General features: G+C 72.3%; 51 protein-coding genes, 4 pseudogenes and 1 riboswitch (1 of these 56 cut by a window edge). Of the genes and pseudogenes, 29 read left to right on the forward strand and 26 right to left on the reverse strand.

Features of this window, described 5'->3' with window-relative positions; translation table 11 throughout:
• Positions 1-523: pseudogene (locus AB0E14_RS07760) on the reverse strand (hypothetical protein); the annotation flags it as partial.
• Positions 524-800: 277 nt separating this feature from the next.
• Here AB0E14_RS07760 and purN point away from each other — a divergent pair.
• The 3 genes from purN (at position 801) to AB0E14_RS07775 (ending at position 4,610) form a co-directional block, all read left to right on the forward strand.
• On the forward strand, positions 801-1,415 hold the full coding sequence (gene purN, locus AB0E14_RS07765) for a phosphoribosylglycinamide formyltransferase (RefSeq protein ID WP_362413587.1): 615 nt from the start codon (positions 801-803) through the stop codon (positions 1,413-1,415).
• On the forward strand, positions 1,412-2,980 hold the full coding sequence (gene purH / locus AB0E14_RS07770) for a bifunctional phosphoribosylaminoimidazolecarboxamide formyltransferase/IMP cyclohydrolase (protein ID WP_362413589.1): 1,569 nt from the start codon (positions 1,412-1,414) through the stop codon (positions 2,978-2,980). Before purN ends, purH begins: the two co-directional genes overlap by 4 nt.
• A 121-nt stretch (positions 2,981-3,101) precedes the next feature.
• Positions 3,102-4,610, forward strand: a complete 1,509-nt coding sequence (locus AB0E14_RS07775) for a DUF2079 domain-containing protein (RefSeq protein WP_362413591.1) — start codon at positions 3,102-3,104, stop codon at positions 4,608-4,610.
• An 82-nt stretch (positions 4,611-4,692) separates the two neighbouring features.
• Here the strand turns inward: AB0E14_RS07775 and AB0E14_RS07780 are convergent, their stop codons facing one another.
• Complete coding sequence (locus AB0E14_RS07780) at positions 4,693-5,274, reverse strand: hypothetical protein (protein WP_362413593.1); 582 nt, start codon at positions 5,272-5,274, stop codon at positions 4,693-4,695.
• A gap of 257 nt (positions 5,275-5,531) precedes the next feature.
• On the opposite strand from AB0E14_RS07780, the gene AB0E14_RS07785 reads away from it, so the two are divergent.
• The 4 genes from AB0E14_RS07785 to AB0E14_RS07800 all read left to right on the forward strand — a co-directional run bounded on the left by AB0E14_RS07785 (position 5,532) and on the right by AB0E14_RS07800 (position 9,583).
• On the forward strand, positions 5,532-6,392 hold the full coding sequence (locus AB0E14_RS07785) for a bifunctional methylenetetrahydrofolate dehydrogenase/methenyltetrahydrofolate cyclohydrolase (RefSeq protein WP_362413595.1): 861 nt from the start codon (positions 5,532-5,534) through the stop codon (positions 6,390-6,392).
• Positions 6,393-6,394: 2 nt separating this feature from the next.
• Entirely contained in the window at positions 6,395-7,093 is a 699-nt protein-coding gene (locus tag AB0E14_RS07790) for a DUF3017 domain-containing protein (protein WP_362413597.1), read from the forward strand.
• Between the two features lie 235 nt (positions 7,094-7,328).
• A complete protein-coding gene (locus AB0E14_RS07795) occupies positions 7,329-8,420 on the forward strand; it encodes a DUF2690 domain-containing protein (protein ID WP_362413599.1) in 1,092 nt (363 codons plus the stop codon).
• A 173-nt stretch (positions 8,421-8,593) separates the two neighbouring features.
• Positions 8,594-9,583, forward strand: coding sequence for a malate dehydrogenase (locus AB0E14_RS07800; RefSeq protein WP_362413601.1), 990 nt, complete (start codon positions 8,594-8,596; stop codon positions 9,581-9,583).
• 90 nt (positions 9,584-9,673) lie between these two features.
• On the opposite strand, the gene AB0E14_RS07805 is transcribed toward AB0E14_RS07800, so the two are convergent.
• Positions 9,674-10,189, reverse strand: a complete 516-nt coding sequence (locus AB0E14_RS07805) for a carboxymuconolactone decarboxylase family protein (protein WP_362413603.1) — start codon at positions 10,187-10,189, stop codon at positions 9,674-9,676.
• 47 nt (positions 10,190-10,236) lie between these two features.
• Between AB0E14_RS07805 and AB0E14_RS07810 the strand changes: the two genes are divergently transcribed.
• On the forward strand, positions 10,237-11,706 hold the full coding sequence (locus AB0E14_RS07810; RefSeq protein ID WP_362413605.1) for a PLP-dependent aminotransferase family protein: 1,470 nt from the start codon (positions 10,237-10,239) through the stop codon (positions 11,704-11,706).
• 90 nt (positions 11,707-11,796) lie between these two features.
• On the opposite strand, the gene AB0E14_RS07815 is transcribed toward AB0E14_RS07810, so the two are convergent.
• Positions 11,797-12,651 carry a hypothetical protein gene (locus tag AB0E14_RS07815; RefSeq protein WP_362413864.1) on the reverse strand — a complete coding sequence of 285 codons (855 nt, stop codon included), beginning with the start codon at positions 12,649-12,651 and terminating at the stop codon, positions 11,797-11,799.
• A 90-nt stretch (positions 12,652-12,741) separates the two neighbouring features.
• On the opposite strand from AB0E14_RS07815, the gene AB0E14_RS07820 reads away from it, so the two are divergent.
• The gene (locus tag AB0E14_RS07820) at positions 12,742-13,032 is read left to right on the forward strand and encodes a hypothetical protein (RefSeq protein ID WP_362413607.1); all 291 of its coding nucleotides are present in this window, start codon (positions 12,742-12,744) and stop codon (positions 13,030-13,032) included.
• A gap of 18 nt (positions 13,033-13,050) precedes the next feature.
• The gene (locus AB0E14_RS07825; RefSeq protein ID WP_362413609.1) at positions 13,051-14,235 is read left to right on the forward strand and encodes a glutathionylspermidine synthase family protein; all 1,185 of its coding nucleotides are present in this window, start codon (positions 13,051-13,053) and stop codon (positions 14,233-14,235) included.
• Positions 14,236-14,251: 16 nt separating this feature from the next.
• Here the strand turns inward: AB0E14_RS07825 and AB0E14_RS07830 are convergent, their stop codons facing one another.
• Positions 14,252-14,947: a polysaccharide deacetylase family protein gene (locus AB0E14_RS07830; protein WP_362413611.1), complete on the reverse strand. Its 696-nt coding sequence runs from the start codon at positions 14,945-14,947 to the stop codon at positions 14,252-14,254.
• Between the two features lie 148 nt (positions 14,948-15,095).
• On the reverse strand, positions 15,096-16,301 hold the full coding sequence (gene rocD / locus AB0E14_RS07835; protein ID WP_362413613.1) for an ornithine--oxo-acid transaminase: 1,206 nt from the start codon (positions 16,299-16,301) through the stop codon (positions 15,096-15,098).
• A gap of 108 nt (positions 16,302-16,409) precedes the next feature.
• Positions 16,410-16,500: riboswitch (ZMP/ZTP riboswitch) on the forward strand.
• An 88-nt stretch (positions 16,501-16,588) separates the two neighbouring features.
• Between rocD and glyA the strand changes: the two genes are divergently transcribed.
• Positions 16,589-17,857 carry a serine hydroxymethyltransferase gene (glyA, locus tag AB0E14_RS07840; protein ID WP_362413866.1) on the forward strand — a complete coding sequence of 423 codons (1,269 nt, stop codon included), beginning with the start codon at positions 16,589-16,591 and terminating at the stop codon, positions 17,855-17,857.
• 78 nt (positions 17,858-17,935) lie between these two features.
• On the opposite strand, the gene AB0E14_RS07845 is transcribed toward glyA, so the two are convergent.
• Together AB0E14_RS07845 and AB0E14_RS07850 are read right to left on the reverse strand one after the other, a co-directional pair.
• Entirely contained in the window at positions 17,936-18,805 is an 870-nt protein-coding gene (locus tag AB0E14_RS07845; protein ID WP_362413616.1) for a hypothetical protein, read from the reverse strand.
• Entirely contained in the window at positions 18,780-19,394 is a 615-nt protein-coding gene (locus tag AB0E14_RS07850) for an RNA polymerase sigma factor (RefSeq protein WP_362413618.1), read from the reverse strand. The genes AB0E14_RS07845 and AB0E14_RS07850 overlap by 26 nt, the downstream gene beginning before the upstream one ends.
• A gap of 74 nt (positions 19,395-19,468) precedes the next feature.
• On the opposite strand from AB0E14_RS07850, the gene trpS reads away from it, so the two are divergent.
• Both trpS and AB0E14_RS07860 read left to right on the forward strand, forming a co-directional pair.
• On the forward strand, positions 19,469-20,482 hold the full coding sequence (trpS, locus tag AB0E14_RS07855; protein ID WP_362413620.1) for a tryptophan--tRNA ligase: 1,014 nt from the start codon (positions 19,469-19,471) through the stop codon (positions 20,480-20,482).
• A gap of 94 nt (positions 20,483-20,576) precedes the next feature.
• Positions 20,577-21,179: a 2'-5' RNA ligase family protein gene (locus AB0E14_RS07860; protein WP_362413622.1), complete on the forward strand. Its 603-nt coding sequence runs from the start codon at positions 20,577-20,579 to the stop codon at positions 21,177-21,179.
• Between the two features lie 13 nt (positions 21,180-21,192).
• Here AB0E14_RS07860 and AB0E14_RS07865 read toward each other — a convergent pair whose 3' ends face one another.
• A complete protein-coding gene (locus AB0E14_RS07865; protein ID WP_362413624.1) occupies positions 21,193-21,948 on the reverse strand; it encodes a decaprenylphospho-beta-D-erythro-pentofuranosid-2-ulose 2-reductase in 756 nt (251 codons plus the stop codon).
• A 40-nt stretch (positions 21,949-21,988) separates the two neighbouring features.
• Entirely contained in the window at positions 21,989-23,353 is a 1,365-nt protein-coding gene (locus tag AB0E14_RS07870; RefSeq protein WP_362413627.1) for an FAD-binding oxidoreductase, read from the reverse strand.
• Between the two features lie 204 nt (positions 23,354-23,557).
• On the opposite strand from AB0E14_RS07870, the pseudogene AB0E14_RS07875 reads away from it, so the two are divergent.
• The 3 genes and pseudogenes from AB0E14_RS07875 to AB0E14_RS07885 form a co-directional block, all read left to right on the forward strand.
• A pseudogene (locus AB0E14_RS07875) lies at positions 23,558-24,070 on the forward strand (phosphatase PAP2 family protein); the annotation flags it as partial.
• 112 nt (positions 24,071-24,182) lie between these two features.
• Positions 24,183-25,223, forward strand: coding sequence for a decaprenyl-phosphate phosphoribosyltransferase (locus AB0E14_RS07880; protein ID WP_362413629.1), 1,041 nt, complete (start codon positions 24,183-24,185; stop codon positions 25,221-25,223).
• 52 nt (positions 25,224-25,275) lie between these two features.
• The gene (locus tag AB0E14_RS07885; RefSeq protein WP_362413631.1) at positions 25,276-26,238 is read left to right on the forward strand and encodes a YihY/virulence factor BrkB family protein; all 963 of its coding nucleotides are present in this window, start codon (positions 25,276-25,278) and stop codon (positions 26,236-26,238) included.
• Positions 26,239-26,575: 337 nt separating this feature from the next.
• On the opposite strand, the pseudogene AB0E14_RS07890 reads toward AB0E14_RS07885, so the two are convergent.
• Positions 26,576-27,655, reverse strand: a pseudogene (locus AB0E14_RS07890) (D-alanyl-D-alanine carboxypeptidase); the annotation flags it as partial.
• Between AB0E14_RS07890 and AB0E14_RS07895 the strand changes: the two are divergent.
• From AB0E14_RS07895 to AB0E14_RS07905, 3 genes are all read left to right on the forward strand, one after another.
• Positions 27,594-27,839 (forward strand): hypothetical protein, encoded by a 246-nt coding sequence (locus AB0E14_RS07895; RefSeq protein WP_362413633.1) that lies wholly within the window; start codon positions 27,594-27,596, stop codon positions 27,837-27,839. The pseudogene AB0E14_RS07890 and the gene AB0E14_RS07895 overlap by 62 nt on opposite strands.
• Before the next feature lie 11 nt (positions 27,840-27,850).
• Complete coding sequence (locus AB0E14_RS07900; RefSeq protein ID WP_362413635.1) at positions 27,851-29,152, forward strand: metallophosphoesterase; 1,302 nt, start codon at positions 27,851-27,853, stop codon at positions 29,150-29,152.
• Between the two features lie 219 nt (positions 29,153-29,371).
• On the forward strand, positions 29,372-30,925 hold the full coding sequence (locus AB0E14_RS07905; protein WP_362413637.1) for an ABC transporter substrate-binding protein: 1,554 nt from the start codon (positions 29,372-29,374) through the stop codon (positions 30,923-30,925).
• 92 nt (positions 30,926-31,017) lie between these two features.
• Here the strand turns inward: AB0E14_RS07905 and AB0E14_RS07910 are convergent, their stop codons facing one another.
• The 4 genes from AB0E14_RS07910 to AB0E14_RS07925 form a co-directional block, all read right to left on the reverse strand.
• Entirely contained in the window at positions 31,018-31,830 is an 813-nt protein-coding gene (locus tag AB0E14_RS07910; protein ID WP_362413639.1) for a TetR family transcriptional regulator, read from the reverse strand.
• 10 nt (positions 31,831-31,840) lie between these two features.
• Positions 31,841-32,275, reverse strand: coding sequence for a DCC1-like thiol-disulfide oxidoreductase family protein (locus tag AB0E14_RS07915; RefSeq protein WP_362413641.1), 435 nt, complete (start codon positions 32,273-32,275; stop codon positions 31,841-31,843).
• Between the two features lie 10 nt (positions 32,276-32,285).
• The gene (locus tag AB0E14_RS07920) at positions 32,286-32,720 is read right to left on the reverse strand and encodes a hypothetical protein (RefSeq protein ID WP_362413643.1); all 435 of its coding nucleotides are present in this window, start codon (positions 32,718-32,720) and stop codon (positions 32,286-32,288) included.
• A gap of 122 nt (positions 32,721-32,842) precedes the next feature.
• Positions 32,843-34,987, reverse strand: a complete 2,145-nt coding sequence (locus tag AB0E14_RS07925; RefSeq protein ID WP_362413645.1) for a DUF4132 domain-containing protein — start codon at positions 34,985-34,987, stop codon at positions 32,843-32,845.
• A gap of 99 nt (positions 34,988-35,086) precedes the next feature.
• Here AB0E14_RS07925 and AB0E14_RS07930 point away from each other — a divergent pair, with 99 nt between their 5' ends.
• Complete coding sequence (locus AB0E14_RS07930; protein WP_362413647.1) at positions 35,087-35,632, forward strand: MarR family transcriptional regulator; 546 nt, start codon at positions 35,087-35,089, stop codon at positions 35,630-35,632.
• Between the two features lie 33 nt (positions 35,633-35,665).
• On the opposite strand, the gene AB0E14_RS07935 is transcribed toward AB0E14_RS07930, so the two are convergent.
• From AB0E14_RS07935 to AB0E14_RS07965, 7 genes and pseudogenes are all read right to left on the reverse strand, one after another.
• Positions 35,666-36,778: a serine hydrolase domain-containing protein gene (locus AB0E14_RS07935; RefSeq protein ID WP_362413649.1), complete on the reverse strand. Its 1,113-nt coding sequence runs from the start codon at positions 36,776-36,778 to the stop codon at positions 35,666-35,668.
• Between the two features lie 115 nt (positions 36,779-36,893).
• Positions 36,894-37,439, reverse strand: a complete 546-nt coding sequence (locus AB0E14_RS07940) for a hypothetical protein (protein ID WP_362413651.1) — start codon at positions 37,437-37,439, stop codon at positions 36,894-36,896.
• 108 nt (positions 37,440-37,547) lie between these two features.
• Complete coding sequence (locus AB0E14_RS07945) at positions 37,548-38,306, reverse strand: succinate dehydrogenase iron-sulfur subunit (RefSeq protein ID WP_352191934.1); 759 nt, start codon at positions 38,304-38,306, stop codon at positions 37,548-37,550.
• Complete coding sequence (gene sdhA, locus AB0E14_RS07950) at positions 38,306-40,060, reverse strand: succinate dehydrogenase flavoprotein subunit (RefSeq protein WP_362413654.1); 1,755 nt, start codon at positions 40,058-40,060, stop codon at positions 38,306-38,308. The genes AB0E14_RS07945 and sdhA overlap by 1 nt, the downstream gene beginning before the upstream one ends.
• A 25-nt stretch (positions 40,061-40,085) precedes the next feature.
• Positions 40,086-40,562, reverse strand: a complete 477-nt coding sequence (locus AB0E14_RS07955; protein WP_329116889.1) for a succinate dehydrogenase hydrophobic membrane anchor subunit — start codon at positions 40,560-40,562, stop codon at positions 40,086-40,088.
• A gap of 8 nt (positions 40,563-40,570) precedes the next feature.
• A complete protein-coding gene (gene sdhC / locus AB0E14_RS07960; protein ID WP_189948009.1) occupies positions 40,571-40,951 on the reverse strand; it encodes a succinate dehydrogenase, cytochrome b556 subunit in 381 nt (126 codons plus the stop codon).
• A 318-nt stretch (positions 40,952-41,269) separates the two neighbouring features.
• A pseudogene (locus tag AB0E14_RS07965) lies at positions 41,270-41,710 on the reverse strand (2-oxo-4-hydroxy-4-carboxy-5-ureidoimidazoline decarboxylase); the annotation flags it as partial.
• Positions 41,711-42,001: 291 nt separating this feature from the next.
• Between AB0E14_RS07965 and AB0E14_RS07970 the strand changes: the two are divergent.
• From AB0E14_RS07970 to AB0E14_RS07980, 3 genes are all read left to right on the forward strand, one after another.
• On the forward strand, positions 42,002-43,624 hold the full coding sequence (locus AB0E14_RS07970; protein ID WP_362413656.1) for a glycoside hydrolase family 20 protein: 1,623 nt from the start codon (positions 42,002-42,004) through the stop codon (positions 43,622-43,624).
• Between the two features lie 139 nt (positions 43,625-43,763).
• A complete protein-coding gene (locus AB0E14_RS07975) occupies positions 43,764-44,411 on the forward strand; it encodes a DUF4328 domain-containing protein (RefSeq protein ID WP_362413658.1) in 648 nt (215 codons plus the stop codon).
• 62 nt (positions 44,412-44,473) lie between these two features.
• Positions 44,474-45,022 (forward strand): hypothetical protein, encoded by a 549-nt coding sequence (locus AB0E14_RS07980; protein WP_362413660.1) that lies wholly within the window; start codon positions 44,474-44,476, stop codon positions 45,020-45,022.
• 64 nt (positions 45,023-45,086) lie between these two features.
• Here the strand turns inward: AB0E14_RS07980 and AB0E14_RS07985 are convergent, their stop codons facing one another.
• Positions 45,087-45,821, reverse strand: coding sequence for a Clp protease N-terminal domain-containing protein (locus AB0E14_RS07985; RefSeq protein ID WP_362413662.1), 735 nt, complete (start codon positions 45,819-45,821; stop codon positions 45,087-45,089).
• A 385-nt stretch (positions 45,822-46,206) separates the two neighbouring features.
• Here AB0E14_RS07985 and AB0E14_RS07990 point away from each other — a divergent pair, with 385 nt between their 5' ends.
• Both AB0E14_RS07990 and AB0E14_RS07995 read left to right on the forward strand, forming a co-directional pair.
• Positions 46,207-46,872 carry an RNA polymerase sigma factor gene (locus AB0E14_RS07990; RefSeq protein ID WP_362413868.1) on the forward strand — a complete coding sequence of 222 codons (666 nt, stop codon included), beginning with the start codon at positions 46,207-46,209 and terminating at the stop codon, positions 46,870-46,872.
• Positions 46,872-47,948, forward strand: coding sequence for a hypothetical protein (locus AB0E14_RS07995; protein WP_362413664.1), 1,077 nt, complete (start codon positions 46,872-46,874; stop codon positions 47,946-47,948). The genes AB0E14_RS07990 and AB0E14_RS07995 overlap by 1 nt, the downstream gene beginning before the upstream one ends.
• Before the next feature lie 168 nt (positions 47,949-48,116).
• Here AB0E14_RS07995 and AB0E14_RS08000 read toward each other — a convergent pair whose 3' ends face one another.
• A complete protein-coding gene (locus tag AB0E14_RS08000) occupies positions 48,117-48,980 on the reverse strand; it encodes a L,D-transpeptidase family protein (RefSeq protein WP_362413666.1) in 864 nt (287 codons plus the stop codon).
• A gap of 158 nt (positions 48,981-49,138) precedes the next feature.
• Here AB0E14_RS08000 and AB0E14_RS08005 point away from each other — a divergent pair, with 158 nt between their 5' ends.
• From AB0E14_RS08005 to AB0E14_RS08015, 3 genes are all read left to right on the forward strand, one after another.
• Positions 49,139-50,719, forward strand: a complete 1,581-nt coding sequence (locus AB0E14_RS08005; RefSeq protein ID WP_362413668.1) for a methylmalonyl-CoA mutase family protein — start codon at positions 49,139-49,141, stop codon at positions 50,717-50,719.
• Between the two features lie 87 nt (positions 50,720-50,806).
• A complete protein-coding gene (gene leuE, locus AB0E14_RS08010; RefSeq protein WP_362413670.1) occupies positions 50,807-51,460 on the forward strand; it encodes a leucine efflux protein LeuE in 654 nt (217 codons plus the stop codon).
• A 37-nt stretch (positions 51,461-51,497) separates the two neighbouring features.
• On the forward strand, positions 51,498-52,322 hold the full coding sequence (locus AB0E14_RS08015) for a MerR family transcriptional regulator (protein ID WP_362413672.1): 825 nt from the start codon (positions 51,498-51,500) through the stop codon (positions 52,320-52,322).
• Positions 52,323-52,427: 105 nt separating this feature from the next.
• On the opposite strand, the gene AB0E14_RS08020 is transcribed toward AB0E14_RS08015, so the two are convergent.
• Positions 52,428-53,747: an alpha-2,8-polysialyltransferase family protein gene (locus AB0E14_RS08020; protein ID WP_362413674.1), complete on the reverse strand. Its 1,320-nt coding sequence runs from the start codon at positions 53,745-53,747 to the stop codon at positions 52,428-52,430.
• Positions 53,744-54,742, reverse strand: coding sequence for a glycosyltransferase family 2 protein (locus AB0E14_RS08025; protein WP_362413676.1), 999 nt, complete (start codon positions 54,740-54,742; stop codon positions 53,744-53,746). Before AB0E14_RS08025 ends, AB0E14_RS08020 begins: the two co-directional genes overlap by 4 nt.
• A 187-nt stretch (positions 54,743-54,929) precedes the next feature.
• Here AB0E14_RS08025 and AB0E14_RS08030 point away from each other — a divergent pair, with 187 nt between their 5' ends.
• Positions 54,930-55,510, forward strand: the 5' portion of a protein-coding gene (locus AB0E14_RS08030) for a DUF6716 putative glycosyltransferase (RefSeq protein ID WP_362413678.1). It continues 688 nt past the right edge of the window; the window shows 581 of its 1,269 coding nt (coding positions 1-581); the start codon lies at positions 54,930-54,932; the stop codon falls past the right edge of the window.

The raw sequence follows: 55,510 nt of genomic DNA on the forward strand, positions 1-55,510 counted from the left end.
GCGCCTGCTCGGCCGTCGCGCCCTGGCCCTGCGCCGGTCCGGCGGCCGGCGCCTGCACCTGCCCCTGACCCTGCCCCTGTCCCGGGGTCTGCGCCTTCGGCTTGGCGCGCAGCGCGCTGATCGCCCAGTACAGACCGAGGGCACCCAGGAGCAGCGCCAGTTCCGGGATCTCGAAGAGGGCGAAGAAGAAGCCCCACATGCCCGCGAGCAGGGAGTAGCGCGCCCGCCGCTGCATCGGATCCGTCGGGTCCCACTTGGGTCCCGGCCCCTGGCCCTGCCCGTCGGGCCCCGAGGAGCGCTCCGGGCGGCGGCCGAAACCGTCGGAGGAGCGGCCGGGCTGGCGGCTGCTCCAGCGGCCTCCGGAGCGGCCGGAGCCGTCGGCGGGCCCGGTCGGCCCGGTCGGCCCGGACGACGCGTCGTCGCCCGAGCCCTCCGGCCGCCGCGGCTGCCACGGCTGGTCCGGCTGCCCCTCGGGCGGCGGCGCGAACGGGTTGTTGTCGTCCGTGGACTGGCGTTCCGGCATCTGCTGAACGTCTTCCCTCTGTCGTCGCAACTGCTGTCTCAACTGCCGTCTCGGCTACGGGCCGAACCATCGGTTCGGCGCCAGGTTCAACTGCGGGCTCTGTTACGGGCTCACGTGTCGTGAACCCGACGCTACCCCCCGGCCACGCCCCCGTCCCGTGGGGGCTGTCCGGTGTGCCGGTATCGTTGCTGACGGTCGGGCCCTTCGTAGGGTTCCCCGTATCCGGAGGCACGATTCGTTCGTGCGACCGTACAAACACCACGGAAAGAGTGACCCAGTGGCCGCCGCCCGCCTCGTCGTCCTGGTCTCCGGCTCCGGCACCAACCTCCAGGCCCTGCTCGACGCGATCGCCGCCGACCCCGAGGGCTACGGCGCCGAGATCGTCGCCGTCGGCGCCGACCGCGACAACATCGCCGGTCTGGAGCGGGCCGAGCGCGCCGGACTGCCCACCTTCGTGTGCCGGGTGAAGGACCATGACAGCCGCGAGGCCTGGGACCGCGCCCTGACCGAGGCCACCGCCGCGTACGAGCCCGACCTCGTCGTCTCGGCCGGTTTCATGAAGATCGTCGGCAAGGAGTTCCTCGCCCGCTTCGGCGGCCGGGTCGTCAACACCCACCCGGCGCTGCTCCCCAGTTTTCCCGGTGCCCATGGAGTGCGGGACGCACTCGCGTACGGCGCGAAGGTCACCGGATGCACCGTCCACTTCGTCGACGACGGCGTCGACACCGGCCCGATCATCGCCCAGGGCGTGGTCGAGGTCCGGGACGAGGACGATGAAGCCGCGCTCCATGAGCGCATCAAGGAAGTCGAGCGCTCGCTGCTCGTCGAGGTCGTGGGGCGTCTGGCCCGGCACGGCTACCGCATTGAGGGACGAAAGGTAACAATCCCGTGACCGCCGAAGGTACGAAGCGCCCCATCCGCCGCGCACTCGTCAGCGTCTACGACAAGACCGGCCTTGAGGAGCTGGCCCGCGGCCTGCACGAGGCGGGTGTCGCCCTCGTCTCCACCGGCTCCACCGCCTCGAAGATCGCCGCGGCCGGCGTCCCGGTCACCAAGGTCGAGGAGCTCACCGGCTTCCCCGAGTGCCTGGACGGCCGGGTCAAGACCCTGCACCCGCGCGTGCACGCCGGCATCCTCGCCGACCTGCGCCTGGAGGACCACCGCAACCAGCTCGCCGAGCTGGGCGTGGAGCCCTTCGACCTGGTCGTCGTGAACCTGTACCCGTTCAAGCAGACCGTCGCCTCCGGCGCCACCCCGGACGAGTGCGTCGAGCAGATCGACATCGGCGGCCCGTCGATGGTCCGCGCCGCCGCCAAGAACCACCCGTCCGTGGCCGTGGTCACCGCCCCGGAGCGGTACGCCGACGTCCTCGCGGCGGCCAAGGAGGGCGGCTTCGACCTGACCGCCCGCAAGCGCCTCGCGGCCGAGGCCTTCCAGCACACCGCCGCGTACGACGTGGCGGTCGCCTCCTGGTTCACCGACAGCTACGCGGCCGACGAGGAGGCCGAGCTGCCGGAGTTCCTCGGCAAGACCTGGGAGCGCAAGTCCTCCCTGCGCTACGGCGAGAACCCGCACCAGAGCGCGGCGCTCTACACCGACGGTCTGCGCGGCGGCCTCGCCAACGCCGAGCAGCTGCACGGCAAGGAGATGTCCTTCAACAACTACGTGGACACCGAGGCCGCCCGTCGCGCCGCCTTCGAGCACGACGCGCCCTGCGTCGCGATCATCAAGCACGCCAACCCGTGCGGCATCGCGATCGGCGCGGACGTCGCGGAGGCGCACCGCAAGGCGCACGCGTGCGACCCGCTGTCCGCGTTCGGCGGCGTCATCGCCGTCAACCGGCCCGTCTCCGTCGAGATGGCCGAGCAGGTCGCGGAGATCTTCACCGAGGTCATCGCGGCCCCGGACTTCGAGGACGGCGCGGTCGAGGTCCTGGCGCGGAAGAAGAACATCCGGGTCCTGAAGGTCGAGGGCTACCCGGCCGCCATGATCGACGACATCAAGCCCATCTCCGGCGGCGTGGTCGTCCAGCACCTGGACCTCTTCCAGGCCGAGGGCGACAACCCGGCGAAGTGGACCCTCGCGACGGGCGAGGCGCTCTCGGCGGACGAGCTCGCCGAGCTGGCCTTCGCGTGGAAGGCCTGCCGTGCCGTGAAGTCCAACGCGATCCTGCTCGCGAAGGACGGCGCCTCGGTCGGCGTCGGCATGGGCCAGGTCAACCGCGTCGACTCGGCGAAGCTCGCGGTCGAGCGCGCCGGCGAGGAGCGGGCGCGCGGCGCGTACGCGGCCTCGGACGCCTTCTTCCCGTTCCCGGACGGGCTCGAGATCCTCACGGCGGCCGGCATCAAGGCGGTCGTTCAGCCGGGCGGCTCGGTCCGCGACGAGCAGGTGATCGAGGCCGCGAAGAAGGCGGGCGTGACGATGTACCTCACGGGCACGCGCCACTTCTTCCACTGACGCCGGGCAGGCGGACGAGACACCCCGGGGCCCGCTGGTGCGACCAGCGGGCCCCGGCCCTGCCTCCGTCGCTCTGGTCTAATGGGTTGCTCTTTTGTCGGCGGCTCTAGGTGGGGGCGCGATGTTGGAAGTACAGAACGGGGTGCCGGCCCAGGCCGCCGCCCCGGAGACCGAGCGCGCCGGTCGGGCCGACGGACCTGCCGGTCCCGACGGACCCGCCGGTTCGACCGGCTCCGAGGCGGCAGGGCGGGACCTCGCCGCCGCGCCCCTGCTCCCGTACGCCCTGCTGGCAGGCGTTCTCTGCGCGCTCTACTTCGTCTACTCCTGGGTCCAGTACGCGCACTTCCGCACGCCTTCCTGGGACCTCGGGATCTTCAACCAGTCCGTCCGGGCCTACGCCGAGTTCCGGGCCCCGATCGTCGACATCAAGGGCCCCGGCTTCCTCATACTCGGGGACCACTTCAGTCCCGTGACGGCGCTCCTCGCGCCCCTGTACTGGATCTGGTCCTCGCCGCTCGCCCTGCTCTTCGCGCAGGCCGCGCTCTTCGCCGCCTCGGCCGTGGTCGTCGGCCGCACCGCCCACCAGGTGCTCGGCAGCCGCGCGGCCGGTCTCGGGCTCACGGTCGCCTACGGGCTCTCCTGGGGCCTCCAGGAAGCCGTCAAGTCCGACTTCCACGAGATCGCCTTCGCCGTCCCGCTGCTCGCCCTGACCTGCCGCGCCCTGCTCCTCGGCCGCTGGACCGCCGCCGTCGCCTGGTCGGCGCCCCTGGTCCTGGTCAAGGAGGACATGGGGCTCACCGTCGCCATGGTCGGTGCCGTCCTCTTCCTCAAGGGGCAGAAGCGGCTCGGCGCGGCCCTGGCCGCCTTCGGCGCCGCGTTCTTCGCCCTCACGGTCCTGGTCCTGATCCCGGCGGCGAGCCGGGTCGGCCAGTACGACTACTGGGCCAAGATCGAGAAGTCCAGCGAGGGCGCGGACGTCCCCTTCACCCAGGTCCTGCTCAACGCGCTGGGCTCCGACGTGAAGTGGGAGATGGTCTTCTTCCTCGTCGGCATCACCGGCTTCCTGGCGCTGCGCTCCCCGCTGCTGCTGCTCGTCCTGCCGACACTCGGCTGGCGCTTCCTCTCCCAGGACCCGAACCACTGGGGGATGATCTGGCACTACAGCGCCATCCTGATGCCGATCGTCTTCCTCGCCCTGGTCGACGCGGTCCGCGCGGTCCGCACCTCGCCGCGCGCCTGGCTCGTGGCGTACGGACGGGTCGCCGTCCCCGTCGCCACGGCCGTCGCGATCGTGCTCGCCCTCGACCTGCCGCTGCGGGAGCTGCTGCGCTCGGAGACGTACCGCACGGACGCCCGGACGCTGGAGGCCCGGCAGGCGGTGGACGCGGTGCCGACGGGGGCGAGCGTCGAGACGAACGTGCCGCTCATGGCGCACCTCACCGCCGACCGCAAGGTCTACTGGGTCGGCGGGGCGAAGGGCGTCAGCCCCGACTACCTCGCCCTGGACATCTCCTCCGGCTGGTCCCAGCCGGTCACGGACCCCGTGCAGCTGGCGTCCCAGCTGCATCCGGAGGCGCGGTACGAGGTGTCGGCGCGGGCGGGACAGTTCGTGGTGCTCAAGCGGAGCTGAGAGGCGTGCGCGCCCGTGCACGCCGAAGGGGCCCGGTTCCGAGAACGGAACCGGGCCCCTTCGCTGTGGCCTGGGCCGGTGATCAGTACTGCTGGCGCGGACGGTTGAACCAGGCCGCGCCGTCGGCCTTCGCCACGAAGACGATGATCAGGATGCCGAGCACGAGGCTGATGATGCCGGCGGGCAGCGAGAAGATGCTGAACAGCACCATGAACGAGGCGTAGACGATGGTGCAGACGCGAACGCCGCCGGCGCCCGTCTTGAACTTGGCGGCGAGCACCATGCCGAGAACGCCGATGATCGCCGAGAAGATGCCGAGACCGATCAGCACGCCCTGGCCCAGGTCCGCGAACATCTCGGCGTCGGCCGACGAGGCGCCGGACCGCTCGAGCTCGCCCTCGATCGCGAACGACATGGCGATGATGGCGAGCGCGCCGATCACGTTGAGGCTGGCGATGATCCAGAGGATCACGCGGGCCGACTTCACACCGCCCGGCATCTCCATGACCGCGCCCGGGTAACCGCCCGCGCCGTACGGCTGCTGGATCGGGGGAGCCTGCGGGTAGCCGTAGCCGGGCTGCTGGCCCTGCTGCTGGGGGTAGCCGTAGCCCGGCTGCTGCCCCTGCGGCTGGCCGTAAGGGTTGTTCGGTTCGCCGAAGCTCATCGCGGGATTCCTCCGTTGGTCTGTGCGGGGACGACGCGGCCCGCGACGGAGGATCTTCTACGGCATATGAGCGGTTCGCCCCCCGGCACTGCCCGCGGCAGTTCGCCGTTATCGTCGTCGTACCGTCGACTTTTTGTCCAGTCGGTAGTCGGGGCTTTGTGCGAGTGCAACCTTTCGCGAACGGTTCCCTCCGCCTCCGCGCGGTCCCCGTGCAGGCGAATTGGAACTAGCGGTGGGTCATCCGGGAGGATGGGCCCATGAGCGCCCAGATTCTCGATGGCAAGGCCACCGCAGCCGCGATCAAGACCGAACTGGCCGTCCGCGTGGCGGCCCTGAAGGAGCGGGGCGTCACGCCCGGCCTCGGCACGATCCTGGTCGGCGACGACCCGGGCAGCCAGAAGTACGTCGCCGGCAAGCACCGCGACTGCGCGCAGGTCGGTATCGCCTCCATCCAGCGCGAGCTGCCGGCGACCGCCACGCAGGAGGAGATCGAGGCGGTCGTCCGGGAACTCAACGCGGACCCCGCGTGCACCGGGTACATCGTCCAGCTCCCGCTGCCCAAGGGGATCGACGAGAACCGCGTCCTGGAGCTGATGGACCCGGCCAAGGACGCCGACGGCCTGCACCCGACGAACCTGGGCCGGCTCGTCCTGAACGAGCCCGCGCCGCTGCCGTGCACCCCCAACGGCATCATCACGCTGCTGCGCAACCACGGCGTGGAGATCAACGGCGCGGAGGTCGTGGTCGTCGGGCGCGGTGTCACCATCGGCCGCCCGATGCCGCTGCTGCTCACGCGGCGCTCGGAGAACGCGACGGTGACGCAGTGCCACACCGGTACGCGTGACCTGTCCGCGCACCTGCGGCGGGCGGACATCGTCGTCGCCGCCGCGGGCGTGCCGCACCTGATCAAGCCCGAGGACGTGAAGCCGGGCGCGGCCGTCCTGGACGTCGGCGTCTCGCGCGACGGCGAGGGCAAGATCGTCGGCGACGTGCACCCGGGGGTGACCGAGGTCGCGGGCTGGATCTCCCCGAACCCCGGCGGTGTGGGCCCGATGACCCGCGCGCAGCTGCTCGTCAACGTCGTCGAGGCCGCCGAGCGCGCGGCCGCGGCGCTCTGACGATGACGTCGAAGGTCGTGGGCGGCGACGCACCGGGCGCGGAGGACGCGGAGGGTTCCGGGACGTCCGGGGCTTCCGAGCGGGCCGAGCGGGCCATGGGGGCCGAGCGGGCCGAGGGAGGCGCGGCTGACGCGGGCGCGCCCACGGGCACCGAGGGCGTGAACGGCGGCGTCAGCGGCGCGGACGGTGCCGAGGGTGTCGACGGCGCCGACAGCGGCGAGGGCGTCAACGGTGACGAGGGTGTCCTGCCGGCCGGTACGGGCTCCGGCCCCGGCTCCGGTACGGGCGCCCCCGCGCCGGCCGGGCGTACGCGGCGGCCCCCGTCGCTCACGACCGACACCGCGCGCCCCGAAGGCGGCGGGCGGGCCGCCGCCGGGGACGCGCCGGCCCCCGCGCGTCAGTGGCCGCTGCTGACGGTGCTCGGGCTCGCGGCGCTGGGGCTCCTGATCGTCGGTACGGACCTCTTCGCGCAGTCGTTCCGCGTCGGCACGATGCTCGTCGGTCTCGCGCTGCTCGTGGGCGCGTGTCTGCGGCGCACGCTGCCGTCGGTCGGCATGCTCGCCGTACGGTCACGCTTCACGGACATGGTCACGTACGGCGTGATGGGCGGGCTCATCGTGCTGCTGGCGCTCATGGTGCAGCCGGATCCGTGGCTGAAGATCCCGTTCCTGGAGGACATCCTCCATCTGACGATCACTTAGGACCGGCGCCCGCCCTCTCCCCCGTGGGAGGGCGGGCGCCGCTCCACAGTGAGAGTCATGTACGTGCCAATGGGGTGCAAGGTCCGCCCGTTCGTTGTGGCACGGAAGTGACCATTCCGCCACTCCGTCACTCCCGTGTACCAGCGCGTTCCGTACTCCCGCGCTCCCCCGGAAACTGCCATCCTGGGCGGGAGGGATCCTGCTGGGGGTCGCGAGGACGCGAGGGGGACCGCACATGCCTCGTTGGCAGGCGCTGCCTGACGAACTCGACCCGCGCGTGCGCGAGTTCGCCGACCGGTTACGGCGCCTCGTCGACCGCAGCGGACTGAGCGTCGCCGCCGTCGCCGACCGCACCGGCTACAGCCGGACCGCCTGGGAGCGGTACCTCGACGGTCGCCTCCTCGCGCCGAAGGGCGCCGTCCTCGCGCTCGCCGAGGTGACCGGCACCGATCCCGGACGGCTCACCGCGGAACGCGAGCGGGCCGAGCGCGCCTGGAAGGGCTCCGAGCAGGGCCCGGGAGGCGCCGGTGGCCTCGCCCCCGGCGTGAACGCCTCGACGGAGACGAGCGTCAGCAGCAGCCACAGCACCACCGCCGACCCGGAGAGCACCGGACCCACCCGAGCGCAGGAGGCCCCGGGCCCCGTCCCGGTCCCGAGCCCCGTCCCGGTCCCGGGTCGCGTCCCGGTCTCGGGTCCCGTCCCGGTCCCGGGTCCCGTCCCGGTCTCGGGCCCCGTCCCGGTCCCGCCCTCCGAACCGCCCCGCCGCCCAGCCGCCGCCCTTCGTGTGCTCCTGCTCCTCACCGGCGTCCTCGGCGCTCTCCTCGTCGTCATCGCCGCCGTCCTGCTCGCCGATCTCGGCGGCGGAGACGGCAGCGGCGGAGAGGGCCCCGGCGGCGGCGACCGGGGCTCCGCGGCCACGCGCACGCCCGGCACGTCCCCCGCCTCTCCCGGGGCCTCCGGGGCGGGTCCCGGCACGTCGCCCCTCCCCTCCGGAGTGAAATGCGCGGGCGCCGGATGCACCGGACAGGACCCCGAAGCCATGGGCTGCGGAGGCACGTTCGCCACCACCGTCTCCCGCGCCCCGGTCGGCTTCGCCGGGCAGATCGAGGTGCGGTTCAGCAGGACCTGCGGCGCCGCCTGGGCGCGCGTCACGGGGGCGGCGCCCGGCGACACCCTGCACGTCACCGCCGCCGGAGGCGGCCAGGACGTGACCGTGGGCGCCGATCCGGACGCGTACAGCCCGATGGTTGCGACGACGGACGGGACGGACGCGCGGGCGTGCGCGACGCCCGTGAACGGCACCCGCGTCTGTACGGGAGGGCGCTGACCCCAGTCGGGTGGCAGTGAGCCGGACCACAAGGGGGTGGGGGTTCGACCCGTCCCGGGTCGGATAGCCTGACCGCTGGAAAATCTCTTCACGTCGAGACACCGATCGATCAAGAAGAGCTGTCCAGCACCCGGGGCAGGGCCCCACCCGCCAGCTGTCTTACGGAGATCGCCATGACCCGCACTCCCGTGAATGTCACCGTGACCGGCGCGGCCGGCCAGATCGGCTACGCGCTGCTGTTCCGCATCGCCTCCGGCCACCTGCTCGGCGCGGACGTGCCGGTCAAGCTGCGCCTCCTCGAGATCCCGCAGGGCGTCAAGGCCGCCGAGGGCACCGCCATGGAGCTCAACGACTGCGCCTTCCCGCTGCTCAAGGGCATCGACATCTTCGACGACCCGAACCAGGGCTTCGAGGGTGCGAACGTGGCGCTGCTCGTCGGCGCGCGCCCGCGCACGAAGGGCATGGAGCGCGGTGACCTGCTCCAGGCCAACGGCGGCATCTTCAAGCCCCAGGGCAAGGCCATCAACGACCACGCCGCGGACGACATCAAGGTCCTGGTCGTCGGCAACCCGGCCAACACCAACGCCCTGATCGCCCAGGCCGCCGCCCCGGACGTCCCGGCCGAGCGCTTCACCGCGATGACCCGCCTCGACCACAACCGCGCGCTGTCGCAGCTGGCCGCCAAGACCGGCGCCTCGGTCGAGGACATCAAGCGCCTCACCATCTGGGGCAACCACTCGGCGACCCAGTACCCGGACATCTTCCACGCGGAGATCGCCGGCAAGAACGCCGCCGAGGTCGTCGCCGACGAGGCGTGGCTGGCCGACACCTTCATCCCGACCGTCGCCAAGCGCGGCGCCGCGATCATCGACGCCCGTGGCGCGTCCTCGGCCGCCTCCGCCGCCAACGCCGCCATCGACCACGTCCACACCTGGGTCAACGGCACCGCCGAGGGCGACTGGACCTCCATGGGCATCCCGTCGGACGGCTCCTACGGCGTCGCCGAGGGCCTCATCTCCTCCTTCCCCGTCACCTGCAAGGACGGCAAGTACGAGATCGTCCAGGGCCTGGACATCAACGCGTTCTCCCGCGCCCGCATCGACGCCTCGGTGCAGGAGCTCGCGGAGGAGCGCGACGCGGTCCGCGCGCTCGGCCTCATCTGAACCTGAGAGCCCGCTTCCCCCGTACGCACCGCCCCCGGCCGACACTTCGGCCGGGGGCGGTGCGTTGTCGTCGTCCGGTCGTCGGCGGCCCTACTTCTTGTACTGGCCGGGCGTGTAGTGGCCGGGCGTCATGCGGGTGGTGAGGGCGATGCGGTTCCAGGCGTTGATGACGGTGATGGCGGCGATGACCCGCGCCAGTTCCGTCTCGTCGAACTGGGCGGCGGCCCGCGCGTACACCTCGTCCGGGACGAATCCGTCGGTGACGACGGTGACCGCCTCGGTCAGTTCGAGCGCGGCGAGCTCGCGCTCCGTGTAGAAGTGCCGCGACTCGGCCCAGGCGCTGAGCTGGACGATCCGCTCCACGGACTCGCCCTCGGCGAGAGCGTCCTTGGTGTGCATGTCGATGCAGAACGCGCAGTGGTTGACCTGCGAGGCCCTGATCTTGATCAGGTGGTAGAGGGTGGAGTCGAGGTGCTCGGCCGCGGCCTGGTCGAGCCGCCGCATGGCCCGGTAGAACTCGGGCACACGCTCGCCGAAGTTGAGGCGGGGAGCGTGCTCGGCGGCGTACTCGGGCTTCACGGTCGGGGTGGTGGTCGTCGTCGTCATGCTTCTCACCGTACGAGCGGGGTGGCGCAGGAGTATGGTCCATTTCCATGGCAGATGAGTGGGCCACTTTTGGCGCCGACCTTCACCTGGACCTGCGCGGCGCGGGGGCGCGCACGGGCCTGCGAGCCGCGCTGATGGACGCGCTGCGGGAGGCGGTGCGCGGCGGGCGCCTGGCCGCGGGCGTACGTCTGCCGTCCTCCCGCACGCTCGCCGCCGACCTCGGGATCGCCCGTAACACGGTCGCGGACGCCTACGCCGAGCTGGTCGCCGAGGGCTGGCTGACCGCCCGCCAGGGCTCCGGGACGCGGGTCGCGCAGCGGTCGGTGCCACGTCGGCGGACCGGTTCGGGTGGTCCGGGCGGGCCGGTTGGTCCGGCCGGCTCGGGCGGCGCGCGGGCCGGGGCTCGGAGCCGCACGGGCCGCACCACACCGACGTACGACCTGAAGCCGGGCATGCCCGACCTCGCGTCCTTCCCGCGCGCCGAATGGCTCAAGGCCTCCCGGCGGGCGCTGACGGCGGCGCCCCACGACGCGTTCGGCTACGGCGATCCGCGCGGCCGGATCGAGCTGCGCACGGTGCTCGCCGAGTACCTCGCGCGGGCCCGGGGCGTGTACGCGCGGCCGGAACGGATCGTGCTCTGCGCGGGGTTCGTGCACGGGCTCTCGCTCATGGGGCAGGTGCTGAGGGCCCGGAGGGTGCGGGAGGTGGCGGTCGAGGCGTACGGGCTCGACGAGCACTGGCGGCTGCTGACCCGGTCGGGGCTGCGGCTGCCCGCCCTGCCGTACGACGACCTGGGCACGAGGACCGAGGGGCTGCCCGGCATGAAGGGGGTCGGCGCGGTGCTGATGACGGCCGCCCACCAGTTCCCGCTCGGCGGCGCCCTCCACCCCGACCGGCGGGTCGCGGCGATCGACTGGGCGCGGTCCTCGGGCGGGCTCGTCCTGGAGGACGACTACGACGGGGAGTTCCGCTACGACCGCCAGCCGGTCGGCGCGCTCCAGGGCCTCGACCCGGAGCGGGTGGTGTACCTGGGCACCTCCAGCAAGTCCCTCGCGCCCGGACTGCGGTTGGGGTGGATGGTGGTGCCCGAGAGCCTCGTGGGCGAGGTGGTGGAGGCGAAGGGGCACATGGACTGGTCGGGCAGCGCGCTCGACCAGTTGACGTTCGCGGAGTTCCTCGCGTCGGGGGCGTACGACCGGCACGTGCGGGCGATGCGGCTGCGCTACCGGCGGCGGCGCGACGAACTGGTGGCGGCGGTGGCCGCGCACGCGCCGCGGACCCGGGTGAGCGGCATCGCGGCCGGCCTCCACGCGGTCCTGGAACTCCCGGCGGGCCAGGAGCCGGAGGCCCTGCGCTCCGCCGCGTGGCAGGGGCTCGCGGTCCGCGGCCTCAGCCACTTCCGCCACCCGGACACCGCCCCGGCGCAGGACGGCCTGGTGGTCGGCTACGCCACGCCCCCGGACAGCGCCTGGTCGGGCGCCCTCGCGGCCCTGTGCCGCGTCCTGCCGACGACGTGACGGCGTGACGGCGTGACGACGTGACGGCGTGACGGCGTGACGGCGACGCGTCCGTACCGCCCGCAGGGAGCAGCCGGGGCCGGCCGGAGATCAGGGCGCCGGGCTCTCCGTACGGGCGTCCTCGTCCTCGTCGTCGTCCTGTACCGGCGCCTCGCCGAACCGCGCCAGGACCAGCGCGCCCGCGACCGCGATCGTGAAGCCGAGGATCGCCAGCCACGCCAGGCCCTCCCGCGTCCGGTCGCCCAGCCACACCACCCCGACCAGCGCGGGGCCGATCGTCTCGCCGAGGACCGCGCCCGCCGTCGCCGTCGTCACCGAACCCCGTTGCAGCGCCGAGGTCAGCAGCAGGAACGCGGCTCCGCCGCCGACGAGGAGCGCGTAGAACGCGGGGTTGGTCAGGTCGATCCCGTCGATCAGCCGGACCGCCACCTCCACCACCCCGAAACCGAACCCCGCTCCCAGGCCGAGCGCGAGCGCCCGCGGCCCCTCCGGCAGACGCCCCGCGAGGACGCCGATCCCGAGCACGCCGAAGGCCGTCGCCAGCATCGCCCACCGCAGCGCGTCCGAACCGGTCTCGTCGCCCTCCGTCCCCGAGGAGACGGCCAGCATCGCCAGACCCCCGCAGACGACCGCCACCGCGCCCCACTCCACACGGCTCAGCCGGGCGTTCAGCAGCCACGAGGCGACCACCGCGGTCACCGCCAGGCTCGCGGCGAGCGCCGCCCCCACCGTGTAGATGGGGAGCGAGAGCAGCGCGACGATCTGGAGGCCGAAGCCGATGCCGTCCAGCGAGAGACCGGCGAGATAGCGCCACTGCCGTACCGCGCGCAGGAACAGGGCGACATCGACTCCGCCGCCCGTCCCCGGCGTCGCCGCCCGGGCGCCGAGCGCCTGCAGAACCGAGGCCGTACCGAAGCAGACCGACGAGGCCAGCGCGCAGATCATCCCAAAGAGCACGAAAGGACTCTAGTGCGGGGCCGCTCGAACAGCGGCTTAAACTGTGCGGTCGCGACCACGGGATGGGGAGGCAGATTCATGCGCAGGCTGAGGTCGAGCACGGTCGTGCTCGGCGGTATGGGAGTGCTCGCGGCGACGATCACCTCCTGCGGATCCGAGCCCGACAAGCGGTGTGTCGACCCGCTGACGCGCGAGAAGCTCCCGAGCTACGAGTGCGAGAGCGGCAGCGGAAGCAGTGGCAGCGGCACGGCCCGCGGCTCGTACTACTACGGCGGCAGCGTCAGCGACAACAGGGTCAGCGGCGGCAGCTTCGACAAGAAGGCCGTCGACACCGGAGGCTTCGGCTGCTCCGGTTCCAGCGGCGGCTGAGCGGGCGGACGACAGGGCATGCGGCGGCACACGATCGAACCCCGGCCGGGGTGGCAGCAGACGGTGGAGGAGCAGGGGCTCGTCTACCCCCTGACCCGCTACCCCGACGGCTCTCTGCGTCCGTACTGGGACGAGAGCGCGTACTACTCCTTCACCCTGCCCGAGGTCGAGGCGCTCGAGGAGGTCGTCGAGGAACTGCACGCGATGTGCCTGGCGGCGGCCGCCCACATCGTCGAGCATGACCGGTTCGCCGATCTCGGCCTGACCGACCCGCGGCTCGCCTCCCTCGTCGCCGAGTCCTGGCGCCGCCGCGCCGAACTGCCCTCGCTCTACGGCCGCTTCGACCTGCGCTACGACGGTACGGGCCCGGCCAAGATGCTGGAGTACAACGCCGACACGCCGACCTCGCTGGTCGAGGCCGCGAGTCCGCAGTGGTTCTGGATGGAGGATCGTTTCCCCGGAGCCGACCAGTGGAACTCGCTGCACGAGCGGCTCGTTGACGCCTGGAAGCGCCAGGCCCCGCTGCTGCCGCCGGGCAGCCCGGTGCACTTCGTCCACTCCGAGGGGGACGAGCTCGGCGAGGACCTGATGACGGTCGCGTATCTGCGCGAGACCGCCCAGCAGGCCGGGCTGGACACGGAGGCCCTGTCGGTCGAGCAGATCGGCTGGGACCGGCTCTCGGGCCGGTTCGTCGACGACCGGCTGCGGTTCATCCGCAGCTGCTTCAAGCTCTATCCATGGGAGTGGCTGGCCACGGACCGCTTCGGTCCGTACGTCCTGGACACGCTCGACAACGGCGGCGGTACGGGCACGACCTGCTGGATCGAGCCCGCGTGGAAGATGCTGCTCTCCAACAAGGCGCTGCTGGCGATCCTCTGGGAGCTGTACCCGGGCCACCCGAACCTGCTGCCCGCCTACCTCGACGGCCCGCGCGAACTCGCCGAGCGCGGCGGCTATGTCACCAAGCCGCTCCTGGGCCGCGAGGGCGCGGGCGTCACCGTCCACGAGCCGGGCTCGGCGCCCGTCGCGCGCGACGAGCCCTGCTGCTACCAGGAGTTGGCCCCGCTGCCGGACTTCGACGGCAACCGGGTGGTGCTCGGCGCGTGGGTCGTCGAGGACGAGGCGGCGGGGCTCGGCATCCGGGAGTCGGCGGGCCTGATAACGGACGAGTACGCCCGCTTCCTGCCGCACGTCATCCTCTGAGTCCTGCTGAGGGCTGTTACTCCGGTACGTACTCCCTGAGCGGCGCGGGCTTCAGGCCGGCCGCCTCCGCGGCGGCCAGGGCGCGGGTCAGATCCTGTTCCAGCGTCTCGTTGAAGTGCAGCAGGATGATGTCGCCGGCCTTGAGGGTGGGCGTCGGCGGGGTCCACTGGCCCCAGGTGGTCAGGTCGTACGTCCAGGTCACCAGGGCCTTCGCGCCGCAGGCGCGGGCGGTGGTGCGGGTGGTCTCGTCGTACGTGCCGTAGGGCGGGCGGAGCAGCCGGGGGCCGTCGCCGAACTCGGCAAGGTGCTGGTCCCGCGCGCCGCAGACCTCCGCCTTCTGGCCTGCCGCGTCGAGCCCGGTCATGTCCGGGTGGTTGACGGTGTGGTTCTCGACCCGGGAGCGGCCGTGGTCGAGGAGCGTGTGGAAGTAGCCGGAGTCGTACGAGTAGGCGCCCGGGAGCAGGAACAGCGAGGCGGGCACCCGGCGGTCGATGAGGATCTTGGCGGCGGCGGGGTCGTGGAACCAGCCGTCGTCGATGGTGATGAAGACGACCGGGTCGGTGGTCTCGACATGGGACACGACGGGGACGGGCGCGGGCCAGGCCGCCGTCGGGGCGGCCTGCGCGGGGCCCGCGAACGCGCCGAGCAGCGCGAGCGGGACGAGCACGGCGAGTGCGCCGCGCAGCGCGCGGCGGGGGCGAGGTCTCGGCATGGCGGCATCATTGGCCTAGACCAACTGTGCTGTCAATGCCCCGAGTTGCCCCGCCCCCGCCCCAAGAACCGGACCCGCCCGGTCCACCGGCCCAGGCCGGTGAGGCCGTTCACCGGCGCCCGGCGCCCGGCGCCCTGCGTCCGGCCGGTCAGCCCGCGAGTACCGCCCGCAGTTGCTCCAGGCCCCAGTCCAGGTCCTCCTTGCTGATCACCAGCGGCGGGGCGATCCGGATCGTCGAGCCGTGCGTGTCCTTCACCAGGACACCCCGCTCCATCAGCTTCTCCGAGATCTCCCGGCCCGTGCCGCGGGACGGCGCGATGTCCACGCCCGCCCAGAGGCCGCGGCCCCGCACCGCCTCGACCGCGCCGCCGCCCACGAGCAGGCCCAGCTCCGCGTGCAGATGCTCGCCCAGCTCCGCCGCCCGCTGCTGGTACTCGCCCGTCCGCAGCATCGCGATCACCTCCAGGGCCACCGCGCACGCCAGCGGGTTCCCGCCGAACGTCGACCCGTGCTCGCCCGGCCGGAACACCCCGAGCACGTCCCGGTCGGCGACCACCGCCGAGACCGGGACGACCCCGCCGCCCAGCGCCTTGCCGAGGACGTACACGTCCGGCACCACACCCTCGTGCTCGCACGCGAACGTCCGCCCGGTCCGGCCGAGGCCCGACTGGATCTCGTCCGCGATGAACAGCACGTTCCGCTCCCGGGTCAACTCCCGGACCCCGCGCAGGTATCCGGCCGGCGGGACGAGCACCCCCGCCTCGCCCTGGATCGGCTCGATCAGCACCGCCACCGTGTGGGCGGTCACCGCCGCCTCCATCGCCGTCAGATCGCCGTACGGCACGATCTCGAAGCCCGGCGTGTACGGGCCGTAGTGGTCGCGGGCCTCGTGGTCCGTGGAGAAGCTGACGATCGTCGTCGTCCGGCCGTGGAAGTTGTTCGCCGCGACCACGATCTTCGCGTGCCCGTCCGGCACGCCCTTGACCTCGTACCCCCACTTCCTGGCGGTCTTCACCGCCGTCTCGATCGCCTCCGCGCCCGTGTTCATCGGCAGGACCATGTCCTTGCCGCACAGCTCCGCGAGCCGGGTGCAGAACTCCGCGAAGCGGTCGTGGTGGAACGCCCTCGACGTGAGCGTCACCCGCTCCAGCTGCGCCCGCGCCGCGTCGATCAGCCGACGGTGGCCGTGCCCGAAGTTGAGCGCCGAGTACCCGGCGAGCATGTCGAGATAGCGGCGCCCCTCGACATCGGTCATCCAGGCCCCGTCGGCCGTGGCGACGACGACGGGCAGGGGGTGGTAGTTGTGCGCGCTGTGCGCCTCCGCGGAAGCGATCGCGTCTTGCGTACTCGACACGGGATCTCCGTTCGTCCTGCGGCCAGGGGCGGGTGTGGCTCCCTTTCCTATCGTCGCTCGGATACTGGACGAAGAAACCTTGAGCGACGGCGCGCCCGCTAATGTGGAAACACGCACGGCGACTGGCGTACGGGGAATCGACCCTGGGGGAGCCGTGCGCGGCAGACCACACGCGGTGCCGCCCGCCTGGGCACCACAAGGACCCCGTCCCGTGTGGTGCCGCGCCGAATCGCACGCACCGCTCCGGGACCCGCCGCCGCAACGCCCGGAGGAACGCCATGAGCGACATGACGAGCACCGCCCACCACCCCGCCCTCTCCGCCGCCGACCCCGAACTCGCCGCGCTCGTCGGCGCCGAGGAGCGGCTGCAGGCCGAGACCCTGCGGCTGATCCCCAGCGAGAACTACGTCTCCGCCGCCGTCCTCGAGGCCTCCGGCACGGTCCTGCAGAACAAGTACAGCGAGGGCTACCCCGGCCGCCGGTACTACGAGGGCCAGCAGAACATCGACCAGGTCGAGACCCTCGCCGTCGAGCGGGCCAAGGCCGTCTTCGGCGTCGACCACGCCAACGTCCAGCCCTACTCCGGTTCTCCCGCCAACCTCGCCGTCTACCTCGCCTTCGCCGAGCCGGGCGACACCGTGATGGGCATGGCCCTGCCGATGGGCGGCCACCTCACCCACGGCTGGGGCGTCTCCGCCACCGGCAGGTGGTTCCGCGGCGTGCAGTACGGCGTGCGCCAGGACAACGGGCTCGTCGACCTCGACCAGGTCCGTGAGCTCGCCCTCAAGGAGCGCCCGAAGGTGATCTTCTGCGGTGGCACCGCGCTGCCCCGCACCATCGACTTCGCCGGCTTCGCCGAGATCGCCCGCGAGGCCGGGTCCGTCCTCGTCGCCGACGTCGCCCACATCGCCGGCCTGATCGCGGGCGGCGCCCACCCCTCGCCGGTGCCGTACGCCGACGTCATCTCGACGACCACCCACAAGACCCTGCGCGGCCCGCGCGGCGCCATGCTGATGTCCCGCGAGGAGCACGCCAAGGCCCTCGACAAGGCCGTCTTCCCCGGCCTGCAGGGCGGCCCGCACAACCAGACCACCGCGGCCATCGCCGTCGCCCTGCGCGAGGCGTCCCAGCCCTCCTTCCGCGACTACGCCCACGCGGTCGTCGCCAACGCCAAGGCCCTCGCCGAGGCGCTGCTCGCCCGCGGCTTCGACCTGGTCTCCGGCGGCACCGACAACCACCTGATCCTGATGGACCTCACCCCCAAGGAGGTCCCCGGCAAGGTCGCCGCCAAGGCCCTCGACCGCGCCGGGATCGTCGTCAACTACAACACCGTCCCCTACGACCCCCGGAAGCCCTTCGACCCCTCCGGCATCCGCATCGGCACCCCGTCCCTCACCTCCCGCGGCCTCGGCACCGCGCACATGACCCAGGTCGCCGACTGGATCGACCGGGGCGTCGCCGCCGCCGGCTCCGGCGACGAGGACGCGCTCCGCACGATCCGCGCCGAGGTCGCCGAGCTGATGGCCGCCTTCCCCGCCCCGGGCCTCCCGGTCTGACCCGACGCCGAGCGAACCGGCCGGACCTCCGGCCGTCGAGCCGTCCCGCCGTCGCGGTCCGGCCCGGTCGGCGGGCGCTCAGCCCGCCGACTCGGCTATGCGGCGGGCCTCCGCCAGGGACGGCTCGCCCTCGAGCCGCAGGGTCAGGGCCCCGGCGTTCCTCGTCCAGAGGAGCGTGGGGCCCGCCGTGCGGACGGAGTGCGTCCACTCCTGGCCGGTCGGGTCCGTCAGCGGGACGCTCAGCAGATGCGGCTCGGCGAACCAGTAGCCCTCCGCGCCGTCCGGCAGGTCGACCCACTCCGGCTGGGTCCGCACCTGCTTGGCGAAGCCCGGGTCGAGCCGCGCCGGGAACGCGTCGAGACGGACCGTCCCGCCGTCCTTCCCGCGCCAGCACAGGCTGATCACCGCTCGCCCCAGCTCCGCCGAGCCGGTCACCGACACCGCGTCCGGAGGGCCGAGGGCGCTCGGTATCAAGGGCTCGAACCCCGCCCGGCGCTCGGCCTCCTCCAGCGGGACGGCCCCTTCGCACCCCGGGACCTCCGTGCCCGGCGACGGACGCGCCCCCGGGTCGTATCGGACCTCGACCCCGCCGAAGCCGAACCACTCGGCCACCGTCGCCCGCACCGGAGGCGTGAGCACAAGGACCACCAGGAGCCCGGAGACCGCCGCGAGCAGCGCCTTCCAGCGCCGGCGCGCGGACCCGCGCAGGGCGTCGAAGCGCCGCCGCCGCACCGGCGTCGGCACCTGCTCCGCCAGGAGCTGAGCGAGCACCCGCTCGGCCATGGTCTCCCCGCCGACGTCCGGCACCCTCAGCCGCCGCCCCAGCTCCCGCAGCTCCTCCGGCAGCCCGTCCCCGGGCCCGCCAGGGGACCCGTCACCGCGCGCGCCAAGGGACCCGTCCCCGGGCCCGCCCGCAGGCCCGTCACCGTGCGCCCGCTCGTCCGTCATGCTCCTCACCTCCTTCCTCTGCCTCCAGCACGAGCCCGAGCTTCTTCAAGGCCCGGCTCAGCCGGGACTTCACCGTGCCGCGCGGCCAGCCCAGCGCTGCCGCGGTCTCCGTCTCGTCCAGCTCCAGCAGATAGCGGTGGATCACCACCTGCCGATGGTCGTCGCCAAGACCGTCCAGTGCGCCGAGCAGCTGAAGGCGTCTCTCCCGCTCCTCGGCCGCGACCGCCGGATCCGCCCCCTCCGGTATCAGCGGCTCCGCGGCGAGCAGCTCCGCCTCCCGGCCCGCGACCGCCCGCTGCCGGCCCGCCGCGCGCACTGTGTTCCTCGTCTCATTGGCCACGATCCGCAGCAGCCACGGGCGGAAGGCCGCCCCCTCCTTGAACCGCCCCAGCGACCGGTACGCCTTGAAGAAGGCCTGCTGCACCACGTCCTCGGCCTCCGCGCCCGCGCCGTACGCAACCGCCGCGCGCAGCGCGACCGCCGTGTGGGCGCGGACCAGCGACGCGTACGCCTCCGCCTCCCCGGCGCGCACCCGTGCGATCACCGCCGACTCGTCCACGACGCACCGGCCCCCCTCCAGCGTCCTCACACCTTGAATACACCGGCCGACCCCGATCGGTTCCCAGTCCGGGAACGCCCGACGAACCTGAGAGAATGTGAGGCATGGCCTCTGACAGTCCCCGTGTGCTCTCCGGAATCCAGCCCACCGCAGGCTCGTTCCACCTCGGCAACTACCTCGGTGCCGTCCGCCAGTGGGTCGCGCTGCAGGAGACCCACGACGCCTTCTACATGGTGGTGGACCTGCACGCGATCACGGTTCCGCAGGACCCGGCCGAGCTCCGCGCGAACACCCGGCTCGCCGCCGCGCAGCTGCTCGCCGCCGGTCTCGACCCGGAGCGCTGCACCCTCTTCGTCCAGAGCCATGTGCCCGAGCACGCGCAGCTCGGCTGGGTGATGAACTGCCTCACCGGCTTCGGCGAGGCCTCCCGCATGACCCAGTTCAAGGACAAGTCGTCCAAGCAGGGCGCCGACCGGGCCACCGTCGGCCTCTTCACGTACCCGATCCTCCAGGTCGCCGACATCCTGCTCTACCAGGCCGACCAGGTCCCGGTCGGCGAGGACCAGCGCCAGCACATCGAGCTGACCCGCGACCTCGCGGAGCGGTTCAACGGGCGCTTCGGCGAGACGTTCACGATCCCGGCGCCGTACATCCTCAAGGAGACCGGGAAGATCTACGACCTGCAGGACCCGACGATCAAGATGAGCAAGTCGGCGTCCACGCCGAAGGGTCTGATCAACCTGCTCGACGAGCCGAAGACGACGGCGAAGAAGGTCAAGAGCGCGGTCACCGACACCGACACGGTCATCCGCTTCGACCCGGAGAACAAGGCCGGCGTCTCCAACCTGCTCTCGATCATGTCCACGCTCACCGGGACGAGCATCCCCGAGCTGGAACAGAGCTACGAGGGCAAGATGTACGGCGCGCTGAAGACCGACCTGGCCGAGGTCATGGTGGACTTCGTCACGCCGTTCCGGACCCGTACGCAGGAATACCTGGACGACCCGGAGACGCTGGACTCGCTCCTGGCCAAGGGCGCGGAGAAGGCGCGGGCGGTCGCCGCCGAGACCCTGGCGCAGACGTACGAGCGGGTGGGCTTCCTGCCCGCCAAGCACTGAGTCCAAGGACCCTGGCCACAGGGGTGGTGCAGGCCGCACACTGGCGGCTGCACCACCACCGTCCCGAATCGACACGACACCGGAGGAGAACGACGTGGGGACCGTAACGCTCGGCGTTTCGATCGCGGTCCCGGAGCCCTACGGCAGCCTGCTCCAGGAGCTGCGCGCCGGCTTCGGGGATCCCGCCGCGCACGGCATCCCCACGCACGTGACGCTCGTCCCGCCGACCGAGGTGGACGCCGAGCGGCTCCCCGCGATCCAGGCGCACCTCGCCGAGGTCGCCGCGGGCGTCCGCTCCTTCCCGGTGCGGCTGAGCGGCACGGGAACGTTTCGCCCGCTCTCCCCGGTCGTGTACGTGACGCTCGCCGAGGGCGTCTCGTCCTGCGGCTGGCTCCAGGAGCGGGTCCGGGACGAGTCCGGGCCGCTCGTGCGCGAGCTGCAGTTCCCGTACCACCCGCACGTCACCGTCGCCCACGGCATCGCCGAGGAGGCGATGGACCGGGCCTACGCGGAGCTGGCCGACTTCGAGGCCGCCTGGACCTGCTCCTCCTTCGCCCTGTACGAGCAGGGTGAGGACGGGGTGTGGCGCAAGCTCCGCGTCTTCGAGTTCGGCGACAGCCACGGTGCCGCCGGGGTCCCCGCGGTCCCCGCCCAGGGCTCCTCGCCCGTCGACGAACCCACCCCGGCGGCGGGCTGACGCCCCACCTCGGTCAGACCGGCAGGCGGCGGAACAGCGGCCTCGGCACGTGCCGCAGGGCCGACATCACCATCCGCAGCGCGCCCGGCACCCACACGGTCTCCGAGCGCCGCCGCAGCCCCAGCTCGATCGCCAGGGCGACCTCCTCCGGAGTCGTCGCCAGCGGTGCCTCCTCACGCCCTTCCGTCATCCGGGACCGTACGAATCCCGGGCGTACGACCATCACGTGCACCCCGGTCCCGTACAGCGCGTCCCCGAGCCCCTGGGCGAACGCGTCGAGACCCGCCTTGGACGAGCCGTAGATGAAGTTCGCGCGGCGGGCGCGCTCGCCGGCCACCGACGACAGCACCACCAGCGAGCCGTGCCCCTGCGCCTGGAGCGCCGCCGCGCAGATCAGCCCCGCCGAGACCGCGCCCGTGTAGTTCGTCTGGGCGACCCGGACGGCGGCGAGCGGATCGGCCTCGTCGTGCGCCTGGTCGCCGAGGATCCCGAAGGCGAGCAGCACCATGTCGATGTCGCCCTCCGTGAAGATCTTGCCGAGCCGCTCCGCGTGCGACTCGGTGTCGAGCGCGTCGAACGGCACGGTGCGCACGTCCGCGCCCAGCGCGCGCAGCGAGTCGGCGGCGGCCTCCAGGGCGGGGGTGGGGCGTCCGGCCAGCCAGACCGTACGGGTGCGGCGGGCGATCAGCCGGCGGGCCGTGGCGAGCCCGATCTCGGACGTGCCGCCGAGCAGGAGCAGGGACTGCGGGGTGCCGAAGGCGTCCTTCATGACGGTCAAACTCCTCGGAGAGAGCGATTCGGAGAGCGATTCACAGGGCGAGGCGACGGGACAGATCGGACGTGAAGACGGACCGGGGGTCGAGCGTGGCGCGCAGCGCGCGGAAGTCGGCGAGCCTCGGGTACATCGCGTGCAGCAGCTCGGGCCGCAGCCGCGAGTCCTTCGCGAGGTAGACCCGGCCGCCCGCGTCCGCCACCTCCTCGTCCAGCTCGTCGAGGAACGCGCCGAGGCCGGAGAGCCGGGTCGGGATGTCGAGCGCCAGCGTCCAGCCGGGCACCGGGAACGACAGCCAGCCGGGGTCGGCCGCGCCGAAGCGCTTCAGGACGGCGAGGAACGACGGGCAGCCGCGCCGAGCGATCCGCCGCACGATCCGGCGCAGGGTCTCCTCGTGCCCGTGGCCGACGACGAACTGGTACTGGACGAAGCCGCCCCGGCCGTAGATCCGGTTCCAGTGCGGGACGCCGTCCAGGGGGTGGAAGAACGTGGACATCCGCTGGAGTTCGCCGGTGCGGCGGCGGGGCGCCCCCCGGTACCAGAACTCGTTGAACAGGCCCACGGTCGTGCGGCCGAGCAGCCCCTCGGGGAGGAGCGCGGGCGCGGCGGGCAGTTGCCCCGGGTGGAAGGCGAGGGGCGCGCGGCGCGCGCGGCGGTCCCGGACGGGGATCGCGTCGTACGGGGCGTGGTCGCCGCGGGTGAGGACCGACCGGCCGGTGGCGGCGCCGCGCGCGAGGAGGTCGATCCAGGCGACCGAGTAGCGGTACCGGTCGTCGGTGGCGGTGAGGCGGGCCATCAGGTCGTCGAGGTCCGTGGCGCGTTCGGTGTCGACGGACATGAGGGAGGTCTCGACGGGCAGCAGCCGGAGGGTCGCGGAGAGGACGACACCGGTCAGGCCCATGCCGCCGGTCGTGGCGTCGAAGAGGTCGGTGCCGGGGACGACGGTGTGGATCTCGCCGTCGGCGGTGAGGAGTTCGAAGGAGGTCACATGGCGGCCGAAGGAGCCCGAGACGTGGTGGTTCTTGCCGTGGATGTCGGCGCCGATCGCCCCGCCGACGGTGACGTAGCGGGTCCCGGGGGTGACCGGGACGAACCAGCCGAGCGGGAGCAGGACCTCCATCAGCCGGTGCAGGCTGACGCCCGCGTCGCAGACGACGGTGCCCGCGACGGCGTCGACGGTACGGATCCGGTCGAGGCCGGTCATGTCGAGGACGGAGCCGCCGGCGTTCTGCGCGGCGTCGCCGTAGGCCCGGCCGAGGCCGCGCGCGATCGAGCCCCGGGCGCCGCAGGCGCGGACGGTCTCGGCGGCCTCCTCATAGGTGCGGGGGCGGTGCACGCGCGCGAGGGTGGGGGCGGTGCGACCCCAGCCCGTGAGGGGCTCGACATCGGTGTGGGCAGCCATGAAGGCGACCGTATAGCCCGGTCTATGCGTTATGCCGGGTATGCCCGGCGGTTCGTCGAAATGGGTGATTAAAGGAGTGTCAGGAAAGATTGCCGTGCGGTCACCGATCCGCCGGGCCAGAGTCACCCCTGGTCGACCACCAGCGCGACCACAGCTCGACCGGGGCGACGGCGGAGTCGCCCCGCATCCGGGGAGGCGGAGCCGATGCGACACGCGGACGTGGCCGGGGCGGAGAGGCGCTTGCTCGCGGCCCTGCGCGGCTGCGGGCAGCGCGCGCCGGTGGCGACGGCGGCCCGCGCGCTGTCGCTCGGCGGCGAGCACGGCGCCCTCTGGCTCGCCGCCGGGCTCACCTGCGCCGCACTGGACCCGGAACGCCGAGCGGGCTGGCTGCGCGGCACGGCCCTGATCGCCGGGGCGCATCTGGCCAGCATGGGCGTCAAGCGGGTGGTACGGCGGCCACGGCCGGGCGCGGCGGAGTACGCGCCCCTGGTCCGCACGGCGGGCCGGCACTCCTTCCCCAGCTCCCACGCGACCTCCGCCGTCGCGGCGGCCGTCGCCTTCGGCGCCCTCCACCCGGCGGCCCGGCGCCTCGCCGCCCCCGTGGCGGCCGCGATGTGCGCCTCCCGCCTGGTCGTCGGCGTCCACTACCCGACGGACGTGGCCGCGGGCGCCCTCCTGGGCGCCGTGACGGCCGGCCTGGGCCGCGCCTGGCTCCGGGCGCCCGGACCCGCGTGCACACCGCCCCACGCGCGCGTGACGCCGGTCCCCCTGGCGGCGCCGAGCCTCCTGAAAGCCGCCGCCTCCCGGCCGGTGAGCCCCGGAGGCGTCCATGGCTGACCACGGCGGCACCGGCCTCTCCGACGGCCTTCCCAACAGCCTTCCCCACCGCCTTCCCAGCGGCCTCCCGACCGGCCGCACCGCCGTTCTCGACACCCCCGTCCCGGCACCGGAACGGCAGCGCGGACGCACCGGACCCGGCCGCCGGGCGGCCGCCACGGCAGCCGGACTCGTCAGGACCGCGCGGCCCCGGCAGTGGGTCAAGAACGTGCTCGTCCTCGCCGCGCCCGTCGCCGCGGGAGAGCTCGTCTCCTGGCACACGGCCGCCCGACTCGCCCTCGTCTTCGCCCTGTTCACGGCCGCGTCCGCGGCCGTCTACCTCGTCAACGACGCCCGCGACGCCGCCGCCGACCGCGCCCATCCCGTCAAGTGCCGCCGCCCCGTCGCCGCCGGACTCGTCCCCGTACCCCTCGCCTACACCGCGGGGACCCTCCTCGCCCTCGGAGCGGCCGGCGCGAGCGCGGTCCTGTGCAACCCCATGACCGCCGCTCTCCTCATCGCGTATCTCGTCATGCAGGGCGCGTACTGCCTGCGCCTCAAGCACGTCCTCGTCGTCGACCTCGCCGTCGTCACCACCGGCTTCCTGATGCGCGCGATGATCGGCGGGGTCGCGCTCGCGATCCCGCTCTCCCGCTGGTTCCTGATCACCACCGGATTCGGCGCGCTCTTCATGGTCGCCGCCAAGCGCTACTCCGAAGCCGTCCAGATGGAGGCCGCGCGGGGCGCCACGCGCGCGTTGCTCACCCAGTACACGACCGGCTACCTGCGCTTCGTCTGGCAGCTCGCCGCCGGAGTCGCCGTCCTCGGCTACTGCCTGTGGGCCCTGGAGAGCGGCGGCGTCGCCACCGGCTCGCTCCTGCCCTGGCGTCAGCTCTCCATGATCGCGTTCATCCTCGCCGTGCTGCGCTACGCCGTCTTCGCCGACCGCGGCACCGCCGGAGCCCCCGAGGACGTCGTCCTGCGCGACCGCCCGCTCGCGGTCGTCGGCCTGGTGTGGGCGGCGATGTACGGCATGGCGGTCGCGGACGTGTGAGGCCGCCGGCCGCACGCGGTATCGGCACGAGATCAAGGGGTACGCGTACGAGATGGACTGGCTGACGAAGCTCCCCGTCATCGGACCCTGGGTGACCAGGTTCATGAAGACGCACGCCTGGCGTTCGTACGAGACCCTCGACGCCGCCCACTGGACCCGGCTCGCCGCCGCCATCACCTTCCTCAGCTTCCTCGCGCTCTTCCCGCTGATCGCCGTCGCCGCGGCGGTCGGCGCCGCGCTGCTCAGCAAGGAACAGCTCGACAAGATCGAGGACAAGGTCAGCGAGCAGGTCCCCGGCATCTCGGACCAACTCAACATCGGTGGGTTGGTGGACAACGCGGGGACGATCGGTCTCGTCGCCGGTGTCCTGCTGCTCTTCACCGGCATCGGATGGGTCGGCTCGATGCGGGACTGTCTGCGCGCGGTGTGGGGGCTCGACGACCAGGACGAGGGCAACCCCTTCGCACGCAAGGGCAAGGACGCGCTCGTCCTGCTCGGGCTCGGCGCGGTCGGGCTCTGCTCGCTCGCCGCGTCCTGGCTCGGCTCCACCGCCATCGGCTGGAGCGCCGACCGGGTGGGGATCTCCGGCGAAGGGGCCACCGGGATCCTGCTCCAGGCGGCCTCAGTCGCCGTCGCCGCCGTCGCGGGCTTCCTGATCCTGCTGTACCTGCTGACCCTGCTCCCGGGCGTCCAGCCGCCGCGACGCCGCCTGATCGTGGCGGCGGTGATCGGCGCGATCGGCTTCGAACTGCTGAAGCTGCTGATCGGCGGCTACATGCGGGAGGTCGCGGGGAAGTCGATGTACGGCGCGTTCGGCGTACCGGTCGCGTTGCTCCTGTGGATCAACTTCTCCGCGAAACTGCTGCTGTTCTGTGCCTCCTGGACGGCTACGGGGTCGCCGTCGGCTCCACGCCCTCGGACTCCTGAGCCTGCTCCGGCTCCTGCTTCTGCTCCTGCTCCGGGGAAGGCTCCTGCGCGTCCGGCCGAGGGCGGCGCAGCGGCCAGCGACGGTTGACGAGGAACGCCGCCCCCGCGAGCAGCACCAGCACACCGCCGATGACGGCGAGGGCGGTGCCGACGCCCCCGGACTTCGCCGCGGCGACGTTCTGGGCGGTGTTCGGCGCGTTCTTGCCGGGCGCCGGCGTCGTACCGCCGCTCTCGGTGCCCGGCGTCGTCCGCGCGGACTTCGGCGGAACCAGCTCGCCGACCGGCGTCACCTTCCCGGTGGCCGCGAAGCCCCAGTCCAGGAGCCGCGCGGTCTCCTTGTAGACGGCGTGCTGCTCCTTGGAGGACGGGTTCAGGACCGTCACCAGCAGCACCTTGCCGTTGCGCTCCGCGACGCCGGTGAAGGTGGAACCCGCGTGCGTGGTGTTGCCGTTCTTGACGCCGGCGATGCCCTGGTACTGCGGGACGCCGAGGTCACCGGTCAGCAGCCGGTTGGTGTTCTGGATCTCGAACGTCTCCCGCTTCTTGCCCGGCTTCTGCTCCCCGGGGAAGGCGGCGCGGGCCGTCGCCGCGTACTCCCGGAAGTCCGCCTTCTGCATGCCGCTGCGGGCGATCAGCGTGAGGTCGTACGCGGACGAGACCTGACCCGGTGCGTCGTAGCCGTCGGGCGAGACCACGTGCGTGTCGAGGGCCTGCAGTTCGTCGGCGCGCGCGTTCATGTCGGCGACGGTCTGCGGGATGCCCTGGTTCATCGCTGAGAGCACCCGCACGGCGTCGTTGCCGGAGCGCAGGAAGACGCCCAGCCAGAGGTCGTGGACGGTGTAGGTCTGCTTCTCCTTGATGCCGACCAGGCTGGAGCCCGAGCCGAGCCCCGCCAGGTCCTGGGCGGTGACCGTGTGGCTCGCCGTCCTCGGGAACTTGGGCAGGACCGTGTCCGCGAAGAGCATCTTGAGCGTGGATGCGGGGGCCAGCGGCCAGTGGGCGTTGTGCGCGGCGAGGACCTGGCCGCTCTCGGCGTCCGCGACGATCCACGACCGCGCGCTCAGCTCCTTCGGCAGCACCGGCGCCCCGGGCCCGAGGTTCACCTGCGTGCCGGGCCTGCTGAGCAGCGAACCGCCGACGGAGGACATGAGGGCGGGCGGCTTGGGCTGCTGGTCCTCCTTGTTGTCCACCGTGTCCGCGTGGGCGGGGGCGGCGGCGAGGAGGGGGAGCAGCGCGGCGGCAAGGACCGCGCGAGCGGTCGTCTTCGAAGCAGACACGATCGAAAACGTACAGGCACCACGCGGCGAACCGAACCCCGCCCGGCGCTTCCCCCGACCCCGACCACCCGGGCGCACGCGCGCGTGCCGCACCGCCCCCGCGTACCCCCGCACCTCGGCCCGCCCCGGCGCCGGGGCGGGTGCGGCGGGTGGTGATACTGGGGGTATGAAGCTCAGCCGGCCGGTCTCCTGGTTCCTGCTCGCCTTCGGCGTGTGGAGCTGGTTCATCTGGATCACTTTCGTCAAGAACCTGTGGAACGACGGGAGCGGTCTCGCCTTCGACGACGCGGGCGACCCGACGGCCTACTTCTGGGTTCATCTGCTGCTCGCCATCACGTCCTTTGTCCTGGGGACGGTGGTGGGCGCGATCGGGTTGCGTGGCGTGCGCGCGTTGCGGCGCGAACGCGGATAGGGGTGGGGCGCGTGCTCGGCTTTCTGGTGGTGGCTGTGGTGGTCCTCGGTCTGCTGGGCGGGGTCCACTGGTACGTGTGGCGGCGCCTCGTGCGCGATGTCACCGTGCGCGGAAGCGTCGCGCGGCGGCTGGGGACGGGCGCCGCGTTCGTCCTGCCCGCGCTGGCTGTCGGCGCCCTGGTCTCCGCGCGCGCGGGCGCGCCCTTCTGGCTCCAGCAGGTCGTGGCCTGGCCCGGCTATCTGTGGCTGGCCCTGCTGCTCTACCTGACCCTCGCCCTGGTCGTGGGGGAGGCCGTCCGGCCGGTGCTGCGGCGCGTGCTTGAGCGCCGGGACATCGCCGCCGCTCCGCAGGCGGTGGCGGCCCCGTCGGCCCCGGCCCCGGTCCCGGTGACCGTGCCCGCCCCCGCGCCGGAGGCGCCGGAAGCCGCCGCGCCGGCCGAGCCCGAGGCGCCGGAGCCGGTGGGCGTCGCGCCCGGTGCCACCGCCGTGTCGCGGCGGCTGTTCGTGTCGCGGGTCGTCGGCGGCGCCGCGGCCCCCGCCGCCGTGGGGACCGTCGGGTACGGAACGTACGGCGTGCTGCGCGGGCCCCGCGTCAAGCGGGTGACCGTGCCGCTGGCCAAGATCCCGCGCGCGCTGCACGGGTACCGCATCGCCGTCGTGTCCGACATCCACATCGGGCCGATCCTCGGCCGCGCCCACACCCAGCGCATCGTGGAGACCATCAACGCCACCCAGCCCGACCTGATCGCCGTCGTCGGCGACCTCGTCGACGGCAGCGTCGAGAACCTCGGCTCCGCCGCCGAGCCCCTCGCCCGGCTCCGGGCCCGGCACGGCTCGTTCTTCGTGACCGGCAACCACGAGTACTTCTCCGGTGCCGACGCCTGGGTCGACCACGTCCGCGAACTCGGCCTGCGCCCGCTGCGCAACGAGCGCCTGGAGATCGCGGCGGGCTTCGACCTCGCCGGGGTGGACGACATCGCGGGCGAGAGCGAGGGCAAGGGGCCCGACTTCGCCGCCGCGCTCGGCGACCGGGACCGCGCGAAGGCCGCCGTCCTGCTGGCACACCAGCCGATCGTCATCGACGACGCCGTCCGCCACGGCGTCGACCTCCAGCTCTCCGGGCACACCCACGGCGGGCAGCTCTGGCCCGGCAACTACCTCGCCGAGCTGGCCAACCCGACCGTCGCCGGTCTGGAGCGGTACGGCGACACCCAGCTGTACGTCTCGCGCGGCGCGGGCGCCTGGGGCCCGCCGGTCCGGGTGGGCGCGCCCTCCGACATCACCGTCGTCCAGCTCGCCTCGAAGCAGGCGTGACGGGACGGGTTCCGGCGGGCCCGTGAGCGGAAGCTGTCACTCCTCGCGCAGGGGGTGATACGTACCGTTCGACCCGCCGGATTCTCATATCCCGGACATATACCTGCATCGTGAAGGTTTCCTCTTCCACTTGTGAAGTCCGTGTGATTGGGTGACGCCATCGCGGGATGGCTGGGCGCCGCCGCGGCAGGGGTGGGCACGAAAAAAGGAAGCACGGCGATGCGGTCGACGGTCCGTCTTCGGATCCTCATCACATGCGGAGTTCTGGTGGTCGCCGGAGTGGGTGGCTGGCAGCTGCTCCCGTCCGACGACGAGCGGACCGATCCGATCACCATCGGCACCACGGACGAGGTGACCTCGCTCGATCCGGCCGGTGCGTGGGACGCCGGTTCCTGGGCGATGTACAGCAACGTCTACCAGACCCTGCTGAGCTTCAAGCCGGGCGTCATCACGCCGGTTCCGGACGCGGCCGAGAGCTGCAAGTTCGTCGGCGCGAAGCTCACCACGTACCAGTGCGAGCTCCGCGACGACCTCACGTTCTCCAGCGGCCGCAAGGTGACCGGCGAGGACGTCAAGCACTCCTTCGAGCGGATCCTGAACATCAAGGCGGACACGGGTCCCGCGCCGCTCTTCCCGACCCTCAAGAACGTCGTCGCCGACGGGCAGAAGGTCACCTTCAACCTGAACGGCCGGGACGCGACCTTCCCGTTCAAGCTCGCCACGGGCGCGGGTTCCATCGTCGACAGCAGCCAGTACCCGGCCAAGCAGGTCCGCGAGGGTGTCACGGCCGACGGTTCCGGGCCGTACCTCCTCAAGGAGTTCAAGCCCGGCGAGAGCGCGCGGCTCGAACCGAACCCGAAGTACAGGGGCGCGGCCAAGGCCGGACGTACGGTCGTCGTGAAGTACTTCCAGGAGTCCGAGAAGCTCGCGGACGCCTGGAAGAGCAAGCAGATCGACATCGCGCACCGCCAGATGCCCCCGGAGTTCCTCTCCGAGGCGGGCAACGGCAAGGACTCCGCCCGGATCACGGAGGCGCAGACCGCCGAGGTCCGCAATCTCTACTTCAACGTGAAGCCCGGCTCGCCGATGGCGAAGAAGGAGGTCCGGCAGGCGATCGCCGCCGTCGTCGACCGTCCGGCCATCGTCACCGGCGCGTACCACGGCACGGTGGAGCCGCTGTACTCCCTGATCCCGCAGGGCTACAACGGTCACAGCACCTCGTTCTACGACGCCTACCCCGAGCCGTCCAAGAAGAAGGCCAAGAGCCTCCTCCAGGAGGCGGACGTCGAGACGCCGGTGAGCTTCACCCTCGGCTACCGCAAGGACGTCACGTACGCGGCCGAGGCGAAGGAGCTGCAGCGGCAGCTGGAGTCGACCGGCCTGTTCAAGGTGAAGCTGGTCGAGGCGGAGTGGCAGGAGTTCCAGAAGGCGTACGCGAAGGGCGAGTACGACGCGTACCCGGTCGGCTGGCTGCCCGACTTCCCGGACTCCGACAGCTTCACCGCCCCGCTCGTGGGCGCCGGCAACGCCATGCACACCGGGTTCTCCAGCCGGAAGATCGACTCGTTGATCTCGGCGACGCAGCAGTACAGCGACCGGGCCGCGGCGGCGAACGACTTCGAGGACATCCAGACGGAGGTCGTGAACGACGTTCCGCTGATCCCGCTCTGGCAGAAGAAGGACTACGTGCTCGCGACGACGGAGGTCGCCGGTTCGCAGTACCTCACCGACGGCACCGGGGTCTGGCGGCTCTGGGAGCTGAGCTGGATCTGACGCCCGTCCCCCCCCGGCGTCCGACGCGTCATCGCCCGAGGGGCCCCGAGCCGTGCACCGGCCGGGGCCCCTCGGGCGTTTCCGGATCCTGCTCAGTCGTCCTTCGAGGACTTCCCGCCCTCCGGGTCCTCCGCGTCCTTCGCGGCCTTGGCCGCCTTGGCGCGCTTGGGCTTGCCCGAGGCCGCCATGCCCGCCGCCGTCGGCATGAAGTCGGCGAGCAGGTCGTGGGTCTCGCGGACCAGCGGGCGCAGCAGCCGGAAGCGGGAGAGCGAGATCGCGCGGGCGGTGACCGGTGCGAGGCGCTCGACGAGCCGGCGGCTGTTGGCGCAGCCCTCGGAGCGGTCGTACACCCAGAACAGCACCAGGCCCATCTGCTGGAGCCAGAGCAACTGGGGGAGCGGCTCGGCCAGTTCGGGGTCGATCTTGACGTTCGCTCCGGAGATGACCCGGCGGTGGACCTCGATCGCTGCCTCGCGGGGGCCTTCCGACTCGGGGGAGAAGGGGCTGAGCGGGCTGTCCGGGTCGGCGGCGTTCTTGAAGAACTGGGACGCGAACTCGTGGTACGGCTCGGCGATGTCGAGCCAGCCGAGGAGGACCCCGCGGATGCGGGCCGTGAGGTCCTTCTCGTCGCTGTCCAGGATGGCTTCGACGGCCGACTGGTGTTCCTCGGCGATCCGGTCGTAGAAGCCCTGGACGAGGTGTTCCTTGGACGCGAAGTAGTAGTACGCGTTGCCGACGGAGACCCCGGCCTCCTGGGCGATGGCCCGCATGGTGGTCTTGTCGTAGCCGCGCTCCTTGAACAGCCGGAGGGCGGTTTCGAGGATCAGCGTGCGGGTCTGCTCGCTCTTCGCGACCTTGGGCTGCGCGGGGCCCTCGGCGGGCTTGTCTTCCTTCACGTCCTTCACGGTCCCGAGCCTAGCCGGGCGCGCCGGGTGCTTCGCAGCGCCCGTCCTCGCAGCGGCCGTCCTCGCGGGCCGGTCCGCCGGCCTTGATCGCCTCGCGCCACTTGGCGGCGGCGAGGACGGTCGCCCGGGCGACGGGCCGGCCGGCCGGGGTGGCCAGCCACTGGGCCTTGGGCCGGTGGTCGGCCAGGGCCCAGAGGCAGACGATCCACGCGGAGGTGGAGGTGTAGATCTGCCCCCGGTCCCCGATCACGGTGATCTCCTTGAGGGTGGCCGCGTGGTCGAGGCCGGGGAAGCGGCGCCTGGCCTCCTGCGAGCCGGCCGGGACGAGGTCGAGCGGCACGAGTTGGCGCTGCCGCAGGAGCCAGTGCCGCAGATGGACGCAGAGCGGGCAGTCGGCGTCGTAGAGCACGGTGAGGCGGTGTACGGGGGTGCCGGTCCGGCTCATCCGTCCCACCTCACGCCCCGGCGACGGGCGGTGCCCAGGGACCCTTGGGGTGGGGGCCGGTCCAGCCCTGCGGGGGCACCGGCGGGACCTGTTCGCGCTCCATGACGCCCCGGCGGCGGATCTTGTTGAGGACGTAGACGTTGCCGAGGTGCATCACGCCGAGGACGAGGAGGACCACGCCGAGCTTGACGGAGAGGGCCTCGAAGAGAGCCCGGGCGTCGGCGACGGCCTCGTCCTGGCTGAGGTAGAGGGCGACGAAGCCGAAGTTGACGAGGTAGAAGCCGACCACCAGAAGGTGGTTCACGGCATCGGCGAGCTTCTCGTTCCCGTGCAGGACGTCGGAGAGGAAGATCCTTCCGTTGCGGCTGAGCGTGCGGGCGACCCAGACGGTCAGCGCCACGCTGACGAGCAGGTAGACGATGTACGCGACGACAGTGAGGTCCATGCCCCACCCTCCCTTGAACGCGTTCAAATAGGTTCAGGGCATGACTGTAGACCCCCACTTGAACATGTTCAAGTGGGGGTCTGTGGGTGGTGCCGTACGGCCGAACTCCCGCGCGGTGCGCGCTACTCCGGGCCCGTGCCGCCCTCGGGCCCCGCCGCTGCGGACGCCACCGACACGAACAGGTCCACGTCCCGCAGCGCCTCCGACAGCGCGAGCGCCGGTACGTCGGCCGGCGACGCCGCCGCCCAGGCGCCGCGCGCGGTGGCCGAGGCCGTGGCCCCGCGCCGCTCGAAGCGGACCGCGCCCGTGCGGCAGAGGGCGGCGATCCCGGTCTCACGGCTCTCCGCGTCGACCAGCTCGACAGGGAGCAGCGCCCGCCAGAACACGCCCTCGCCGACCGGCACTTCGCCCGCGCGCGGCAGCTCCCGCACCATCTCCGAGGAGTAGCCCTCTCTGAAGAAGCCCAGGTGGTCGCCGCTCCAGCCGCGCTCGGCCAGCAGCGCCCTGGCGCGGGCGTAGTGCAGGACGCGGCCGGCGAAGCGGTCGGCGCTCGCCCCGGCGCCCACCTCGGCCGCGGCGAGCGCGTACGTCTCGCGGAAGACCTGCGGGAACGGCTGCGCCTGCTCCCGCCCCGTGAACTCGCCCCGCCACTCGGCGATCTCCTCGCCGTCCACCCGCAGCGGGTGCCACAACCGCAGCCGGGCCCCCGGGGCGACCGGCAGCGCGGTGCCGTCCGCGCCCGCCAGCGCCCAGCCGCCGCCGGTCCGCTCCGGCAGCCCGGCCGTCCAGTGCCCGTCGCCGTCGGCGTCGGCCTCCCAGAGCAGCGCCCGGGCGACGGCGCCGGTCACCGGATGGTCGATGTAGTACCGCTCCCAGTCCTCCGTCGGCCAGGTCGTCCCCGCCGCCAGATGCTCCTCCAGACGGGACCGCTCCACGGCCAGCAGGGCCCGCAACTCCTTGAACCCGGCGCGCAGCGGCGCAAGTCGCTCTCCGTGCGCCTCCCGGACCGGCTTCGGCGCGGACTTCAGGATCCGGCCCTCGGGGCCCAGGAACGACAGCGAGGCCACGCCCGGCTCGCTCACCGCGAGGACCGCCGTGTACGCCCCGAGCGCCTCCTCACGCACCCCGCGCGCGTCGAGCCCGTGCGCCGGGACGCCGCGCTCGCGCAGCATCGACGGCGTCAGCCCGGCCCGCCCGGCGACGGTCTCCAGAGCCTTGGCGGCCGCCTTGAGCACCGTCCGGTTGCGGACCTTCCCCCGGACCCGCCCGAGCCACTGGACGGCCTCCTCGGCCCGCGCGCCCTCGAACTCGCCGAGCACCGCCACCGCCGTCGAGGCCAGCGTCTGGCTGCGGCACTCGCCGCCGGAGCCGCCGAGGCCGGTGCCCGCGTGCAGGGCGACGGCCCCGGCCGACGGCGCCGCCCAGGGCACGTCCAGGTCGAGCGCGGCCCACAACAGCCCGCGTATCAGGCAGGTGTTGGTGTCGCCCGCGATGCCCCGGACGTTGATCCCCCAGGGATTCAGGTCGGCCACCCTGTGCTCGGGCTGCGCGGCGATCCCCTCCAGCAGCCGCCGCACCAGCTCCGCACCGGACGTGGCCTCCGCGAGGAGTGCGGAGGCGCGCCTGCGCCAGGTCCGGGTCGCCCTGACCTTGTCCAGGTGCACGCAGTGCGCCAGGAACGCGGCCACGCCCCTTCCCACCAGCAGTTCGGCGTGCGCGGCCCGCATCGCCGGTCCGTACGCGTCGAGACCGTCGAGGAGATGGCGCGGCAGCCGGCCCTCGACGACAGGCGTCTCGCGCCGCAGCAGGGCGTCGATCCGGTCCCGTATCCCCGCGAACTCGTCGGACGCGTAGACCCGCAGGTCCTCCGCCGTCCGCCGCAGCGCCCTCAGGCGAGGCCGGTCGCACTCCTCGACCTGCTCGGCCGCCGAGAGCGCGAGCGGCACCAACGCCATGAACCCGTCCCGCAGTTCGTGCACCGAGACCTCGGCCTCCGGTCCCGTGAGGCGCCCGAGCAGCAGGTCCGACTCCTCCGTCGACCAGCCGAGCTCCTGCCCCGCCAGCCGCTCCAGGGCGGGATCGAGCAGCGGCTCCCGGCGCATGCACGCCCTCCGGTGCATCACCAGCGCCCATTCCCGCCGCTCCACCGGGTCCGCCGCCTCTGTGAGCGCCAGGACGGCCCCGCCTCCGTGCCCCCCGGCCTCCGCGGACCTGTCCGCGTCCAACGCTTCGTTCAGCCTGAGCCCCAGGCTCGTGGTCCCCACCATGGATACGACGGTAGGGGACGTCGCTGACACCACCCCCACGCTGCGAGGGCGAAATGTTCGGTACCGAATAAATGTCCCCTTTCGACGTACGATCGATGCATGGAGGCGACCGAGCCCGAGCCGACCGAGCCCGTCCCGCGTGACTGGACCGACGAGCACGTCGCGCGCTGGCAGCCGGTCCTGCCCGGCCTCGACCCCTCGGTGGAGGGCGCCGTCACCCGGATGAAGAAGCTCTCCGTCCATCTCCGGCGGGTCCGCGAGCAGTCCCTGGTCGACTTCGAACTGGAACGCCACGAGTTCGACACGCTGCACAAGCTCGCAGGACGGGGCGGCAGCGCCGCCCCCTCCGAGCTGGCCCAGGACCTCGACCTCGCCCCCGCCTCCGTCACCGGCCGCCTCGACGCCCTGGAGCGGCGCGGCTTCGTCCGCCGTACGCCCTCCACGACCGACCGGCGAAAGGTCGTCGTCGAACTCACCGCCGCCGGCCGGGAGACCTGGCTCGGTGCCATGGACGTCCTCGGCCACGAGGAGGACCGGCTGCTCGGCGTCCTCGACGAGGACGAGCGGACCCTGCTCAACGACCTGCTCCGCCGGATCATGCTGGTCGCCGAGGAGGGCCCGCCCGCCTCTCCCTGGCACGGCTAGCGACCCGCCCAGGGCGAGCCCGGCACGCGTTCCCTACGCGCCTGCGGCCACCCGCTCCCGGTACCCCTTGAACGCCGCCCCCACGATCCCCTTGACCCGTGCCGTCTCCCGCGCGGAGTCCTTCCCCGTCGTCAGCGTGGAGTAGACGACGACACGGCCCAGGCCCTGAGTGGCGAACACCCCGCTCGTGTATCCGTGGTTGGTCCCCGTCTTGCCCCAGACGACGGGCCCGCCGCCGGGCACAGGGAAGCGCATCAGGCCGCCGAGGCTGAACTGCGCGTCCGGTATCGCCGGCACCGTGAAGAGCGCCGCCCGCTCGGCCGGACGGTGCAGTCCGCCGCGCATCAGCACGTTCATGAAGCGGGTCAGATCGCCGGACGTGGAGACCAGACCGCCCTCGGCCCACGCCCAGTCGTCGGCGGGCAGCCGCGTGTGGCGCAGTCCGAGCGGCCGCAGGATCCTGTCGCGCAGCTCCGCCTCGTACGACAGGCCGGACACCTTCTCGACGAGGAGGCCGGCGAGGAAGTAGTTGATCCCGTTGTACTGGGCCGTCGTGCCGGGTGCCGTCGGCGTCCCGCAGGAGACCGCCGACCGCACGACCTCGACCGGCGACCCGGGCCGGACGCACTCCGGCTTCTGCAGCCCACTGGTGTGGCTGAGCAGCTGCCCCACGGTGATCGGCGCGTACGAACGCGGCAGGAGGCCCGGGAGGTGCGCCTGGACCGGCTCGTCCAGCGAAAGCCGCCCCTCGCCGACGAGTTGGAGCACGAGCGCGCCGGTGAACAGCTTCGTGACGCTCCCGACGGCGAACTCTCCGGCGTGCGGTCCGTCCACGGGCGCCGTCCACTCCCCGGCCGTCCCGGTCCACCGGCCGTCCCGCCCGCTGATCCGGACCATCGCCCCGCGCACGGAGGGCTCGGGCAACCCGGCCAGAGCGGTTCTCAGGGCGGCGATGTCGATCTGGCCGTCCACGGGGGCGCTCCGCGTCCACGACGGTGCGGCAGCCGAAGCCGGCGCGCTCGTCGGGCCGAGCACCGCCACACCCACGAGGGCCGCCCCCGCCGCGACCAGGGCCGTCCAACGCGCCTTACCGACAACCGAGTTCGTCCGCGTGCTCGTCCGTACGCTCGTCCATGAGTTCGTCATGGATCAAGGTTCCCGCCGGAGGCCCGCCCGGACCATCGGGGACACCCCTCGCCACGCCCGGAGGCCACCCCGACGCCACCCGGACCCGCGACCCGCCCCGTCCCCTAGGGAACCGTCACATGCTCAGCGAGCGCGCGTAGTTCAGCTGGCCCATGACCCAGTGGATGGTCTCCGGCCCCCTCGCCGGGATCATCGTGGAGTGGTGGCGGCCGCCGCTCGTCACCGTGACCTGGATGAAGCCGGTCGTCTGCTTCTCCTTCATCAGCAGGAACAGCAGACCCAGCAGGCACAGCAGGAAGAAGATGACGGCCAGCACGATCGCGACCGCCGGGATCTTCTCCTCCGTCCGCGACATGTCCATCGCGTTCCACACCGCGCCCCTGAGCGGCATCTGACCCGCCGGGGTGATGATCTGGTCCCCGACGACCGTGATGTCACCGAGGCTCAGCAGCGGCGCGCCACCGGCCATCCCCGCCGGCGGGTACTGCGGCGGCACCGGCAGTCCGGCCGCGAGGGTCGGCTCGTAGCCGCCCGGCGTCCCGGCCTGCGGATACCCGTAACCGGGCGACCCCGCCTGCGGATAGCCGTACCCCGGGGTCCCCGGCTGCTGGCCGGGACCCCACGTGTACTCACCGTCCGCGTAAGGATTCGGCTCGCTCATCTCTCTCCCCGTTCTCTCCTGCGACGGCCACCGACGACGAAGCCCGCTCCTGCACGCAGAGCGTACAGAAGCGGGCTTCGCCCCATGGGGCAGGAGACCGGCCAGGTGTCAGAAGCGACGCGTGATCAGCGCGCGCTTCACTTCCTGGATGGCCTTCGTGACCTCGATGCCACGCGGGCAGGCGTCCGTGCAGTTGAACGTCGTGCGGCAACGCCACACGCCGTCCTTGTCGTTCAGGATCTCCAGGCGCTGCTCGCCCGCCTCGTCACGCGAGTCGAAGATGAAGCGGTGCGCGTTGACGATCGCGGCCGGGCCGAAGTACTGCCCGTCGTTCCAGAACACCGGGCAGGACGACGTGCACGCGGCGCACAGGATGCACTTGGTGGTGTCGTCGAAGCGCTCGCGGTCCTCGGCCGACTGCAGACGCTCACGCGTCGGCTCGTTGCCCTTGGTGACCAGGAACGGCATGACGTCCCGGTACGCCTGGAAGAAGGGCTCCATGTCGACCACGAGGTCCTTCATCACCGTGAGGCCCTTGATGGCCTCGACCGTGATCGGCTTCTCGGGGTTGATGTCCTTGATCAGCGTCTTGCAGGCGAGCCTGTTCTTGCCGTTGATCCGCATCGCGTCCGAACCGCAGATGCCGTGCGCGCACGAGCGGCGGAAGGTCAGCGACCCGTCCATGTCCCACTTGATCTTGTGAAGGGCGTCGAGGACACGCTCCTTCGGGTCGATCTCGATCTGGAAGTCCTCCCAGACCGACGCGTCCGACACCTCGGGGTTGAAGCGGCGGATGCGCATCGTGACCGTGATGTACGGGGAGGCGGCGGACTCCGCCTCGACCTTGTCCAGTACGGGGGTAGCCATCAGTACTTACGCTCCATCGGCTGGTAGCGGGTCTGGACGACCGGCTTGTAGTCGAGACGCACGGTCTCGGAGCCGTCCTCGCCGACCTCGCGGTACGCCATCGTGTGGCGCATGAAGTTGACGTCGTCGCGGTTCGGGTAGTCCTCGCGGTAGTGACCGCCGCGGGACTCCTTGCGCGCCAGGGCCGAGACGGCCATGACCTCGGCCAGCTCGAGCAGGTTGCCCAGCTCGACGGCCTCGAGCAGGTCGGTGTTGAACCGCTTGCCCTTGTCCTGGATGGACACGTTCTCGTAGCGCTCGCGCAGTTCGGCGATCTTCTCGACGGCCGTCTTGATGGTCTGCTCCGTACGGAACACCATCACGTTGGCGTCCATCGTCTCCTGGAGCTCACGGCGGATGTCGGCCACCCGTTCGCTGCCCGTGGAGTTGCGCAGCTTCTCGATCTGCTCGACGACGAAGGCCTCGGGGTTCTCCGGAAGCTCGACGAAGTCGCTCTTGGCGGAGTACTCGGCGGCGGCGATGCCGGAGCGCTTGCCGAAGACGTTGATGTCGAGCAGCGAGTTGGTGCCGAGGCGGTTGGCGCCGTGCACCGACACGCAGGCGACCTCGCCGGCCGCGTACAGACCCGGGACGACGGTGGTGTTGTCGCTGAGGACCTCACCCTCGACGTTGGTCGGGATGCCGCCCATGGCGTAGTGCGCGGTGGGCTGGATCGGGATCGGGTCCGTGTACGGCTCGATGCCGAGGTACGTACGGGCGAACTCGGTGATGTCCGGGAGCTTGGCGTCGAGCTGCTCCGGCGGGAGGTGCGTCAGGTCCAGGTAGACGTGGTCGCCCTCGGGACCGCAGCCGCGGCCCTCGCGGATCTCCGTGTAGATGGAGCGCGAGACGACGTCACGGGACGCGAGGTCCTTCATGACCGGCGCGTACTTCTCCATGAAGCGCTCGCCGTCCTTGTTGCGGAGGATGCCGCCCTCACCGCGGGCGCCCTCCGTCAGCAGGATGCCCATGCGCCAGATGCCCGTCGGGTGGAACTGGAAGAACTCCATGTCCTCCAGCGGCAGGCCGCGCCGGTAGCAGGCCGCCTGGCCGTCACCGGTCAGGGTGTGCGCGTTGGAGGTCACCTTGAAGAACTTGCCCGTGCCGCCGGAGGCGTAGATCACGGCCTTGGCCTGGAAGATGTGGATCTCACCGGTGGCCAGCTCGTACGCGACGACACCGGCGGACTTCTTGACGCCGTCGACCTCGGTGATCAGCTGGTCCAGGACGTAGAACTCGTTGAAGAACTCCACGCCCTCCTTGACGCAGTTCTGGTACAGCGTCTGGAGGATCATGTGGCCGGTGCGGTCCGCGGCGTAGCAGGACCGGCGGACCGGGGCCTCGCCGTGGTTGCGGGAGTGACCGCCGAAGCGGCGCTGGTCGATGGTGCCGTTCGGGGTCCGGTTGAACGGCAGGCCCATCTTCTCCAGGTCGAGGACGGCGTCGATGGCCTCCTTCGCCAGGATCTCGGCGGCGTCCTGGTCGACCAGGTAGTCACCGCCCTTGACCGTGTCGAAGGTGTGCCACTCCCAGTTGTCCTCCTCCACGTTGGCCAGCGCGGCGGCCATGCCGCCCTGCGCGGCGCCCGTGTGGGAGCGGGTGGGGTAGAGCTTCGTCAGGACGGCGGTGCGGCTGCGCTTCGTCGCCTCGATGGCGGCGCGCATGCCGGCGCCACCGGCGCCGACGATGACGGTGTCGTACTTGTGGATCTTCATGACGTGGATTACCTCAGCCCCGTGCCTAGCGGATGTTCGGGTCGAAGGTGAAGATCACCAGCGTGCCCAGAAGGATGGTGAACACCGTGGCGGTGTACAGCAGGCCCTTGAGCCACAGGCGCGTGTTGGCCCGCTCCGCGTAGTCGTTGATGACCGTGCGGAGGCCGTTGGCGCCGTGCAGCATGGCGAGCCAGAGCATCAGGAGGTCCCAGACCTGCCAGAACGGCGAGGCCCAGCGGCCGGCCACGAAGGCGAAGCCGATCTTGGAGACGCCGCCGTCGAGGAAGAGCTGGATCAGCAGGTGGCCGAGGACCAGGACGACGAGGACGATGCCCGAGAGGCGCATGAAGAGCCACGCGGCCATCTCGAAGTTGCCTCGGGTCGCCCGGGGCGTCTTGCCGGTGCGCTTGCGGGGGGCCTCGATGTACGGGGCCGGGTTGTCCACGTCGTAGTGGGCCGCGCCCTCGACGGGACCGATCGCGGAAGTGGTGTCAGCAGACATGTCTGGCGTCAGCTCCCGAACAGTTCACGTGCGGCGTGGCCGAGGACGGGGTAGATCGAACCCGCCATCAGCACGACCCAGATGCCCACGACGGTCCAGAGCATCTGCTTCTGGTAGCGCGGGCCCTTGGACCAGAAGTCCACGGCGATGACCCGCAGGCCGTTCAGCGCGTGGAAGAGGATGGCGGCGACCAGGCCGTACTCGAGGAGTGCGACGATCGGCGTCTTGTACGTGGCGACCACTTCGTCGTAGGCCTCGGGGGAGACGCGGACGAGAGCGGTGTCCAGCACGTGTACGAACAGGAAGAAGAAGATGAGGACGCCGGTGACTCGATGAGCCACCCAGGACCACATTCCTTCCCGGCCGCGGTACAGCGTTCCAGCCGGCACGGAAAAACCCTCCGGGAGCGGGGATCAGGGTCGGCCGGCTTCAGTGTCGGTCTGACCCGGCCGGGTACGGTCCACCGGCCCTGGTCATCGTAGCGACGACTTGTCGGTTCGCTCGCGCGGGGTCCATAGGTGTGATCAAAGAGGCACGGAAGGACTACGGACGGCCTATCACCTCGCCCCGAATCACCGCATTCCGGACGCCCGGACGGGTGTCGGGTGCGTCTGTGCGGATGTCTGTACGGATGTCCGTACGGACGACTGCACGGACGCGTGTGCGGATGCTTGCGCGGACGCCGGCACCCGGGCCGCGGCCGCGCCGAGACGGTGGGCCAGCCGGGCGCGGGTCAGCCGGCGCAGCTCGTCGGCGGCGATCACCCGCTCCTCGTCCGGCTCGTTGGCGAGCCGGGAGCGGATGCCCGCGAGGACCTGGTCGAGGCGCTCACCGGGGCGTACGCCGTCGAGGCTGATCACGAAGGCGTGCCCGAAGCGGCTCTCGTACGCCGCGTGGGCGGCCCGCAGCGCGGTGTGCGCGGCGGGCGGGGCGTCGGGGTGGGGCGTGGCCGAGGACTCGGCGGAGAGCGCCTCGTCGCGGTCGGCGGCGGACAGGTCGTACCCGGCCTCGTCGGCGGCGGCGAGCAGCGCGTCGAGCGTCGGGTACGGACGGTGCGCGGTCACCCGTTCGGCCCAGCGGGGGCTGTGGCAGCAGGTGAGGAGGAGCTCCCGCGCGCCCTCGACCGGGAGCGCGTTGAAACGCGCCAGGGGGTCGCCGTGCTGGGCGGGTATCGCGGGGGCGGTGGTGGGGGTGGCGGCGGAGCCCAGGTTCCGGTTCCGGGAAGGGGCGCGGGTGTCGCTGGTCAGCGTGGACTCCGGGAAAGATGGGGTGGGTGTGACTCAACGTTATCGATGAGGAGCGAGAACTGTCCGAAGGATGCGCGAATTTCACCCGGAAGGGAGAGTTTCGGAACGTGTGCGTGACGTTCGGTCGCCCGATGTGGAGGTCTCGGCGCCCCGAATGGCCCCGCCCCGCCCGCTGAGGGAGGATTCCGAGTGATGCGCTACGCCATACGAAGGCCCCACGCGGGCCCCACCCTCCTCGCGGCCGCGCTGGCCCTGGCCACCGTGACCGCCTGCTCCAGCGGTGCCTCCGACGGCCCGGCAGGACCCACCTCCGGCGCCGGAACGCCGTCCCCCGCCACGAGCGCGCCGACGAGCACACCGCCGCCGAGCCCGACGCCCACCCGGACGTACCCCCTCTCCACCGCCCCGCTCACCGTCCCCGCCGTCCGCTCCCACGAAGCGGCGCGCGGACCGGGCTGGCGCCCCACGCCCCAGGCCGGGGTCGTGGTCGCGGCGGGCAGCGAGGGCCTCGCCGACGAGGGCCAGCTGCTCGCGGGGGAGCTCAAGATCGCGTACCGGGGCGCCGTGCCGGCCCGGGCGGGCGACGTCGAGCTGGCCCTCGGCGGCGCGGGCGCCCCCGAGTCGTACACGCTCACCACCCGCGACGACCGGGTCCGGATCACCGGCCCCGACCAGGCGGGCGTCTTCTACGGGACCCGCACGCTCAAGCAGTCGGTGAAGGGCTCGGGCGCCATGCCGGAGGGCACGGTCACCGACGCGCCCGCCAAGCCGCAGCGCGGGCTGAACCTGGACATCGCGCGGAAGTTCTTCACGGCGGCGTGGATCGAGGCGCGGCTGCGCGAGATGGCCGACCTCAAGCTCAACCAGTTCGGCCTGCACTTCTCCGACGACCAGGGCTTCCGCATCGCGTCGGACACCCACCCCGAGATCGTCTCGGCCCAGCACCTCACCAAGGCCGAGGTGCGCCGGATCCTCGCCCTCGCGCAGACCCTGCACATCACCGTCGTGCCCGAGATCGACTCGCCCGGACACCTCGGCGCCGTGCTGCGCGCCTACCCGGAGCTGCGGCTGCTCAACGTCCAGGGCGTGCCGCGCCAGGGCGCCATCGACATCTCCAAGCCCGCGTCGGCGAAGCTCGTGGACGAGCTGCTGCGCGAGTACGCGGCCCTCTTCCCGGGCGGCTGGTTCCACGTCGGCGCCGACGAGTACCAGGCGCTGACCGTCCGCGACCCGGCGGCCTCCTACCCGCAGCTGGCCACGGCCGCCCGCGCGAAGTACGGCCCGCAGGCAGGTGTCCAGGACCTGGCGGAGGGCTGGCTCAACGACCGCGCGGCGGTGGTGCGCTCCACCGACAAGGTCGCGAAGGCCTGGAACGACGGGTTCTTCCGGGGCGGTGTCGTCAGCGCCGACAAGCGCATCGAGGTCGAGTACTGGACCGGCAAGGAGATCGGGGCCCGGCCGCCGATCGAGTACCTCCAGGAGGGCCGCCCGGTCGTCAACCTGAACGACGAGTTCCTCTACTACGTCCTCGGCGAGCCGAACCAGTTCACGTACCCCACGGGCCGCCGGATCTACGAGCAGTGGACCCCGCGGGTCCTGCGCGGCACGACCCCCGTTCCGGCGCGGTACGACTCCCAGATCCTGGGCGGCCGGTTCGCGGTCTGGTGCGACCTGTCCAGGGCGCAGACGCAGGCGCAGGTGGCGGACGGGATCCGGATGCCGCTGACGGCGACGGCCCAGAAACTGTGGGACGCCCGGACGCCGACGGCGAGTTGGGCCGAGTTCCAGGCACTCGCGGTGAAGGTGCGCGGCTGAGCGGTGGCGCTCACCGGTGTACGGCGGTTTCCCCGTGGACGGGTCCGTTCCGCTCGCGTACGGTCACTCCGCCACGGCCGCGCGGCCGTGGCGGCGCCTCGGGGAGGGGCGTCGATCACCTGTGGGGGTTCGCTCGACCATGCTCCGCAATCCCGTCGGCCTTTCGTACGCCGTCGTGACGCTGCTCGCGACGCTCGCCGTCGCCGATGCCGCTCTCTTCGTCTCGGCCCTCGACGTGCGGCTTCTGATGACCGGCAGCCTGGAGGACCACCCCGAGCCCGCGGGCTTCGCGCACATGGGCGTCGACGTCGTGTCGGTGCTCCAGGCGCTGATCCAGCTGGCGCTCGTCGTCGTCTTCCTCGTCTGGTTCTACCGGGTCCGCAAGAACGCCGGGGTCTTCGCGCCCGATGTGCACCGGGGCGGTCCCGGCTGGGCCATCGGTGCCTGGTTCGTCCCGATCGCCAACCTCTGGTGGCCGCGGAGTGTCGCGGCGGGCACGTGGCGGGCCAGCCGCCGGGACCCGTACGGCGACCAGAAGGTCGCCGGGGAGTCGTTCACCGTGCTGAACCTGTGGTGGGTCTGCTGGATCGTGACGGATGCCGCGAGCTTCTTCGCGACCGCGGTCTACGACGACGCGGACACGGTCGAGGAGTTCACGGCGGGGGCCGGCCTCCTCATGGGAGCGGCCGTCCTGGACATCGTCGCCGCCGTCCTCGCGATCCTGTTCGTCCGTCGTCTGACCTCTATGCAGCACAGCAAGGCCACTGGCATGATTCCGGCCGCGTAGTGACGAAATCACGCCAGGTGGCGCAGTAAGAGGCAGTGCCGCGACCGCGACGGGAGGCCTCGATGAGCCTGCTGGAACTGATCGACCGGGCCGACGAGCGCAGTCTGGCGGCTGCCGGGCTCGCCTGTCTGGACCGCTGTCTGCCGCTGCTCGCCCCCGAGGGAGGGGACGTGCTGCGGCCCGTCTGGGCTGCGGTGGCCCGGGGCGACGGCGAGGCGTGGGGCGAGGCGGTCGCCAAGGCGCGGGTGGACCTGGACGGCACCGGTGCGCAGGGCGCGGCCGCCGGGCTCGTGCGCGAGATGCTGGGCACGGCCCCCGCCGAGTGGGCCGAGGACGTGCTGCGGGTCTGGGCCGCCGGATGTTCCGTCAGCGCGCTCGCCCTGCACGGACGGTACGAGGCCGCCGAGGTCACGGACGAGCTGATCGAGCGGTGCCGCACCGGCGACTCGACCGGGGCCGGTCCGCTCCTCGCGGGCGAGCTGCGCCGGCAGCAGGCGGTTCTGGAGTCGGTCGCGCACGGGCCGACCGGTCTGCGCAGGGCCCGCGAACTCTCCACGGAGGGCGGCCGGGTGCTCCGCGCCGTCGTCTCCCGCCGGGCCCGTACGGCCTGACACGAACGGGGCGGGTACCCATGGCACCCGCCCCGCCCCCCGTGCCGCTGCTCCGCCCGTGCCGCTACTCCGCCGGCTTCACCGCGAGCTGGTCGATGGTGGCCGCGATGTCCGCCTCCGCCCGCGCCTTGTCGAGGCCGAGGCCCGTCAGGACCCCCTCGCCGTCCTCGAACTCGAGCAGCGCGAGCAGGACGTGCTCGGTGCCGACGTAGTTGTGGCCGAGCCGGAGCGCCTCGCGGAAGGTCAGCTCGAGCACCTTCTTCGCCGCCGCGTCGTACGGGATGAGCGCGGGCACCTCCTCGGCCGCCGGCGGCAGAGTCGGGGCGACCGCCGCGCGCAGCGCCTCGGGCGTCACGCCCTGCGAGGCCATCCAGAGCACCGCGAGCCCCTCGGGTTCGGCGAGCAGGCCGAGGGCCACGTGCCCGGGGGCGATCTCGGCGTTCCGGGCGGCCGAGGCCTCGTTCTGGGAGGCCACGACGACGTTCCTGGCCCGCGGGGTGAAGCGGCTGAACCCGGCGTTCGGGTCCATCTTCTCGGTGTCGGGGTCCTTGGGGACGAAGCGCTTCTGGGCCGCCTGACGGGTGACGCCCATGCTCTTGCCGATGTCGGTCCAGGAGGCGCCGGAGCGCCGGGCCTGGTCGACGAAGTGCCCGATCAGATGATCGGCCACGTCGCCGAGGTGGTCCGCCGCGATCACCGCGCTCGACAGCTGGCCGAGCGCGTCGGCGTCGCTCTTCTTGATCGCCGCGATGAGGTCGTCGAGCCGGACGGGGATGGTCATGCCCACGGGGTTCGTCATGAGTGCAACCCTAGGTTGACAGTCCAGCGCTGTCAACCATCAGTTGACAGTCGGCGGGGCGTGCGGGGGCACGGAAAGGCGGCCGCGGTCTGCGGCAAGGGTCGAAGAGGGGCCCTGAGCTGGGCGGAAAAGGAGGACGACCGGGGCCGCCACCCCCCACAGGAGAGGCCCCGGTCGTCGTCCGCGGAGCCGCAGCACGGCCCCGTACTCCGTTCAGCGCCATACAAGCGTTTTCTGTCACACCACCGCCCATGTCCCAAGTTGGTTGCAGGTTGCACAAAGAGGGGACGTACGTGGACGCTGTGGCCGAGAAGCACGTAGCGTCTGCTGGGTGCCGACCGGTACGGCGGTGGTGACCAGCCGTGATGACGAACAAGGGTGGGGAGTGCTGGGGGAGGACGCGGAGCTGACGGCCGCGGTGCTCGCTGCGCAGGACGGGAACGAGGACGCCTTCCGTACTGTGTACCGCGCCGTGCACCCACGGCTGCTGGGCTACCTGCGCTCGCTCGTCGGGGACGCCGACGCGGAGGACGTCGCCTCCGAGTCCTGGCTCCAGATAGCCCGCGACCTCGACCGCTTCAGCGGCGACGCGGACCGGTTCCGCGGCTGGGCCGCCAGGATCGCCCGCAACCGCGCGCTCGACCACATCCGGATGCGCGGCAGACGCCCCGCGACCGGCGGCGACGAGACCGAACTCACCGACAAACCCGCCGAGTCCGACACCGCGGACGAGGCACTGGAAGCACTCGCCACCGGCGACACCATGCACCTGATCGCCCAACTTCCGCAGGACCAGGCCGAGGCCGTGGTCCTCCGGGTCGTCGTCGGCCTGGACGCCAAGAGCGCCGCCGACACCCTCGGCAAGCGCCCCGGCGCCGTACGGACCGCGGCCCACCGCGGCCTGAAGCGGCTCGCCGAACTGCTCGGGTCCGAGGGCGACGGCGGCGCCGCGCCCCTCGGGGGCGTACCGCCGCAGCGCGGTCGCAGGCCGGGGGTCCAGGCCCCCGGTGGTGTGACGCAATCGCGCGCGCGGACGCAGAAGGACATGTGATGGCCGACGAGCAGGACCGATGGCTCGACCAGGAAGCCGCGGAGAGTCTGCTGCGCGGCGAACCGGTCGATCCCGTCGACGATCACACCCGCGCCGAGGCCGACCGCCTGGCTCGGGCCCTCGCCGAGATCCGTCCGGCACCCCTCGCCCACGCGGTGGACGTCGAACTCCCGGGTGAGGCCGCCGCCCTCGCCGCCTTCCGGGCGGCCGCCGCCGAGCGGGGCACGACCGTACGGTCCGCCGCCCATGCCTCGCACCGCCCGCGGGCCGTCGCCGAACTCGACACGGTACGGATCACCCGGGCGCAGAACGCCCGCCGGTGGGGCCGCTCGCTGCGGTACGGACTCGCGGCCGCCGTCGCCGCGGTGGCGGTCGGCGGGGTCGCCGTCGCCTCGGGCTCCGGCATGCTGCCGTTCACCGCGGACGGCCCGACTCCGGCCGGCTCCGTCTCCGCCGCCGACACCGCGGGGCCGCTCTCCTCGCACTCCCCGGACTCCTCGCAGACGCCGGGACCGCGCGTCGACACGGTCACGCCGTCCGCGCCCCATGACGGCGAGCACGGCTCGCCCGGCGCGTCCCCCTCCTCGCCCCCCACCCCCGCGCCCTCGGCCACGACCGCCTCCGGCGGCGGCACGGGCGGGCCCGACGGTTCGGGCGGTCACGGCGGCACGGGCGACGGCACTCCGGAACCGGGGAAGAGCACCAGCCCGGCCGACAAGGACGGCGACAGCTCGGGCGCCAAGATCGTCAAGGCCTGCCAGGATCTGCGCGCCGGCCGCATCGACGAGAGCGCCAAGCGCCGGCTGGCGCAGTCGGCACGCACCGGCGAGACCCTGCGCCGCTTCTGCGACCGCGTCCTGGCCGAAGAACCCTCCCGCTCCGACGGCTCGGGGGACGGAGGCTCCTGGGGCGACGGCAAGGGCGACGACGGCGGGTGGAGCGACAGCCGGACCGTGGAGCGCACCGCCGCGCTGTCCGCGACGCCCGCCCGGTTCATCGCCGGGACTCGGGCCTCCGCGCCCGCCCCCACGCGCCTCGGGGACCTGCTCGGGGTCCCCTCGATGAACACGGTGTGACACTTTTCGGCCGGTCGGCGCAGTACAGAGTGAGCCGACTGGTCATCGGCCGCGCGTGAGCCGGGGTTCCCCCCGTACCTTCGGCTCCGCGCACCGGCGCGGGTGGGACACGTTCCCCCGGTCCCACCCGCGCCCCTTCTCCTCCCGGCGCACGACACCGGCGCAGGACTACCAGTGCACGACGACCTTGTCGCCGACCTTCACCTGGTCGAAGAGCGCGGAGAGCTTCCCCCGGTCCCGGACGTTGACGCAGCCGTGCGAGCCACCGTTGTAGCCCCGGGCCGCGAAGTCCGCCGAGTAGTGCACGGCCTGGCCGCGGCTGAAGTACATCGAGTACGGCATCGGCGTGTGGTACAGCTTCGACCAGTCGTTGCGGACCTTGCGGTCGACCTTGAAGATGCCCTCGCGGGTCGGGGTGTTCTCGGAACCGAAGCGGACGTCCATCGACGAGACGACCTTGCCGTCGATCATCCAGGCGAGCGTGCGGGTCTCCTTGCTGATGCACAGCACCCGGCCGGTCATGCAGCGCGGGTCGGGCGTGTCCAGGGTGTTGGACGTGGACGGCTTCAGCTCGGCCGCGGTCGGCTTGCGGGTCATCCCCGTCAGCCGCTGCCAGGTGACCTCGTCCACCGAGCCGGTCTGCGGCAGCTCCCGCTTCTTCTGGAAGGCCTTGACGGCGCTGCCCGTGATCGAGCCGTAGAAGCCGGTCGGTGCCCGGTCGAAGTAACCGATCTGGCGCAGCCGCGCCTGCAGCTCGCGCACCTGCTCGTTCTCGTCCCCGTCCTTCATCAGGACCTTGCCGACCGGCTGCGGGGAGGTCGTGGAGGGGCTGGGCGTCGCGGACGTCGGCTTGTCGTCCGTGGACGGTGTGGCGCTGGGGGGCGTCGACGGCTGCTCCGTCGCCGGGGCGGAGGCGGAGCTCGACGGCCTGCCGCCGTTCGAGGGCGAGGCGCCCGAGCCGCCGCCGGCCGCCTGGGCCGTACAGCCCGTGGCGACGGCCACGGCGACCGTGGCCATGAGTGCCCTGCCCACGACTGCTCTGCGTATGACGGAAGAACGGCGCATCTGTAGCCCCCCGGGAATCAGCTTGTGTACCTCTTGGATGCTTCCCGCGCGCCCTTGGTTGCGCACCGGGCGGCAGCCCGGACCATGCTGTGACACAAGCGAGATCTCAACGAGAGGCGCTACGCATGGCGCGCGAGACGGAGTCGGGACTTCCCATCGAGCCGGTCTACGGACCGGAGGCGCTGGCCGGGTGGGAGCCCGCGGAGAGACTGGGCGAACCGGGCGCGTACCCGTTCACGCGCGGCGTGTACCCGAGCATGTACACCGGCAGGCCCTGGACGATGCGGCAGTACGCCGGTTTCGGCACCGCCGTCGAGTCCAACGCCCGCTACCGGCAGCTGATCGCGAACGGCACGACGGGGCTGTCCGTCGCCTTCGACCTGCCGACCCAGATGGGGTACGACTCCGACGCCCCGATCGCGCACGGCGAGGTCGGCAAGGTCGGCGTCGCCATCGACTCGATCGACGACATGCGGGTGCTGCTCGACGGGATCGCGCTGGACCGGGTCTCCACGTCGATGACCATCAACGCGCCCGCAGCGCTCCTCCTGCTCCTCTACCAGCTGGTGGGCGAGGAGCGGGGCGTCCCGGCCGACCGGCTGACCGGGACGATCCAGAACGACGTGCTCAAGGAGTACATCGCCCGCGGCACGTACATCTTCCCGCCCAAGCCCTCGCTGCGGCTGATCGCGGACATCTTCAAGTACTGCGGCGCCGAGATCCCGAAGTGGAACACCATCTCGATCTCCGGCTACCACATGGCCGAGGCCGGCGCCTCGCCCGCGCAGGAGATCGCGTTCACCCTCGCCGACGGCGTCGAGTACGTCCGTACCGCCGTCGCCGCGGGGATGGACGTGGACGACTTCGCGCCCCGGCTCTCGTTCTTCTTCGTGGCCCGGACGACGATCCTGGAGGAGGTCGCCAAGTTCCGGGCGGCCCGCAGGATCTGGGCGCGGGTGATGCGGGAGGAGTTCGGGGCGCGGAACCCCAAGTCGCTGATGCTCCGCTTCCACACCCAGACCGCCGGGGTGCAGCTCACCGCGCAGCAGCCCGAGGTCAATCTCGTCCGGGTGGCCGTCCAGGGCCTTGCCGCCGTCCTCGGCGGGACGCAGTCGCTGCACACCAACTCCTTCGACGAGGCCATCGCCCTGCCGACGGACAAGTCCGCCCGGCTCGCGCTGCGGACGCAGCAGGTGCTGGCGTACGAGACGGACGTCACCGCCACCGTCGACCCGTTCGCCGGCTCGTACGTGGTGGAGAGCATGACGGACGACGTGGAGGCCGCCGCGCTGGAGCTGATGCGGAAGGTCGAGGAGCTGGGCGGCGCGGTCGAGGCCATCGAACGCGGCTTCCAGAAGGGCGAGATCGAGCGCTCCGCCTACCGGATCGCGCAGCAGACCGACAGCGGCGAGCGGGTCGTCGTCGGCGTCAACCGCTACACGATCGACGTCGAGGAGCCGTACGAGCCGCTGCGCGTCGACCCGGCGATCGAGGCCCAGCAGGCGGAGCGGCTCGCACGGCTGCGCGCCGAGCGCGACGGGGCGGCCGTCACGGCGGCCCTCGACGGGCTGCGGCGGGCGGCACGGGGCACGGAGAACGTCCTGTACCCGATGAAGGAGGCGCTCAGGGCGCGGGCGACGGTCGGCGAGGTCTGCGACGCGCTGCGGGAGGTCTGGGGGACGTACGTCCCGAGCGACACCTTCTGACCCCGACCGACCCCGGACTTCCGGACGATCTTCCGCGATGCGAAACGGGGGAGCGCGTGGTCGTACCCCCGTGCGAGACTCCCGTTCATGCTGGGTGTCACCGATCTTCCGACCTATCTCGTGGGCCTCGTCCTCATCATCCTGCTGCCGGGGCCGAACTCGCTGTACGTGCTGTCCGTCGCCGCCCGCAAGGGCACCCGGACCGGGTACAAGGCCGCCGCCGGCGTGTTCACCGGCGACGCGGTGCTGATGACGCTGGCCGCGCTCGGCGCCGCCTCGCTGCTCCAGACCACCCCGCTGCTCTTCATGATCGTGAAGTACGCGGGCGCGGGCTATCTGGCGTGGATGGCGTACGGGATGATGCGCTCGGCCTGGTCGATGTGGCGCGGCCGGAACGAGCCCGACGACGAGAGCGCGGGCGTCCCGGCCGACGCGGGGGAGAACCCGTACCGCCGGGCGCTGATCATCAGCCTCTTCAACCCGAAGGCCATCCTCTTCCTGATCTCGTTCTTCGTGCAGTTCGTGGACCCCGGGTACGCCTACCCGGCGCTGTCCTTCCTCGTGCTCGGCACGCTGCTCCAGATCAGCAGCTTCCTCTACCTCACGATGCTCATATTCGGCGGCACCCGGCTCGCCGCCGCGTTCCGCCGCCGCAGGCGGCTCTCGGCCGGCGCCACCACCGCCGCGGGCGCCCTCTTCCTCGGCTTCGCCGCGAAGCTCTCCCTCAGCAGCGCCGCTTGACCCTGACACCGTGTGAGGCCGTGTCGTAGGAGGCGTCATGTTCACCATCGGAGACTTCGCCCGGCACGGGCGGGTGTCGGTCCGGATGCTGCGCCACTACGACGCCATCGGACTGCTGCGCCCGGCCCATGTCGACCCGCACAGCGGCTACCGCCACTACGAGGCGGACCAGCTCGCCCGGCTCAACCGTGTCATCGCGCTCAAGGAGCTCGGCTTCACCCTCGAACAGGTGGGGACGATCCTCGACGAGCAGGTCGGCGCCGAGGAGCTGCGCGGCATGCTGCGCCTGCGCCAGGCCGAGTTGGAGACGGCCCTCGCGGAGGCGGCGGGCCGGCTCGCCCAGGTCGGCGCGCGGCTCCGAGCCATCGAGAGCGAGGGGCACATGCCCACGCAGGACGTCGTGATCAAGAGGGTTCCGCCGGTGCGGCTGGCCGAGCTGAGCGAGGTGGCCGCCGGCTTCGGCCCCGGCGAGATCGGCCCGGTCATCCAGCCGCTGTACGGGGAGCTGTGCGCGCGCCTGGAGGCCGCGGGCGTCACCGGGTTCGGCCCGGGGATCGCGTACTACGAGGACACCGGCCGAGGCGACGGCTCGATCCTCGTCCACGCGGGTATGACGCTCCCGGCGGGCACGGCGGCGGTGGCCGGCGTCGACGTCGTCGACCTGCCCGGCCTGGACGAGGCGGCGACGGTCGTGCACCGCGGCTCGATGGACGACATCCTGCCGACCGTCCAGACCCTGGCCACCTGGATCGACGCGAACGGCTACCGCTCGCTGGGCTACTCCCGCGAGCTGTACCTGGAGTACGCGGAGGACCCCGCGCAGTGGGTGACCGAACTGCAGGAGCCGGTCACGCGCGCGTAGCGCCCACGGGCGCGGTGCGGGCGCCCTCGGGCGCCGTGCGCGACGAGGCCCGCCCGGGAGTGTCCGGGCGGGCCTCGCGCCGTGTCCGTGGGCCCTGCCGGCGCCCTACCTCGCCAGCGCCCGCTTCAGCTTCAGGGCGCGGCGGGCCAGCCGGCGGACCCGCGGGTGGCGGGGGACCGGGATGCCGCCCGGGAGGCCCAGGACGGTGAGGCGGCGGCGCGTGAAGTAGTGCCGGGTCCGCTCCGCGAGCGGGCCGGAGAGGTGGGCGACCGCCGCGTCCCGCAGGTCGGGGCGGATCTTCGGCTGCATCGCGAAGCCGACCGCCGCCACCAGACCCGCGAGGGCCTCCGCGTCCGGCGCGGGCGGCGGGGTCCGCTCGGCGTCCGCCTCCAGGTCCTCGACGAGCGCGTCGACGAGGGTCGCCGGGACGCGGTTGCTGTTCTGGTACGGGGTCAGCCGCTCCAGGAGCATCCCGGTGCCGACCCGGGCGATCGGGATCCCGTAGAAGGCGCGCGCCGTCATCAGCGCCGTCGAGAAGCAGCCCACCACCAGGGCGGGGCGCTGTTCCCGGTACACGACCTCGGCGAGCACCGGCCGGTCCAGGACGGTCAGTTCGGCGCCGAGCGCCTCCGCCTCCTGGGCGAGCCGCGTGGTCCAGGCGTCCGGCGCCGTGGGGTGCGGCTTGAAGACGAGCCGCCGGTGGCCGCGCGCGACCGCGCCCTTGACCATCCGTACGTGCAGCTCCTCCTCCTCGGCCGGGGTGAGCAGCGAGAGCGCCGCCAGGTACTGGCCGAGCAGCAGCGCCGGGCCGTCCTCGTCGCCCGCGGCGGCGGACGGGCCCGCGAGCTCCGCGATCACCTTGGTGAACGCCTCCGCGGGCACCACCTCGGCCTCGGGGCCGAACTCGCCGAGGAGCAGCGGCGCGAGGCCCGGCACCAGGTCGAGGTGGAGCAGCCGGCGGACCCGCTCGCCGACCAGCGGGTCGATCTTGTTGCGGGTGGGGCCGTAGCTCATCAGGCCGTCGGCGTACACGTCGAGGACGGCCTCGGGGAACAGCCGCGCGATCGTGAGCGCGGGCGCCACCTGCACGGACTCCAGGGCGATCTCGATCCGGTCGTCGCCGAGGTCCCAGATCTTCCGCAAGTGGCGTTCGAGCAGCGGCACGTCGTCGTTCCGCGGCGACCAGCCCGCCGGGTGGAGCGGTTCGATCGCCTCGTTCCAGGACAGCACGGAGTCGAAGCGACCGCGCAGCTTCTCGAAGCCGGGCATCTCGTCGAGGGCGGGCGTGGTCTCCGGTACCGCCGCGTTGTTGCCGACGAGCAGCAGCCGCCGGTCGGCCGGGCCGAAGCAGCCGCTGTCCAGGGCGGCGGCCAGCGTCGCGGCCCCGTACAGGGTGGAGGCGTAGAAGATCTGCGTGGTCCTCACGCGGCGACCCCCGAGCCCGTGGTCCGGGCGAGGGAGCCCGCGCGGCGCCGGCGCAGCTTGCGCAGCACGCCCGCCCGCTCCTCGTCCATCGAGGCCAGCGCCTCGCCGAGAACGTCCTGGGGCATGCGCTTCAGCGCCGCCGCACTCATCGAGCGCAATTTCTTCGCCACCGCCGGTTCGAATCGTTCAATGGAGGAGACGTGGTGCGAAATGAGTGCGCAATACGTTCGGACGGCTTTCGGGAGAAGCCGGTCCGCGTCCACGTCGTTCGCCGTTTCCTCGATCACCTGATCGAAGGCCCGGATGAAATCGAGCTGGCGAATATCGCCGATCTGCGTGAGGGAAGTGGCGACGCCGCGGCGGTAGAAGATCCCGAGCGTGCTCACCGCCGCGAAGGACTCCGCCTCCCGGTGCAGCTTCCAGATCCACGGCCGGTCCTCCGCGGTCCGCAGACCGGGGGTGAAGTGGAGCAGGCCGCGGTCGAGCAGCCGCCGGTGGTACATCCCCGCCCAGGCGTACGGGTAGTCGACCGAGGTCGTCCGGTGGGCCGGCAGGATCGCGTCCCGGGGGCGCAGCACCTCGTTCCGCAGCCCGATGGGAGCGCGCTTCACCGACCGCACCCGGCCCGTGTTCACCACGTGGTCGGTGCGGAGGAAGTCGCAGCCGAGCCCGTCCATCGCCGCCACCAGGCGGGCCAGGTGGCCCGGGGCCAGCCAGTCGTCGCCGTCGAGGAAGGCGAGGTACTCGCCCCGGGCGGAGTCCAGACCGGTGTTGCGCGCGGTGGCAAGACCCTGGTTCTCCTCGTGCCGGAGCAGGACGGCCCCCGGGATCTCGCGCGCCGCCCTGGCGAGGATCTCCGGCGTCCCGTCCGTCGAGCAGTCGTCGACCAGCAGGAATTCGAAGTCCTCGCGGGCGTTCGCGCGCAGGCTTGTCAGGGTGTCGGGGGCGTATGTCTGCACGTTGTAGAACGGCACGACGACGGAGAGCTTGACCACCCGGCCGACGCTAGGCGCCGGTCCGGCCTTCGTTCTGGCCGCCGGAGGGATGTTCGGTGAACACGAAGAGGCGGGCGGATTAACCACCCCCGATCCTGTCCGTTTTCAACGTGCGGAGAGGCTCTGTTCACCGTTTGTTGTGGCTCAGTTGGGCCACCGAACGAAATACCTATCTAGCGTCCTCGACGTGCCAGCAAGTACCCCTGAACGAGTACGCATTGCCGTACTCGCCGACTCCGACACCCGGTGGAAATGGGGCGCGCTCACCGCGCGCCGTATAACCGCTTCCGAGCCCACCGGATTCGTCCTGCGCGGCCGGGCCACCCCCACCGCGCGCCAGCTCGCCGAGACCGGGGTGTCCGACACGCCCCCGCGCGAGGTGACGGGCGCGGAGTTCCTTCGTGAGGTACGGGACGGGGCGTACGACGTCGTCGTTCTCGCCCTCGTCGGCGGCACGGTCCGCGCGGTCCTCCAGGGGATCGCCGACCTGGGCCTGGAACGCCGACCGGTGATCGTCACCGGCTATGTCGGCGTCGTCTACGAGAAGCTCGCCGACGGCCTCCTGCTGCGCCACGGCGCCGACGTCGTCCTCGCCAACTCACGCCACGACGCGGAGCGTTTCCGCGCCGTGTACGAAGGAGTGGGCGCCGACGCCTCCTCGGTGACGGAGGCCGCGCTGCCGTTCCTCGGCGGCGCGCCCTACGCCCCCGAGGCCGGCCGGGACACCCTCGTCTTCGCCGCACAGCCCTCCGTGCCGGTCACCCGCGC

Origin of the sequence: Streptomyces sp. NPDC047981, from assembly GCF_040653315.1 — a bacterium.
Taxonomy (GTDB): domain Bacteria; phylum Actinomycetota; class Actinomycetes; order Streptomycetales; family Streptomycetaceae; genus Streptomyces.

Bases quoted from the DNA above. Each gene is read 5' to 3' on its own strand.
- AB0E14_RS07775 (WP_362413591.1), top strand. From the start codon at position 3,102: ATGTTGGAAGTACAGAACGGGGTGCCGGCCCAGGCCGCCGCCCCGGAG.
- AB0E14_RS07780 (WP_362413593.1), bottom strand. From the start codon at position 5,274: ATGAGCTTCGGCGAACCGAACAACCCTTACGGCCAGCCGCAGGGGCAG.
- AB0E14_RS07785 (WP_362413595.1), top strand. From the start codon at position 5,532: ATGAGCGCCCAGATTCTCGATGGCAAGGCCACCGCAGCCGCGATCAAG.
- AB0E14_RS07790 (WP_362413597.1), top strand. From the start codon at position 6,395: ATGACGTCGAAGGTCGTGGGCGGCGACGCACCGGGCGCGGAGGACGCG.
- AB0E14_RS07795 (WP_362413599.1), top strand. From the start codon at position 7,329: ATGCCTCGTTGGCAGGCGCTGCCTGACGAACTCGACCCGCGCGTGCGC.
- AB0E14_RS07800 (WP_362413601.1), top strand. From the start codon at position 8,594: ATGACCCGCACTCCCGTGAATGTCACCGTGACCGGCGCGGCCGGCCAG.
- AB0E14_RS07805 (WP_362413603.1), bottom strand. From the start codon at position 10,189: ATGACGACGACGACCACCACCCCGACCGTGAAGCCCGAGTACGCCGCC.
- AB0E14_RS07810 (WP_362413605.1), top strand. From the start codon at position 10,237: ATGGCAGATGAGTGGGCCACTTTTGGCGCCGACCTTCACCTGGACCTG.
- AB0E14_RS07815 (WP_362413864.1), bottom strand. From the start codon at position 12,651: ATGATCTGCGCGCTGGCCTCGTCGGTCTGCTTCGGTACGGCCTCGGTT.
- AB0E14_RS07820 (WP_362413607.1), top strand. From the start codon at position 12,742: ATGCGCAGGCTGAGGTCGAGCACGGTCGTGCTCGGCGGTATGGGAGTG.
- AB0E14_RS07825 (WP_362413609.1), top strand. From the start codon at position 13,051: ATGCGGCGGCACACGATCGAACCCCGGCCGGGGTGGCAGCAGACGGTG.
- AB0E14_RS07830 (WP_362413611.1), bottom strand. From the start codon at position 14,947: ATGCCGAGACCTCGCCCCCGCCGCGCGCTGCGCGGCGCACTCGCCGTG.
- glyA (WP_362413866.1), top strand. From the start codon at position 16,589: ATGACGAGCACCGCCCACCACCCCGCCCTCTCCGCCGCCGACCCCGAA.
- AB0E14_RS07845 (WP_362413616.1), bottom strand. From the start codon at position 18,805: ATGACGGACGAGCGGGCGCACGGTGACGGGCCTGCGGGCGGGCCCGGG.
- trpS (WP_362413620.1), top strand. From the start codon at position 19,469: ATGGCCTCTGACAGTCCCCGTGTGCTCTCCGGAATCCAGCCCACCGCA.
- AB0E14_RS07865 (WP_362413624.1), bottom strand. From the start codon at position 21,948: ATGAAGGACGCCTTCGGCACCCCGCAGTCCCTGCTCCTGCTCGGCGGC.
- AB0E14_RS07870 (WP_362413627.1), bottom strand. From the start codon at position 23,353: ATGGCTGCCCACACCGATGTCGAGCCCCTCACGGGCTGGGGTCGCACC.
- AB0E14_RS07880 (WP_362413629.1), top strand. From the start codon at position 24,183: ATGGCTGACCACGGCGGCACCGGCCTCTCCGACGGCCTTCCCAACAGC.
- AB0E14_RS07885 (WP_362413631.1), top strand. From the start codon at position 25,276: ATGGACTGGCTGACGAAGCTCCCCGTCATCGGACCCTGGGTGACCAGG.
- AB0E14_RS07895 (WP_362413633.1), top strand. From the start codon at position 27,594: ATGAAGCTCAGCCGGCCGGTCTCCTGGTTCCTGCTCGCCTTCGGCGTG.
- AB0E14_RS07905 (WP_362413637.1), top strand. From the start codon at position 29,372: ATGCGGTCGACGGTCCGTCTTCGGATCCTCATCACATGCGGAGTTCTG.
- AB0E14_RS07915 (WP_362413641.1), bottom strand. From the start codon at position 32,275: ATGAGCCGGACCGGCACCCCCGTACACCGCCTCACCGTGCTCTACGAC.
- AB0E14_RS07920 (WP_362413643.1), bottom strand. From the start codon at position 32,720: ATGGACCTCACTGTCGTCGCGTACATCGTCTACCTGCTCGTCAGCGTG.
- AB0E14_RS07925 (WP_362413645.1), bottom strand. From the start codon at position 34,987: ATGGTGGGGACCACGAGCCTGGGGCTCAGGCTGAACGAAGCGTTGGAC.
- AB0E14_RS07930 (WP_362413647.1), top strand. From the start codon at position 35,087: ATGGAGGCGACCGAGCCCGAGCCGACCGAGCCCGTCCCGCGTGACTGG.
- AB0E14_RS07935 (WP_362413649.1), bottom strand. From the start codon at position 36,778: ATGACGAACTCATGGACGAGCGTACGGACGAGCACGCGGACGAACTCG.
- AB0E14_RS07940 (WP_362413651.1), bottom strand. From the start codon at position 37,439: ATGAGCGAGCCGAATCCTTACGCGGACGGTGAGTACACGTGGGGTCCC.
- AB0E14_RS07945 (WP_352191934.1), bottom strand. From the start codon at position 38,306: ATGGCTACCCCCGTACTGGACAAGGTCGAGGCGGAGTCCGCCGCCTCC.
- sdhA (WP_362413654.1), bottom strand. From the start codon at position 40,060: ATGAAGATCCACAAGTACGACACCGTCATCGTCGGCGCCGGTGGCGCC.
- AB0E14_RS07955 (WP_329116889.1), bottom strand. From the start codon at position 40,562: ATGTCTGCTGACACCACTTCCGCGATCGGTCCCGTCGAGGGCGCGGCC.
- AB0E14_RS07970 (WP_362413656.1), top strand. From the start codon at position 42,002: ATGCGCTACGCCATACGAAGGCCCCACGCGGGCCCCACCCTCCTCGCG.
- AB0E14_RS07975 (WP_362413658.1), top strand. From the start codon at position 43,764: ATGCTCCGCAATCCCGTCGGCCTTTCGTACGCCGTCGTGACGCTGCTC.
- AB0E14_RS07980 (WP_362413660.1), top strand. From the start codon at position 44,474: ATGAGCCTGCTGGAACTGATCGACCGGGCCGACGAGCGCAGTCTGGCG.
- AB0E14_RS07985 (WP_362413662.1), bottom strand. From the start codon at position 45,821: ATGACGAACCCCGTGGGCATGACCATCCCCGTCCGGCTCGACGACCTC.
- AB0E14_RS07995 (WP_362413664.1), top strand. From the start codon at position 46,872: ATGGCCGACGAGCAGGACCGATGGCTCGACCAGGAAGCCGCGGAGAGT.
- AB0E14_RS08005 (WP_362413668.1), top strand. From the start codon at position 49,139: ATGGCGCGCGAGACGGAGTCGGGACTTCCCATCGAGCCGGTCTACGGA.
- leuE (WP_362413670.1), top strand. From the start codon at position 50,807: ATGCTGGGTGTCACCGATCTTCCGACCTATCTCGTGGGCCTCGTCCTC.
- AB0E14_RS08015 (WP_362413672.1), top strand. From the start codon at position 51,498: ATGTTCACCATCGGAGACTTCGCCCGGCACGGGCGGGTGTCGGTCCGG.